This window comes from Streptomyces sp. NPDC001450 (genome assembly GCF_053597295.1).
Genome location: NZ_JBSFHY010000010.1, coordinates 161147 through 205770, shown reverse-complemented (window position 1 = coordinate 205770; position 44624 = coordinate 161147). Strand labels below are relative to the sequence as shown.

Below are 44624 nucleotides of genomic sequence, written 5' to 3'. Positions count from 1 at the left end.
GTCCCGTTGCCGGTGCAGTCGTAGGACACCTGTACCTGGACTCCGTTGCCGACGGCGTCCTTGGCGTCGACGGCCAGGTCGAACCGGGTGGTCTTGTCGGTGTGTTTGAGGTCCAGCCCGGAGGCGGTGAACGTGAGTGGCTTGTAGGGGCTGCCGTCGTGGTTGGTGTCATCGGCCGACGCCAGGGTGATGCTGCCGGCGGTCCCGGCCGTGCCGGCCAGTGTCCCGTCGCTGCCCAGGTACAACGTGGGCGAGGAACCCGTGCCGCCAGTGGGCGTGGGTGTCGGCGTCGGCGTCGGGGTGGGTTCCGTGCCGCCGGGCGTGCTGCCGCCGCTCCAGGTGTGGGCGCCGGCCGTGACGGTCTTGCCCGCGGGCGCCCGCACCGTGGTTCCGTCGGAGAAGTGCACCGTGGTGTCGGTGGCGGTGGTGTTGGCGGCGACGTAGGTGCGTTCGCCGTTCTTGACGAACACCGCGGTCAGCGGATTGTCGGCGGAGACGGTGGTGTCCACGGTGCCGAGTGCGGCGAGGTTGTCGATCCAGTGGAAGGTGTGGGCCTTGCTCTCGCCCTCCTCGGAGGCGAAGGAGTTGTTGGCGCGGAAGGCGGCCAGGGCCGCGTCGCCGTCGCCCAGGGCCAGGTACTCGTACCAGATGTCGGTCCAGATGGAGGGCTGGGTCTTGCCGGCCTGGTCGAGCATCTCCTGGTAGTTGGCCTTGACGTAGGCCGGGTCGTCACCGAGGTAGAGGTGCCCGCCGGTCACCGGCAGCAGGTTGATGCCCTGGATCTGTTCGGGGGCGCTGGAGAACCAGGTCGAGTAGGCGCCGCCGTTGCTCCAGACCATGCCGACCTCCTTGTGCGGGAAGTCGCTGGGGTAGATCTGGTGGTGGGTGTCGAACCAGTAGTCCTCGATGGCGGCGGCCTGGGTGGTGTACATGTAGATTCCGGCGTCCCGGACGGCCTTGTTCCCGGTGGCGACGCCCCACTGGATGAGCGCGTTGTCGAAGTTCATCCCCTCGGAGGACGACTCCTGGTTGTTGCCCGCGGCGAACGAGCCGTGGCCGGAGGCCCAGTCGTGACCGGCGTAGATGTCGAAGTCCCGCAGGTAGGGGAAGCGCTGGTCGGTGCGGTCGTAGTTGTCGGCGTCCCGGATGAGCAGGTCGACCATGCCGCCGTAGTGGTCGGCGTCGGCCCAGGTTGGGTCGAATCTGGCGAGGGTCGCGGCCGCGGCGATGTAGTAGCCGTAGTGGAAGTGGTGGTCGTTCAGCTCCTGGTCGGACCCGTAGGAGGCCGGATAGCCGATCAGCGTGCCCCACTTGCCGTCGTAGTAGAACAGGTGGCCCGTCTCGCCCGACGACGCGGTGAGCCAGTCCGTGAGTTTGGACCTGATCGCGGACAGAGCGGCGTCGCGGACGCCGGTGTCGCCGGTCTGGTCGGCGATTTCCGCCAGGCGGGCGGCGCGTCCGAGGCCCTTGCCGGTCCAGTAGGTGTCGTCGCTCTGCTGGCGGGTCGGGTCGGCCTTCTCCGCGTCGAGGTAGTCGTGCAGTGTCGTGGCGTCCGCGCCGGAGCTGTCGGCGACCGCGGGTATCTCGGGCAGCACCCCGTGGAAGACCATCGACGTCGCGAAGGACGTGATACCGGTCAGCACCTTCAGCGGGCCCCGGGACGAGGTGTACTTCTCCGGCAGCGGGCTGCCGTCGGCCAGGTGGCGCCACTGGTGCGGCAGCAGGGCCGCGACCGTCCCGGTCGCCGAGCTTTCCAGCGCGGTGGTGGTGAAGCGGTACGTGGTGGTGACGGTGCTGTCCGCCTCGTCGTACCGGTAGGACACGGCCGTGCCGGAGACGTGGTTGTGGGCGTACTTGGCGTACTCGGTCGCGAGTGCGGCACGCTCGTCGGCGGAGGTGGACGGCGTGGTCGGCAGGACGGCGACGGAGAAGTAGTCCTTGCCCGCGAGCGAGGAGGTGAAGGTGGAGCCGTCGACCGACCAGGTGGCGCCGGTGGGGGCGAAGGCGACGTAGTCGTGTCCGTCGACCCTGTAGCCGATCCTGGAGCCGGAGTTGGACCAGACGTCTACTGTGGTGTCGGAGGCGGCCTTGATCTGCGCGTCACCGCCCGTCGCACGGAAGTAGGCGAACGGAAGGCCGGAGCCGATGGTGGCCCGCAGGGTGTGCGTGCCGTCGCTGAGGTAGGGGCTGACGGTCCAGTCGCTCCAGTCGTCGACCTTCACCTCGGGGGCGGCAAGACCGGAGACACCGGCGACGAAGTCCTCCTGGTAGTTGAAGTGGTACTCGCCCACGCCCTTGCCGCTGCCGGAGATCGTCGGCTTGGTGCTGTAGGAGACGCCCAGCCCTCCCGACCGAGCTCGGAAACCAAGTGGTTGAGCGAACAGCGGCTCGCCGTAGGCGCAGTTGGTGCGCTTCCACAGGATCGACGACCACCAGTCATTGGTGGGGACGGCACCCGACGGGGCGTTTGCCGTCACCCAATGGCGCGGGTTGGTGGACAGGTCCGCGCACCCCGAGGGCAGGGGGCCGGGCGCCGTGGTGGTGTAACTGCCCGCGCCCACCGTGTCGGCGTCAGCAGTCGCGGAGTTGAGCACCGCGAGGACCGCACCGAGGAGGGCGGCGACGGCCACGAACACCGCCGCTCGCCGCCACGGTGCGGACCACTGCGCCGCCGTTAATGGCTGAGCACTGTCTCTTGACATCGGGTCACCCTTCAGCAGGAGGCGAAGCGTTCGGACGACCCGGGCCGACGCGTTCGGCGGGTCGTATGGGTGAGTGACACAGCTGGGCTTTCATATCCCAGGCTGCTACCGCAGAGAGTCGGTACTGTTGCGACTTGAGAGCGCTCTCAAGCCGGGAAGGCTAGGGTCACTCAGGGGGGTCGTCAATACAATGCGCGGTAATCGTTCGACCGACCGTCACCGGGCGGCTTCTTCGTGGAAGACGTCGCGCGTCTCAAAAGGACGCTTCCTGCACCGGCTGTCGACCGCTGCCCGAGGAGGTCCAGGGGGTTCGTGCACGAGCGCGAGGGCCGCGGGCCCGTCGAGCTGCCCCACGTGGTGACCCCCGACCTGCCCACCTGTGGCCGGGCGAAAAAGACCGCACCCGGACCGTCATGGACGCCGTGCTCGGCGGCCTGCGGACCGGGTGCGGAAGGGAAGACCAGGCGACCAAAGAAATCGCAGGTCAAGCGGCGTGATCGAAGATCAGGCCTTCTTGGTCTCCCAGAAGATCTTGTCGATCTGGGCGATGTAGTCCAGCGCCTTCTGGCCCGTGGCCGGGTCGGTGGACGCCTTGGCGGCCGAGAGGGCCTTCAGGGCGTCGTTCACCAGCTGGTGCAGCTCCGGGTACTTCTCGAAGTGCGGGGGCTTGAAGTAGTCGCTCCAGAGCACGGAGACGTGGTGCTTGGCCAGCTCCGCGCGCTGCTCCTTGATGACGGTGGCACGCGCCTGGAAGTGCGGGTCGTCGTTGGCGGCCATCTTCTCCTGAACGGCCTTCACGGACTCCGCCTCGATGCGGGCCTGGGCCGGGTCGTACACACCGCAGGGCAGGTCGCAGTGCGCGCTGACCTTGACCTTGGGGGCAAACAGGCGGGAAAGCATGGAGCATTCCTTCCTCGTGATCGTCTTCTCAGGTGCGACATTACTCCCTGAGCGACGGGTTTTCGTGAGTGCCCCCTAGGGCTTAGGACAAAAGTCCAGGGTCAGACTGGGACTGGTGGAGGAACGGACCGGGGAGGTGCCGGGGATGCCGGAGCTGTCGCAGGAGACCGAGCGGGGGAGGGGCGGTGCGCCCTTCGGGCTGGCCGAGGTGACGGGCCCGTCCATGGTTCCCACGCTGCATCACGGAGACCGGCTGCTGCTGCAGTACGGCGCCGCGATCAGGCCGGGGGACATCGTCGTCCTGCGTCACCCCTTCCAGCAGGACCTGCTGGTCGTCAAGCGTGCCGTGGAGCGGCGCGAGGGCGGCTGGTGGGTGCTCGGGGACAATCCGTACGCGGGCGGGGACAGCACCGACTACGGGGTCGTGCCCGAGGAGCTGATCCTCGGCAGGGCGCGGTTCCGGTACCGGCCGCTCAAGGACGGTCAGCGCTCGCCGCTGACGCTGGCGCGCTGGGTGCTCTCGGCCGCCAGGCCGCTGCTGCCCGACCGGTCGGCCTCCAGGCGCTTGCGGGCGCGGTAGGCGGCCACGTTGGCACGGGTCGCGCAGCGGTCCGAGCAGTAGCGCCGGGAGCGGTTGGTGGACGTGTCGAGGTAGGCGTTGCGGCAGGGGGCTGCCTGGCACAGGCCGAGGCGGTCGACGCCGTACTCGGTCAGGTGGAACGCCAGGCCCATCGCCGCTATGGCCGCGTAGCCCGCGGTGGCGTTGGACGGGTGGTCGGCCAGGTGCATGTGCCACAGCGGCCGGCCGTCCTCGTCGCGGTGGTCGTGCCCGGAGATCTGCGGGCTGACCGGGAACTCCAGCAACAGGGAGTTCAGCAGGTCCACGGCGAGCGTCTCGTCGCCCTGGTCCGCCGCCTCGAAGACCGCGCGCAGCCTGCCCCGTACCGAGCGGAAGCGCGTGACGTCGGCGTCGGTGGCGCGGCGGGCCGCCGACGCGTTCACCCCGAAGAGGTCGCGGATGGCCTCGACCGAGGTCAGCGAGTCCTTGCCCCGGACCGGTTCCTCGCTGTTGACGAGGCGTACGGCGTAATCCGAGTAATAGGCCAGTTCCACTTGTAGTCCTTACGGAGGCGTTCTATGGTCATGTCTGCGGTCGGGTAACAGCCGGTCGTGCTTCCAGGGTATTACGCGTGCATGAGGGGACGGGGAATCCATGACCACCAGTACCGGAACCGACTGGGCCGCCTGGCAGGAGAGCTGGGACCGGCAGCAGGAGTGGTACATGCCGGACCGCGAGGAGCGGTTCCGGATCATGCTCGACATGGTCGAGGCGCTGGTGGGTACGGCCCCGCGCGTGCTCGACCTCGCCTGCGGCACCGGCAGCATCACCGCCCGGCTGCTGGCCCGGTTCCCCGAGGCCACCAGCACCGGGGTCGACCTCGACCCGGCCCTGCTCGCCATCGCGCGCGGCACCTTCGAGGGCGACGACCGCGTCTCCTTCGTCACCGCCGACCTCAAGGACCCCGACTGGCCGGCGCGACTGCCGTACGACTCCTACGACGCGGTCCTGACCGCCACGGCCCTGCACTGGCTGCACAGCGAACCCCTCGCGGCCCTCTACGGTCAGGTCGCGGGGCTGGTCCGCGACGGCGGTGTCTTCATGAACGCGGACCACATGATCGACGAGAGCACGCCCCGGATCAACGCGGCGGAGCGCGCCCAGCGGCACGCGCGCATGGATCAGGCCAAGCGGGGCGGCGCCCTCGACTGGGCCGAGTGGTGGCAGGTGGCGGCGAAGGACCCGGTCCTCGCCGAGTCCACCGCCCGCCGCTTCGAGATCTACGGCGAGCACGCCGACGGGGACATGCCGTCCGCGGCGTGGCACGCGCGTGTGCTGCGCGAGAAGGGGTTCGGGGAGGCCCGGGCGGTGTGGTGCTCGCCGTCGGACACGCTGCTCCTCGCCCTCAAGTAGGTCCGGTCACGCCGAACCGGCCTGGTCACGCGCTCGAAGGGGCGGTACGAGAAATTCGTACCGCCCTTTCTGCGTCCCCGGTGGTTCCCCACCGCACTGGTACGGGTGAGACGGTCCGTACCCGGTGGACCGGCGGAAAGGGGGAGGGATGACGCGGGGCGCGGAAGCGGCTCTGCACGCCTTCGTCGAGGGCAGACGCACGGCGCTGTTCCGCAGCGCCTACCTGTTGTGCGGCAACCGCGACGAGGCGGAGGACCTCGTCCAGACGACGCTGGTGAAGGTCGTCCTCGGCGCGCGCAGACACGGGCGGCTGGAGAACCTCGAGGCCTATGCGCGCAGGACGCTGGTCAACAGCTTCATCTCGGCCCGCCGCCGGTTCTGGCGGCGCGAGCAGGCGTACGGCGAACTGCCGGACGTGGCCGGGGAGACCGCCGACAACGACACCGGACTCGTGGTGCGGGCCGCTCTCGCCTCTCTCGCGCCCAAACAGCGGGCGGTACTGGTGCTGCGCTACTGGGAGGACCTCAGCGTGGCCGCCACCGCCGAACTGCTCGGGATGCGGGAGAGCACCGTCAAGAGCCATACGGCCAGGGGACTAGCGGCGCTGAAGGCCGCGGTGCGGGAGGAGTACGTATGAGTGAGAACGAGAACGAAGTCGTACGGGAGCTGCTGTGGAAGGCGGCGGCCACTGTTCCGGTGCCGGAGAGCCGGGGCGGCGAGACGGTGTTCGCGCGGGCCTCGCGGCTGCGCCGGCGCCGGCGTGCGGCGGTGACGGGCGTGGTCGCGGCCGCGGTCGCGGCGGGCGTCGTCCTCGGGTCCGGCGTCCTGCCCGGCGGGGAGGGGCAGAGCGTGGCCGCCTCGCCGACCGCCGGGGAGTTCGGCGGCGACGCGGCCGGGTTCGCCAAGCTGCTGCCGCCGGGCGTCGGCAAGGTCCGGGAGGTGTCGCTGCTGCGGCTGATCAAGGGGGTGCCGAAGGCACCGCTGCCGAAGGACGTGGGGCCGTACGACGGGGACTACGCGGTCGCACGGGACGGCGGGGTCGGGTACGTCACCGTGCGGGTGACGCCGGCCAAGGCCGTGGCGGCCAAGGACGTGGACCCGGACCCCTGCCACATCGGCAACGTGACTCCTCCGGTGCTGAAGTGCACCAACGAGAAGGTGCCCGGTGTCGGCGTGCTGTCGATCTGGCGGACGCCCGCCCAGAAGCTCACCCAGCCGTCGCACTACGGCGACACGCTGGAGGCACGGATGCTGCTGAAGGACGGCAGCATCCTCGCCGTCCGTGACTGGACGGGCTTCCTGGGCACGGGGTCGCAGGGGCCGGTGCTGAAGACGTTCCCGCTGACGCGGGGGCAGCTGCGTGAACTGGCGCTGAAGCCGCAGCTGTTGCCGTAGCGGGGCCGTGGCGGCGGTGTGCGCGGCCACGTCCGTGGCGGGTTGCCCGAAGGGGAAGGCGGTCAACAGGCACTACGCCGGTGAGGACTTCTCATGAACGGCGGATGCCGCCCACCTCGACCGGGGTGGGCGGCATCCGCCGTTCGTGGTCGTTCAGAGCACCTTGGACAGGAACGACTGCGTCCGCTCGTGCTGAGGGTTCGTCAGCACGTCACGGGGATGGCCGGATTCGACCACCACGCCGCCGTCCATGAACACCAGGCTGTCGCCCACCTCACGGGCGAAGCCCATCTCGTGGGTGACGACGATCATCGTCATACCCGACTCGGCGAGGTCGCGCATGACGTCCAGGACGTCGCCGACCAGCTCCGGGTCGAGGGCCGAGGTCGGCTCGTCGAAGAGCATCAGCTTCGGGTCCATGGCGAGGGCCCGGGCGATGGCGACACGCTGCTGCTGGCCGCCGGAGAGCTGCGAGGGGTAGTTCCCGGCCTTGTCGGCCAGGCCCACGCGCTCCAGGAGCTGCATGGCGCGCTCCTTGGTCTCGGCCTTGGAAGCGCCCTTGACCTGGACCGGCGCCTCGATGACGTTCTCCACGGCCGTCATGTGCGGGAACAGGTTGAAGCGCTGGAAGACCATGCCGATGTCCCGGCGCTTGAGCGCGACCTCGCTGTCCTTCAGCTCGTACAGCTTGTCGCCCTTCTGGCGGTAGCCGACCAACTCGCCGTCCACGTACAGACGGCCCCCGTTGATCTTCTCGAGGTGGTTGATGCACCGCAGGAAGGTCGACTTGCCGGAGCCGGAGGGGCCGATGAGGCAGAACACCTCGCCCGGCTTCACCTCCAGGTCGATGCCCTTGAGGACCTCGACGGGACCGAAGGACTTGTGCACGCCCTCGGCCTTGACCATCGGGACGGACGTATGCGTCACGACGGAGTCCGTCTTGCTCAGCTTGTCGCTCATGCGCTCACCGCTCCCTTCGGCCGGCCCAGCGAGAGCATGTTGGCCTTCACCTTCTGCCACGGGGTCGGCGGCAGCTGGCGGCTGGAGCCGCGCGCGTAGTACCGCTCGATGTAGTACTGGCCGACGCTGAGGATCGACGTCATGATCAGATACCAGGCCGCGGCGAGGAAGTACATCTCCACCGGGGCGCCGGAGTTCTGGCCGATGTCCTGGGCGTAACGGAAGAGCTCGGGATACTGGACGGCCGCCACGAGCGAGGTCGTCTTCAGCATGTTGATCACTTCGTTGCCCGTCGGCGGCACGATCACCCGCATCGCCTGCGGGATGACGATCCGCCGCAGTGTCTTGCCGTGGCTCATGCCCAGCGCGTGCGCGGCCTCGGTCTGGCCCTCGTCGACCGCGAGCAGACCGGCGCGGCAGATCTCGGCCATGTACGCGGCCTCGTTCAGGCCGAGGCCGAGCAACGCCGTCAGCAGCGGCGTCATGAAGTTCGACCACTCGTCCTTGTAGAGCGGCATCAGGTTGATGTACTGGAAGACCAGGCCCAGGTTGAACCACAGGAACAGCTGGACCAGGACCGGGGTGCCGCGGAAGAACCAGATGTAGAACCACGCGATCGACGAGGTCACCGGGTTCTTCGACAGGCGCATCACGGCGAGACCGATGCCGCCGACGATGCCGATCAGCATCGACAGGACCGTCAGCAGGAGGGTCTTGTAGACACCGGTCATGATCCGGTCGTCGAAGAAGTAGTCCGGGACCGCGTGCCAGTTGATCTGGCCCTGGCCGAACGCGTAGATGATCGCGACGAGGAGCGCGATCGCGATGACGGCGGTGACGTACCGCCCGTAGTGCCGGACCGGGATGGCCTTGATGGCCTCCGGGCCGGCCGGCGGGGTGTCCGCCGGCTCCGCCGTCTTCTCGATGTCAGTCACGGGTGTTGCCTCTCGGTGGCCGCTCGGGTGCCGCGGGTCACTTGCCGCCGTTGATCGCGGACTCCTTGACGGCGCCGTCCTGGGCGCCCCACTTCTCGAGGATCTTCTCGTACTCGCCGTTCTTGATGACGGCGTTCATCGCGGCCTGGAGCGCGTCCCGCAGCTGGGTGTCGCTCTTGGCGACCGCGATGCCGTACGGGGCCGCCTCGACCTGGTCGCCGACGATCTGGAAGTCCTTGCCGCCGCCTGAGGTCTTCACCGCGTACGCGGCGACCGGGAAGTCGGAGGAGGCCGCGTCCACGCCGCCCGAGCGCAGGCGGGTCTGGGACTGCTGGTCGTCGTCGAACGCCTCGATGGTGAGCTTCTTGCCGCTCGGACACTTCTTGGCCTCCTGCTTGGCCAGGTCCTCCGAGACGGTGCCGCGCTCGACGGCGATCTTCTTGCCGCACAGGTCCGTCCAGGACGTGATGCCCTTGGTGTCGCCCTTGCGGGTGTAGATCGAGACACCGGCGGTCAGGTAGTCGACGAAGTCGACGCCCTCGCCGACCTTCTTGCCGGTGTCCGGGTCGACGCCCTCCTGGCGGTTCTTGTTGTCCGTCATCGCCGACATCGCGATGTCGTAGCGGCCGGAGCGCAGACCGGTGAGCAGGGCGTCGAAGGTGCCGTTCTCGAACGTGAGCTTCACGCCGAGCTGCTTGCCCATGGCTGCCGCCAGGTCGGGGTCGAGGCCGACGACCTTGCCGGAGGAGTCCTTGAACTCCACCGGGGCGTAGGCGATGTCAGAACCGACCTTGATCTCACCCTTGTCGCGGATCTCCTTGGGGAGCTTGTCGGCGAGCGGGGCGTTGCTGGTGGACGCACTGCCGGAGCCGTTGTCCTTGTTCTTGGTCTGGTCACCGCAGCCGGTGAGCAGCAGGGCGCCCGCGACCGCGATCGCACCGACCGCGGCCAGGCGGGAGTGCGCGGCGGTCGTACGACGGGTGGAGCTTGCGGTCATCGTGGTTCCTCCGGCGGATGGGAAGAGGTGCCGATGGGTCGACGGAAACACACCCCATCGGGTGTCGCGACCTCGGTGGTTTACGGCATCTTGCCATTCGGACTACGCCATTCAGGGGCGTCACTATGTCAAAATCGCATAACGGGTGACCCCCGAACCGCGTCAGGTCCTGTCAGGACTGGACTTCAGGGCCGCAGATCTGCGGAAATCCATCACTCAGGCCGGAAAATCTTCGGGCCATCTCACGATGTGGTCGCCCGTTGCGCGGACGTCGGCCGGGTCTGTGTTACCCCCGAGTCACATCCGTGTCTTGCCCGTGTCAGCCGCGTGTCATCCGCGTGTGGCGTTCTGGTCGCGAGATGTGACCTTGCACCTAATGGACTCGTCGTGAGCGCCGTCCGTCCGGTAAGAAGGTTCTTTACACCCCTCATCCGGGGCTCAGGGCGCGTGTGCGGCGCGCCCGTCGCGTCTGTGCTCGTACGTATCGGTAATCGGGCCTTACGCGGTGCCCGCCCACCCCTCACCAGGAGTGGTCGACCCTCAAACCATGCATACCTAAGGGGTAAAACAAAGTGGCAGCGGAGATCGTCAATCCTCGCAGCGACAGCAGTACGGATCAGGACGGGGCCGAGCCCCTCGATTCCTTCGATCCGGCGTTCGCGCTGCACCGCGGCGGCAAGATGGCCGTGCAGGCCACAGTGCCGGTCCGCGACAAGGACGACCTTTCCCTCGCGTACACGCCCGGCGTCGCGCGCGTGTGCACCGCGATCGCGGAGCAGCCGGACCTGGTCAACGACTACACCTGGAAGTCCTCCGTGGTGGCTGTCGTGACCGACGGCACGGCCGTGCTCGGGCTCGGGGACATCGGTCCCCAGGCCTCCCTCCCCGTGATGGAGGGCAAGGCGATCCTGTTCAAGCAGTTCGGCGGCGTCGACGCGGTTCCGATCGCGCTCGACTGCACGGGCGTGGACGAGATCGTGGAGACCGTGGTCCGGCTCGCTCCCTCCTTCGGCGGAGTGAACCTGGAGGACATCTCGGCACCCCGGTGCTTCGAGATCGAGAAGCAGCTCCAGGAGCGGCTCGACATCCCGGTCTTCCACGACGACCAGCACGGCACGGCCGTCGTGACCCTCGCGGCGCTGCGGAACGCGGCGCGGCTGAGCGGGCGCGAGATCGGGCAGCTGCGGGCCGTCATCTCGGGTGCCGGCGCGGCTGGTGTCGCCATCGCCAAGATGCTGGTCGAGGCCGGCATCGGGGACGTGGCGGTGGCGGACCGCAAGGGCGTCGTGTCGGCGGACCGCGAGGACCTGACGCCGGTCAAGCGCGAGCTGGCCGGGTTCACCAACAAGGCGGGCGTCACCGGCTCGCTGGAGGACGCGCTCGCGGGCGCCGACGTCTTCATCGGCGTCTCCGGCGGTACGGTCCCGGAGGAGGCCGTGGCCTCCATGGCGGAGGGTGCCTTCGTGTTCGCGATGGCCAACCCGAACCCGGAGGTCCACCCCGACGTGGCCCACAAGTACGCGGCGGTCGTCGCGACCGGGCGCTCGGACTTCCCGAACCAGATCAACAACGTGCTGGCCTTCCCGGGGATCTTCGCGGGCGCGCTGCAGGTGCGGGCCACTCGGATCACCGAGGGCATGAAGATCGCCGCCGCGGAGGCGCTGGCCGCCGTGGTCGGGGACGACCTCGCCGCCGACTACGTCATTCCGTCGCCGTTCGACGAGCGGGTCGCTCCGGCCGTGACCGCGGCCGTGGCTGCGGCTGCTCGTGCCGAGGGCGTCGCGCGTCGCTGACGTTGCGCTGAATGGCCCCGTCCGTTCGGGCGGGGCCATTTTCTTTACCCGCCCGCCAGCCCGTTCGGCTGTCGCGAGAGCACCGTCGAGGCGTGGGTGCCGGGCTGCGCCGCACGGGTGCCGTCACGCAAGAGGGCATGTGTCACAGCCCCCTGCAGTTCCGTCCGCTGCACAGCGCACCTATCGTCGAGCCCATGTTCGCTGCCTACGCCGCCCGAATCGACCGCGACCAGCCGCTCTCCGGCCTTGAGTTGGGGGAGCGTCCGGCCCCCGGGGCCCGGCCCGGCTGGAGCACGATCACCGTGCGGGCCGCCTCCCTCAACCATCACGACCTCTGGTCCCTGCGGGGCGTCGGACTCCCGGAGGAACGGCTGCCGATGATCCTCGGCTGCGACGCCGCCGGGATCGACGAGGACGGCAACGAGGTCGTCCTGCACTCCGTCATCGGCCAGACCGGTCACGGCGTCGGCCCCAAGGAGCCGCGCTCCATCCTCACCGAGCGCTACCAGGGCACCTTCGCCGAGCAGGTCGCCGTGCCGACCTGGAACGTCCTGTCCAAGCCGAAGGAGCTGTCCTTCGCGGAGGCCGCCTGTCTGCCGACCGCGTGGCTGACGGCGTACCGGATGCTGTTCACCAACGCCGGGGTACGACCCGGTGACTCGGTCCTCGTGCAGGGCGCGGGCGGCGGTGTCGCCACGGCCGCGATCGTGCTGGGCAAGGCGGCCGGACTGCGGGTCTTCGCCACCAGCCGGGACGAGGCGAAGCGGAAGCGCGCCCTGGAGCTGGGGGCCGTCGAGGCGGTGGAGCCGGGGGCCCGGCTGCCACAGCGGGTGGACGCCGTCATCGAGACCGTCGGCGCGGCCACCTGGTCCCACTCGGTGAAGTCCCTGCGGCCCGGCGGAACGGTCGTCATCTCCGGTGCCACCAGCGGTGACCGTCCCTCGCACGCCGAGCTGACCCGGATCTTCTTCCTGGAGCTGAAGGTCGTGGGCTCCACCATGGGCACCAAGGACGAGCTGGAGGACCTGCTCTCCTTCTGCGCCGCCACCGGCGTACGGCCCGTCATCGACGAGGTGCTGCCCCTGGACCGGGCCCGCGAGGGCTTCGAACGGCTGGAATCCGGTGACCAGTTCGGGAAGATCGTCCTGACGAACGGCTGAGACTTCTCCGTCCGGCAGCGTGTCCCGGGTGTCCGGGGGCACGCTGCCGGGTCGGCCGGTCCTCGGTGGGTCAGACCTTCGGGCCGCGCAGCAGCGCCCCGATGTGGGCCGCCGCCGTCGACAGATGGCGGCGGGCGTCGCGGAGCTGGTCGGCGGTGACGCCGTGGTCGCGGGCCGCGTCGCGGATGTCGTCGCGGAAGCGGTCGAGCAGGCGGTCCAGGTCGCGGGCCGGGTCGCCGGTGCCGTCCTCGTGGGCCCAGGACGGCTCGTACTCGGCCGGGAAGTCCTCCGGGGCGGCGGAGATGTCCGGTCCCGGCGCGGGGGCCGACGCGCGGGCTCCCTGGCCCGGCTCCCCGGCGGCGCGGCCGAAGCCCCGGTCCCTGCCGAACTCCTTCCCGTAGTCCTTCCCGAACTCGCCGAACTCCTTGGCCAGTTCGGTCAGGCCCTCTCGTACGCCGGTCGGCCAGTCGCCGCGCGTGAAGTGGTCCTGCACCCGCTCCTGGACGTGGCGGGCGATACGCTGCATCTCCTCCTGGGCCTGGGCCTGGGCCCGCGCCTGGGCCTCCTGGGCCTGGTGGCGGGCCCGCTGGGCCTCCTCGCGGGCCCGGCGGCTCTCGTCCTTGGCCCGGCGGGCCTGTTCCTTCCACTCCTGCTTGACCCGGCGCATCTCCTCCTTGGCGGCCCGCCAGGCGTCCTTGTCGGTGAGGTCGCCGTACTCCGCGAAGGGGCCCGCCTCGCCGCCGCCCGCCCTGGTGCCCCGGCGGGCCTCGGAGGCGGCCGCGCGCATCTCGCGCCGCAGGTCGCCCGCCGCGCCGCGCACGTCCGCCTTTATCTCGGCGGCGAGTTCGGCGACGGACTCGCGGATCTCCAGCTCCAGGTCGGCCAGTTCGCCGCTGCGGTCGGCCAGCTCGGCGCGGCCGGCGTCCGTGATGGCGTACACCTTGCGGCCGCCCTCGGTGGTGTGCGTGACCAGGCCCTCGGCCTCCAGCTTGGCCAGGCGGGGGTAGACCGTGCCCGCTGAGGGGGCGTACAGGCCCTGGAAGCGCTCTTCGAGGAGCCTTATCACCTCGTAGCCGTGGCGCGGGGCCTCGTCGAGCAGCTTGAGCAGATAGAGGCGGAGGCGGCCGTGGGCGAAGACGGGGGGCATGTCAGAGCACCTTCTTGTCGGTCGTGCCGTCGGCCGGGTCGCCGGGGGCGGCGGCGCCCTGGCCGGTGACGGAATTGTCCCCCGGGGCGGCCCCGGGTCCGGACGCCGGGTCGGTGGGCGTCCCGGTGGCGGTGTGACCGGCGGGCGGCGCCGCCTCCCACGCGGTGTCGTGCTCGTCCTCGCCCGGCGGGCGGCGCAGCAGGGCGATGGAGCCGGAGACCGTGGTGGCCCGGAGCCTGCCGTTGCCCGCGCCGAGGCGGCCGGTGATCTTGTGGGCGCCCCACTGGCCGTGCACCCGCAGGCCGTCGAAGGCGTTGGAGATCGTGCCGCTCGCGGTGTTCGCCTCCACGTCCGCGTCCGCCGGGTGCGGCAGGCGGATGGCGATCTCGCCGGAGACGCTGGTCAGCCGGACGTCGGTGGGGCCGTCCGGGTCCAGGTCGATGATCATGGAGCCGCTGACGGAGTCGGCGCGGACGGAGGGGCCCGAACCCTCGACCACGGTCAGGTCGCCCGAGACCGAGTTGAACCGCAGGTCGCCCGTGACGGCCTGGGCCTCCAGGTTCCCGGACACGGTGTCCGCGCGGACCGGGCCGGAGAGGCCGACCAGGGTCGTGTCGCCGTTGACGCCCTTGATCGCCGAGGGGCCGCTGAGGCCGGAGACGACCGCACCGGCGCCGACCACACCCACCTCCACGCGCGTGTCGGCGGGGACCGCCAGGGAGACGACGGCGCTGCGCCGCCAGCCCTTGCGGTCGAGCCACTTGAGGAAGCCCTTCCAGGGCAGGTCCTCGTAGGCCACCGTGAGGGTGCCGCCCTCCTGCGTGACGATCAGGGGCGGGCCCTCGATGTCCGAGACCTCCAGGCGGGCGGAACCTTCGTCCGTGCCCACGACGTTCACCGTTCCGTTGACGATGCGCACGTGCAGGTCGCTCACGGGGGTGTCGAAGGTGAGCTTCTGCGGCTCGGCGACGGACCACTCGGACATGGGGAGCCTCCTCGGCGGACACGGTCGCGCTGCCGCGACACGCCATATCGCGTCTTCTGTCAAACACGATATATCGCGGTCGCGGAAAGTCAAGACACCCTTTCGTGTCCTGGCGCACGGGGCGCTGGGGCTGGCGTGCGAAGGGGTACGCGGTCGCGGGTGGCTCATGCGCCAGGGGTGCGCCCGCAGCTGCGCGGACGCATGGGTACGCGACCGGCCCCCGTTGCATAGGCTGTCCCTGAGCTACGTACACGCAGGAAAGGCAGCCCATGTACTTCACCGACCGCGGGATCGAGGAGTTGGAGAAGCGGCGCGGCGAGGAAGAGGTCACGTTCGAGTGGCTTGCCGAGCAGTTGCGCACGTTCGTGGATCTGAATCCGGACTTCGAGGTGCCCGTCGAGCGGCTCGCCACCTGGCTCGCGCGGCTCGACGACGAGGACGACGAGTAGACGGACGAATAGACGGACGAGTGAGCAGCAGCGGCCACTCCCGTCACAGTAGGGGCGATCATCGGCCGTATCGTTCGATGACCCTCCCCCGCCGCTTTTTCCGGAGTTAGCCTTCTCCTCCCATTCAGCGAACGGGGGCGTCATGGGTGGAGGAGTCGAACGCGTACGGCTCGACGACGGAACCGTCGTCTGGGCCAGGATCGGCGCGGCCGACGAGGAAGCGCTGGACGACGGCACGTACTGGGACACCGGGTTCGGGGACCGGGTCATCGACATGGCGGGCGGGCTCGCCGGCACGGTCGGGGGCGTCGTGCGCTCCCTGCGCGCCGGTCTGGACACACCCGCTCCGGTCGAGGTGTCCGTCAGCTTCGGAATCGAACTGACGGCGCAGTCCGGCAAGATCGTGAGCGCCATCGCGGAGGGCGGCGGCAAGTCCTCCCTCACGGTGTCCCTGACCTGGACCGAACCGCCCGCGACGGCGGACGGCACGGATCCGGCGGCCCCCGGCGGCGCCGTCGCACCGCCCCGGTCCCCGGCCTCCGGCACCGCATGAGCGCCTTCGACGAGATGGTGCGCCCCTCCCTCGCACGCATCGGCGCACCAGGTGACGGGTATGCAACGGACCGTGACCTGTACTGGGGATCGGGGTTCTTCATAGCCCCTGGCTGGCTGTTGACCTGTGCCCACGTCGTGGGGAAGGGGGGAGCCGCGGTGTGCCGAGGGGAGAGCGCCATCCGCGTTACCTGGCAGGAGCGCACCGCTGCCGGCACCTGGGCGGACCGCACCGGCACCGGCACGGCAGAACTCCTCGCGCCACGGCCCGACACCCCGGAGACGTTCCGCGATCCCTGGCCGTTCCCCGACCTCGCGCTCGTTCGCGTCGGCGGCGCGGACGACGTGCGCTGCCTCTGGCTCAGCGACCGGGAGCCCGGCGCCCGCGCCCCGATCGGACTGTACGGCTGGTCCGTGCAGACCGGCGAGCTGGGCATCCGGCACGGCACCGGCGAGCTGGCGGGCTCGGACGCGCGGGCGCTGCTGCTCGGCGGCAGCCTGCCGATCGGCGGGCTGTCCGGCGGGCCCGTCCTGGATCTGCGGCACGGGTCGGTCATCGGCGTGATCAAGGGCCGTCGCCGGGAGGAGGGGGTCGCCGTCCCGGTCACCGCGCTGCACGAGCTGCCGGACCCGCGCGACGGCGCCGCTGTCCTGCACGAGGTCCTGCGCGCGCACGACCTGCACCACCTCCGTCTCCTCGACGACCCTTCTCCGTACGCGAACTGGACCACGCTCCAGGCCGCCCTGCCCGCCCTCGCGCCCCCGGCCTCCGGGATCACCGCCGACCTCCGCGCCCGGCTCCACGGCCATCTCGCCGAGCTGCCGCCGCCCGCCGGAGCGGGCGAGATCGTCCACCTCGTGGAGGAGGTCAAGGAGCAGGTGCGCGGCGAGCGGCTGCGCTCGCTGGTGCTGCAGAACGTGCGGACGTGGCGCGAGGGCGCCGGGCTGCTGTACGGGCTGCGCACGCTGGAACCGGGCGGCGGCGGCACGCTGGTCGACCTCGACGCCGTCCTGCTGTACGCGGCCAAGGTGGTCCGCAGGAGCGTGAAGGAGCGTCCCGGCGAGGTGGATCCCGCGCGGCTGAGGGCGTTCACCGACTGGCTCGGCGGGCAGGCCGACGGCCACCGGAACTGGGCGGTGGGCGAGGCCATCCGGGGGCTGCTGGAGGGGGCCGACGCCCAGGGCGGCGACGACGCCCGCCCCTCCGGGCCCGCGGCCCCGCCCGTCGTACGGCCGCCCGCCACCCGGACCGACGTCCTCGTCAAGGTGGGCCGGCCCATGTACGACGGGCGCTACCCGTGGAGTGTGCAGCTGATCTACGACGGCCTGGACGTCACCCCGGTCGACGCCGACGACCGGGGCGTCCGCGTCGAGGAGCTGGCCGCGGCGCTGCGCGCACCGCTGGCGCAGGCGCTCAGCCAGGGCGACCACGGCGAGCATCTGGCCGCGCTCGAGGTGTTCCTGCCCCGCAAGCTGTTCGATCTGCCGGTCGACGAGTGGCAGTTGCTGCCCAGTGCCGAGGCCATGGCTATGGACATGGCTATGGACATGGACATGGGCGAGGACGTCGACGACGGTGACGTCGTCGACGAGCGGTCCATGCCGCTCGGGATGCGCCGGACCGTCGTCATCCGGGACGTGCTGCGCAACGACCGTCCGCCCACGCCGGAGTGGCGCAGGCGCTGGCGCGGCGTGGTCGGCGGGCCGCTCGCGCACGAGCCGCTGCACGGCCGGGCCCCGTCCGACGGCCACCCCGCCGCGGCCCGCTCCGCGGGCAAGTACCCGTACTACGGCGCCCTGTCGGCGATGGACGACCCGTGCGTTCCGGTCTACTGCGGTCCCGTCGGCAGTGGGGAGGGGCAGGCGGCGATGAGGGACGCGCTGATGGCCGGCCACTCGGTGGTGCTCTGGCGCCGGGACCGGCACGACCACGACGAGTGCAAGGACTTCCACCGGCAGGCCGCCCATGTGCTGGGGATGGCCCGGAACGCCGAAGGCCTGCACGGCCCGGTGCGTGACCTGCGCATCCGGCTGTACGACCCCGAGTCGGCCCGGGCTCAGGGCCTGCGCGGGAAGCTCGCCGTGCTGTTCGATCCGCCGGACCGGCCGCCGTACGGCACCGAGACGATGCGACCGCCGCCGCTGGCCGCCCCCGGCGGCTGACCCGCCGGACGTCCGTGCCGGACACCCCGTCAATCCGCTTGACTCGCAAGGCTGTTCGGCGGGCCGGAAGTGAACGTCGGACCCCCCGAACCCGAGCGGACACGGCCGCCTGACGGTAGCCTCGTACGTCGAACGGCCGGGCCCGCTGCATGATCACCAGAGCCGGGAGGAGCCCAAGGTGAACGACTGGCGGATCTACCGCGGAGTGGGTCAGCCGCACGACGGCATGCTGCGGTTGCCGGCACCGCCGCCCTGGCGCGACTTCGCGGCCTCCCGGGAGGGAACGGAGGGCTCGGAGAGCGGCCCGGAGGACCCCAGCAGCGCCCGCCGGCTGGGCGTCCGCCGTCGTCTGGTCGAGAGCTACGCACCCCGGCCCGCCGAGGTGGACGCGGTCAACGCGGCCCTCTATCTGCGCCGGCCCCTGCTGGTGACCGGCAACCCGGGCACGGGCAAGTCCACCCTGGCGTACGCGATCGCCCATGAACTCGGCCTCGGCAAGGTGCTGCGCTGGCCCATCGTCAGCCGCACCACCCTCCAGGACGGCCTGTACCGTTACGACGCGATAGGCCGCCTGCAGGACGTCCAGCTGGAGCGCGCCCGCGGCGCCGAGGGCGCCACAGCCGCCCCCGGCATCGGCTCGTACATCCGGCTCGGCCCGCTCGGCACCGCGCTGCTGCCCGCAGAGCAGCCCCGCGTGCTGCTCATCGACGAACTCGACAAGAGCGACCTCGACCTGCCCAACGACCTGCTCAACACCCTGGAGGAGGGCGAGTTCTCGATCCCCGAGCTGGAGCGGCTGGCCGACCGTGAGCCCGACGTCGAGGTACTCACCCACGACGGCGACCGGGTCGCCGTGCACGGTGGCCGGATCGCCTGCACCGCCTTCCCGGTGATCGTCCTGACCTCCAATGGCGAACGCGACTTCCCCGCCCCCCTCCTGCGGCGCTGCGTCCAGCTGGAGCTGGACCCGCCCGGCGAGGAGCAGCTCACCGCCATGGTCGAGGCCCACCTCGGCGCGGAGGGCGTCGAGGCCGGCCCGGATCTCGTCCGCAGGTTCCTGGAGCGCGAACCCGGCGAGGTGCTCGCCGCCGACCAGCTCCTCAACGCCCTCTTCCTCACCCGGCACGACCCGCGCGCGCAGAGCCTCACCCGGGAACGGATCGCCGAGATGCTCATGCAGCCGCTCGACCGTACGAGGTGATGGCCCGATGCCCGGGATGCGCCTGGACGAGCTGATCGGCAAGCTGCGCCAGGGCGGGCTCGACCTCACCGCGGAGGACGTGGCGGACGCGGTCTGGCTGGCCCGGCGGCTCGGCGCGGCCCCGCCCCGCGACGCGCCCGGACCGCCCGGCACCGCCCCGGCCCACCGGGCCGACGGCGACGCGGAGGCGTTGCCTTCCGACCCCGCCGCGACGCCGGTCGCCGACCCGCCCCGGTCCCGGGCGGACGCCCCCGCCGCCCCGGTCCCGCTGCTCACACCCGGCCTCACACCGCGTCCGCGGGCCGACTCCGCCACGCCCGCCGCGTTCCCCGTCCGCGCGCCCGCCGCCGGCGCCCTGCCGGGACTGCTCGGCCTGGAGAAGGCGCTGCGCGCCCTCGGCCGCTACCGGGTCGCCTCCGTACGCTCCGAGGACGAGCCGATCGACGAGGAGGCCACCGCCGACCGCGCCGCCGCCAGCGGCATCCTGCTCCCGGTCACCCGGCCCGGCCGCCGCCGGCGCTGCGACGTCCAGCTGCTCATGGACACCGGGCCCGCCATGGCCGTCTGGGCCCAGCTGGTCGAGGAACTGCGCCAGGCCTGCCAGCAGTCCGGCGCGTTCTCCTCCGTCCGCGTCCATCACCTGTACGCCGACGACTCCGGCGCGCCCCTCGTCGGTACGACCGCGGGGCCCGGCCGGCACACCCGGCTGCGCCCCGCCGACGAACTGCACGACCCCACCGGCCGCCGGCTCACCTTCGTCATCAGCGACTGCGTGGGCCCGCTGTGGCAGAACGGCAGCGCACAGCGTCTGCTGCACCAGTGGCCGCGCACCGCCCCGCTGGCCGTCGTCCAGCCACTGCCGCCCCGCCTGTGGGGCCGTACCGCGCTGCCCGCCGAGCCCGGCCTGCTGCTGCGCCCCGCCGAAGTCGGCGGCCGCCTCGGCTTCCTGCCCGACGACGAGCCCTGGGAGGAACCGGCGCCGGGCGCCCGGCCCGTACCGGTGCTGCAGCCCACCCCGGAGGCCTTCGAGGCCTTCGCCCGGCTGCTCGGCGGTGCCGGCCCCACCAGCGAGCGTGCCTGGGCGGCCTTCACCGACCCGGGTACGACCCCGGCGGCCGCCCCCGCCACGGCGGCACCGCGCAGCGACGACGACCTGCTGCGCGGCTTCCGCGCCGGAGCCTCACCCGGCGCCCTGCGCCTGGCCGTCTACCTCGCCGCGGCCCCCCTCACGCTGCCCGTGATGCAACTGGTCCAGCGGGCGATGCTGCCCGACACGGGCCCCATGGAACTGGCCGAGGTCCTGCTCGGCGGGCTGCTCCGGCAGCTCCCCGGCACCGAGGACCAGCCCTGCTTCGCCTACTCGGGCCGGGTGCAGGACCTGCTCCTGTCCTCCCTCGACCAGGACACGGCCGGCCTCGTGCTCAAGCACTGCTCGGCCTATGTGGAACGGCACTTCGGCAGGGGCACCCGCAACTTCGCCGCCCTCGCCGCGGCCCGTCTCGCCGACCACGGCCCGGCCGCCGGAGCCGCGCCCCTGCCCGAGGACCCCGGCCCGGTGGAGGGCGGCGGCAGCGTCGAGGCCGAGCTGTTCGCCCGCATCCCGGCCCGAGTCCTGCGCTTCTACCTGCCGGACCTGGTCACGCCCGACCCGTTGACCGAGGCGGAGCGTCTTCTCGACCAGTGGCACCACCTCGCTGACCCGGAGGTGCTGCACCGCGCCCGCGAACAGGCCCTCGCGGCAGCCGTCCCCGGCACCACCCCCGGCACCGGCCTGCGGTCCCACCTGGTCCTCGGCCGCATCCTGCGCGCCGAGGCGGGCACGGCGGCCGCGCGTACGGCGGGCAGACGCGCCGAACTGCTGCGCGAGGCCGCGACCGAACTCGCCGCAGCCCACGCGGCGGCCCCCGTCGACAGCCGCGAGCGCGCCGAGGCCGCCCTGGAACTCGCCTCCTGTCGACGCGAGTTGTGGCAGCTGACGGCCGAGACCGACCACCTCACGGCCGCCCTGGACGTCCTCGACCCCGAGCCGGCTCCCTGGCCCGGGCTGGCGGAGCAGGCGCGGTCCTGGTTCCGTGCGCGGCGACCGGACGCCGGGGACACCGAGCCGGACGGCTCCGGCGGATTCGACGCGCCCGGATCCGAGCTGGACCGGTCCGGTGCCGACCCTGGCGATCCCGTGGTGTCCGAACCCCCCTCGGGGGACTCCGGGGGCCGTCCGGGCCACAGCCCGGCGGAGGATGCGACCGTCGCGCAGCAGGCCACCGGGGCGGACTCCGTGCCCTGGGCCGTCGCCGCCCACCGGGCCCGGCTCCTGCTGCGTGGCCGGATTCTGCTCGATCTGCGGCATCCCGGTGCGGCCGTCGGGGAACTTCAGGAGGCCTGCGCCATTCTGGACGGTGAGGGAGCCGCCGATGCCGTGCGCGGGCCCGCGTTGCTGGATCTGGCGCGGGCGTTGCGGGAGTCGGGGGCCGAGGACGGGGAGACGCGGCGGGCGCTGCTGCGGGCCCGGCGGGCCGCCGGGGACGACCCCGAGCTGCTGCTGCCCTGCCTGGCCGCGCTGGCCGCCTTCCACGACGCGGCGGGGGAGGCCCGGGAGGCCGACGAGACGTACGAGCGGGCCGCGCTGCTCGCGCCCGCCGACGGCGCCCTGCGCTGCCAACTCCTCACCGCCTGGGGTGAGTCGCTGCTGCGACGGGCCTCGGCACGGGACGGCGCGGGCATCGTGGACCGGGCCGAGTACGTGCTGCGCGAGGCGCTGAAGTCCCTGCCCGCCCGGTCCGCCCAGCGCGGGCGGCTGCAGGGCCTGGTCGGCAGCGCACTGGCCCAGCGGTTTCGTCATCTCGGCTTCCTGCCCGACCTGTTCGAGAGCCGGCACCTGCTCGGCCAGGCCGTGCGCGCGGCGGCCGACGCGGCCGTACGGGCCGAGGCGTGGCTGCAGTTGGGGCGGCTTCGGCTGGAGGGGTGGCATCACGCCGGTGCGCCGCTGCTGATGGACGCGTTGCAGGCGTACGAGAACGCCGAGCGGGAGGCACAGGCCGCCCACGGCGCCGACCCGGGCTCGGTGACGGCCGCACGGGCGCGGCACGGCAGCGGGGCGGTGCTCGCGCTGATGGGGCGGCCCGGCGCAGCCCGCAATGCCTATCGGGCGGCCCGGGACCAGTGGCAGCGGCTGGTCGCGGCGCTGCGGGAGGTCGACTGGGCGGACGTGGAGCTGACCCGTAACGCCGCGGAGGAGCCGGCCGCGGGCGGGTCCGGGCGGATGCCGGAGGAACAGTGGCGCCGGACTGCCCCACCGTGGTGGCCCTGGAACCTGGAGTGGAACAACTCGAGTGAGCTTGACCGGAGTTGATCCCGGTCGGGTTTCTGCTCCCCGCCAGTCGGGAAGAACTGGGCAGCTGTCACGGCCGTGCGGGGCGGGCGTGGGGCAGGGAGGAGCCGAGGTGGGGGAGCACAGGATACGGGCGGTCGGCCTCGGCCGGACGACAGGAGAGGGCCTGGTTCCGCCCGACCTCACTGACGTCGACCTGCGGACTTTGCGGGCCCTGGACGACCCGGAGCTGATCGCGGCGGTGGAGGGGGTACTGGCGGACCCCGAGGAGCTGCGCCGGGTCTGGTACACCAACCCGGACGACGACGCCGTACCGGAAGGGCCCGAGGGGCGTGCGTTTTCGGCCGGTCGTGCGCGGCGTCCTTTACTGAGTGAGGACACCGTGGCATGACCTACGGGCCGGTCACGTCGGAGATCTTCGCCGAGCTGGCGCGGACCCGGCCGCTGCCCGCGGTCACCGCCGCGCTACGTGCCGCGCTGCATGCCCACCGGATGCTGCTGCTCAAATCCCTCCTCGTCCGCGTCGAACGCCGCCACGATGCGCTGCCGCCCGCGGTACGACGGCGCTTCGAGGAGGACTGGGCTCTGCTGGAGCGGGCGGAGCGGGCCGACCCCGCGGCGGTCCGTGAGGTGCTCGACTATCCGACGACCGGCTCCTGGCTGGCCGAGCTGCTTGCCGCACCCGACGGTCCGGCCTTCGAGGAACGGCTGGGCCGGCTGGGCGGTGTGGCGGTCGCCGCCGCGCTCCGGGCGGGGTGCCGTTTCACCAGCACGCGCCCGCTGCCGACGGGCACCCTGTCCCTGCCCGGCATCGGTCTGCTGCGCTGCGCCCCCGGACCGGCCCGGCTGAGCGGCCGCGCCAACCTCGTACGGCTCACCGACAGCGCGGGCGGCACGGTCCTGCTGTCCAAAGCGGCACCGGAGGTCCTGGGACCGCGCCGGGCGCCCCACGGCCCGCCGGCCTGGTCCGCGCTGCACATGCTGCCCGGCAGCGCGGCCGTCCTCGACGACGTGGACCCCTACCGGGTGCCTCCGGGCGGAATCGGCCCGGCGGCCCTGCCCGGGGCCGAGCGCCCGTACTCCGACCACCTCGCCTGGACCACCCGCTGGCGCGACGCGCTGGCCCTGCTGGTCACGACCCATCCCGGCCGGGCCGCCGAGACGACGGCGCTGGTCCGTTCCGTCGTACCGCTCACGCCCCCGGCGGGCGCGGGTACGCCGATGAGCGCGACGCTGCGCACCGCTCCCGGCGCCGTCCTCACCCAGCTGCCGGCCGACCGGCGGGACCTGGCGGAGTTGCTGGTGCACGAGACGCACCACACCAAGCTGGCCGTGCTCGACGAACTCGTCCCCCTGCGGCGGCCCGGCGGCGGCACCCTGTACCGGGTCGGGTGGCGGCAGGATCCGCGGCCCGTCTCGGGAGTGCTGCAGGGGGCGTACGCGCATCTGGCGCTGATGGACCTGTGGTGGAGGGCCCGGACCGGGCCGGGGGGCGACTGGACCTGGGGCCGACGCGCGGCGGAGCGGTTCGAGGTACACCGGGATCAGGTCGGCCAGGCCTTGTCCGTGCTGAGCGATTCCGATGAACTGACCCCTGAGGGAAGGGAGTTCGTCCGGAACATGGGGGCACACCACGGGAGTCTCGGGGTGACCGCCCGGCAATCCGGATAACGCTCCGTAGAGGCGCCTTTGCGTTACGTTATGTGTGCGGCTGCCCGAGAGGGCGGCAGCCGCGGGAACAGGGAGCGACGATGGCGGAACAGCGGCGGTCGGGCGAGGCCGGTGCGGCGGCACACGAGCACGTTCTCGTGGTCTTCCCGGGATACCACCGCTCATGGGCGGCATGGATCGCGCAGTGCCTGGAGCGCCACGGGCACCGGGCCACCCTGCAGCGCTGGGATCCGCCGCGCGAGGTGGCCCTGGAGGACTCGCTCGGCGACCTGCTGCTGTCCAGCGGCAAGGTCCTCCTCGTCCTCAACGACTGGTTCTTCGAGCTCGGCCCGCGCCCGCCCGGCGAGTGGAACGACGCCCTGCGCGGTTTCGTGGCCGCGCACGCCGACCGCTTCGCCGCGGTCAACCTCACCAACCGGCCGCTGCTCCCGGCCACCGCGGTCCTGGAACCGGCCAGCCTGTGGGCGCTGAGCGAGGAGGCCGCCGAGGAGCGCCTGCTGAGCCGGCTCGGCCTCGAGCGCCGCCCGCGCCCGCGGCCCCTGCCGGATCAGATCCGCTACCCCGACGAGCGCTGCGAGATCTGGGGCGAGGTGCCGCGCCGCAACCCGCGCTTCACCGGCCGCGACGACCTGCTCAACGAGCTGCACCAGCGGCTCGCAGACGCCGAGCGCGGGGCTTCCGCCTGCACGCTCGTCGGCATGTCGGGCATCGGCAAGACCCAGCTCGCCGCAGAGTACGCGCACCGCTTCAGCACGGACTACGACCTGGTGTGGTGGGTCAACTCCGACGACCGCAACATCCAGCGCGACCGGCTCGGCGAACTCGCCGTGGAACTCGGCCTGCGGATCGGCAGCGAGCCCGGCGAGCGCATCCGCGCGGTGCGCAACGCGCTGCGGCGCGGGGAGCCGTACGCCAACTGGCTGGTGGTCTTCGACGGCTGGGACGACACCGAAGGCGTGTCGGCACTGCTCCCGCAGGGCACCGGCCACGTCCTGATCACCTCACGCAACCGGGCCTGGAGCGAGCACACCGACGTCCTCGCGATCCCCTCCTTCCTGCGGGCCGAGTCCACCGCGTACCTGATGCGCCGCGCCCCGCACATCAGCGCCGCGGAGGCCGACGAAGTGGCCGCCGAGTTCGGCGACGTCCCGCTGCCGCTCGTGCAGGCCGCCTCCTGGCTCGGCGAGTCCGGCATGGAGGTGGCCGAGTACCTGCGGATGGTGCGGGAGCGGCGGCTGTCCACGGTCGACGAGCCCGTCACCGGCGAGGGCTTCCCGCGCTCCTCCCTGACCTCGTGGGCCATACTGCTCAACCGCCTGCGCCGCTCCCAGCCGCAGGCCATCGACGTGCTGAGCCTGTGCACCTCGTTCGCACCCGGCCGTATCCCGCTCGGCCTGATCCGCGCCTACCCGCGGGCCGAACTGCCCGAGGAACTGCGCTGGATGTCCACCGACCTGCCGGCCTGGACCAGGGCCCTGGACACACTCGTCAACTACTCCGTGCTCACCCGGGAGACCCGCGGACCGCTGGCCGCCGAGATGGGCCCGCACCAGGAGTCCGTGCACATGCACCGTCTCGTCCACGACATCGTCTCCAAGCTGACCAGCGAAGACAGCCGGGACCTGCACCAACGGGCGGTGCGCACCCTGCTCGCCGAGGCCGACCCCGGCAACCCCGCCGACAGCAGGAACTGGCCGCGCTACGCCGAACTGCTGCCCCACCTGGAGCCCTCCGGCGCCCTGGAGAGTCGCCAGCCACGCGTCCAGGAGCTGGTCCTGAACTGTCTGCGCTACTGCTCGCGCAGTGGGGAGTACAGTGGCGGCCTCGAACTGGCCCAGCAGGTGCGCCCTCACTGGTCCCAGTTCATGGATCCACTTGCCCAGCCCATGCTCGACCTGGCCACCCAGGAGAGCAACATGCTCCGCAACAGCGGCCGGTTCCGCGACGCCTACGAGCTGCACCGCGGCGTCCTGGACCGGCTGCAGGCCGCCCCCGTGCGCAACGAGATCGGCGAGCTGGTCACCAAGAGCGCCATGGCGTCCGGCCTGCGCAACCTCGGCCGGTACCAGGAGGCGTACGACCTGCAGCGCGAGGTGCTCGACGGCAACGAGCGGCTCCTCGGCTCGGACGAGCCCCCCACCCTGGTCGCCCGGCACAACCTCGGTGTCGGCCTGCGCCTGCTGGGCCGGTACGCAGAGGCGCTGGAACTCGACCTGGAGACGCTGGGCAGGCGTGAGAGCGTGCTGCGCGCGCGGCACATCAACACCCTCAACTCGGGCAACGCGGTCACCCACAGCCTGCGGCTGCTGGGCCGCTACCGTGACGCGCTCGCCCGCCAGGAACCGGTCGTACGCCTCCATGTGCAGGTGCTCGGCCCGCAGCATCCGCAGACCCTCGAAGCCCGGGCCCAGCTGGCCATGTGCAGACGCCGCGAGGGCGGTCACGCCCCGGAGGTCGGCCCGACCTTGGCCAGCCTGCTGGAGCAGCTGATCCAGCTGCACGGCCGCGAGCACTACCGGACCCTGGCCTTCATCACCAACTACGGCAACTACCTGCGGGAACACGGCGACCTCTCCCAGTCCCGCGAGCTGATCGACGAGGCCGAGGCCGGCTACCGGGCCCTGCTCGGCCCGGCCCACCCGGTCGCCACCGGCATGCTCTCCAACACCGGCCTGGTCATGCAGGCCGCCGGTGAGCGGGGAGAGGCCCTGTCGATGTTCGAGTCCGCCCTCGCCGGTCTCACCGCCACCCTCGGCGCCGACCACCCCTGGGTCCTCGGCTGCGCCCTCAACGCGGCCAGCGCCCGCAACCTGAACGGCCGGATCGCCGACGCCGTCGAGCTGAGCCGGGACACCCTGCGCCGGGCCCGGCACACCCTGGGGCACGAGCACCCGCTCACCCTCTCCGGCCAGGTGGCACTCGCCGCCGACCTGCGGGCCGCCCGTGAACACGAGGAGGCCGGAAAGCTGGAGGACGACGGCCTGCTCGGCCTCACCCGCACCCTGGGCGCCCAACACCCGCACACCATCTCCGCCCGCCAGCGCACGCGGCCCTACTGGGACTTCGAGCCGTACCTCGGCTGACCGGGATTTCAGGTGCCCGGTGCTGTGGCTGGGCGGGGTTGAGTTTGGCTCACCCGCGCTCGGGGGGGCCACTACGAAGCCGACGGCACTGCAGTTCCCTAAGGGGCGCGAGGAGCTGCGCGAGCAACCACGGACGGCCCGCAGCCGCGCACGGTCTCAACCACCCCCATGGGTAGGCGAAGGGCCCGGTACCGAGTCGGAACTCGGTACCGGGCCCTGAGTGTCGGCTGAACCGCCGGAGGCCTACGCCTCGAACACCTCACGCACCAGCTGCTCCTGCTCGGCCTGGTGGCGCTTGGCGGAGCCCACCGCCGGGGACGAACCGTGCGGGCGCGAGATGCGCCGCAGCCGCTCGCCGGCCGGGATGTCTGCGCCGACCGCCAGGTCGAGGTGGTCGATCAGGTTGAGCGCGATGAACGGCCAGGCACCCTGGTTCGCCGGCTCCTCCTGGGCCCACAGGTACTTCTCGGCGTTCGGGTACTTGTTGACCTCCGCCTGGAGCTCGGCACCCGGCAGCGGGTACAGGCGCTCGATGCGGATGATCGCCGTGTCCGTGACACCGCGCTTGACCCGCTCGGCCTCCAGGTCGTAGTAGACCTTGCCGGCGCAGAAGACGACCTTGCGGACCGCGGCCGGATCGGTGATCGACTCGTCGCCGATGACCGGGCGGAACTGGCCGCTCGTGAACTCCTCCGCCTTCGAGGCCGCGGCCTTCAGGCGCAGCATCGACTTCGGGGTGAAGACGACCAGCGGCTTGTGGTGCGGGTTGTGCACCTGCCACCGCAGGAGGTGGAAGTAGTTCGACGGGAGCGTGGGCATCGCGACCGTCATGTTGTTCTGCGCGCACAGCTGCAGGAAGCGCTCCGGGCGGGCGGACGAGTGGTCCGGGCCCTGGCCCTCGTAGCCGTGCGGGAGGAGCAGGGTGACACCGGAGGTCTGGTTCCACTTCTGCTCGGCCGACGAGATGAACTCGTCCACGACCGTCTGCGCGCCGTTGACGAAGTCGCCGAACTGGGCCTCCCACATCACCAGCGCGTCGGGGCGGGCGAGCGAGTAGCCGTACTCGAAGCCCATCGCCGCGTACTCGGAGAGCAGGGAGTTGTAGACGTTCAGGCGGGCCTGGTCCTCGGAGAGGTACTGCAGCGGCGTGTACTCCTCGCCGGTGCTGCGGTCGATCAGGACCGCGTGGCGCTGTCCGAAGGTGCCGCGCTGGGAGTCCTGGCCCGCCAGACGGACCGGGGTGCCCTCGAGTAGCAGCGAGCCGATGGCCAGGGTCTCGCCCATGCCCCAGTCGATCGTGCCGTCCTCGACCATGGCCGCCCGGCGCTGCAGCTGCGGCAGCAGACGCGGGTGGACGGTGATGTGGTCGGGGATGTTGACCTGGGACTCGGCGATCCGCTTGACGATCTCCGAGGAGATCGCGGTCGGGACCGTGACCGGGAAGCCGTCCTGCGGCTCCTGGACGACTCCGGCGGACGGCTGGGACGTAGCCTCGCGGACCTCCGTGAAGACCTTCTCCAGCTGGCCCTGGTAGTCCTGCAGCGCCTGCTCGGCCTCTTCCAGGGTGATGTCGCCGCGACCGATCAGGGACTCGGTGTAGAGCTTGCGCACCGAGCGCTTCTTGTCGATCAGGTCGTACATCAGCGGCTGGGTGAAGGCCGGGTTGTCCGACTCGTTGTGACCGCGGCGGCGGTAGCAGATGAGGTCGATCACCACATCCTTGTTGAACGCCTGGCGGAACTCGAAGGCGAGCCGCGCGACGCGCACGACGGCCTCCGGGTCGTCGCCGTTCACGTGGAAGATCGGGGCCTCGATCATGCGGGCCACGTCCGTCGCGTACATGGAGGAACGCGAGGACTCGGGGGCCGCGGTGAAGCCGACCTGGTTGTTGATGACGATGTGGACCGTGCCGCCGGTGCGGTAGCCGCGCAGCTGCGACATGTTCAGGGTCTCGGCCACCACGCCCTGGCCCGCGAAGGCCGCGTCGCCGTGGATCGCCACCGGCAGGACGGTGAAGTCCGTGCCGCCCTTGTTGATGATGTCCTGCTTGGCGCGGGCGACGCCCTCCAGGACCGGGTCGACGGCCTCGAGGTGCGACGGGTTCGCGACCAGCGACACCTTGATCTGCTCGCCGTCCAGGCCGGTGAAGGTGCCCTCGGCGCCCAGGTGGTACTTCACGTCGCCGGAGCCGTGCATCGACTTCGGGTCCAGGTTGCCCTCGAACTCGCGGAAGATCTGGGCGTACGACTTGCCGACGATGTTGGCGAGGATGTTCAGGCGGCCGCGGTGGGCCATGCCGATGATGACCTCGTCCAGACGGGACTCGGCAGCGGAGTCGATGACCGCGTCCAGCAGCGGGATGACGGACTCGCCGCCCTCCAGGGAGAAGCGCTTCTGGCCGACGTACTTCGTCTGCAGGAAGGTCTCGAAGGCCTCGGCCGCGTTCAGGCGGCGCAGGATGCGCAGCTGCTCCTCGCGCTCCGGCTTGGAGTGCGGGCGCTCGACGCGGTCCTGGATCCACTTGCGCTGCTTCGGGTCCTGGATGTGCATGAACTCGATGCCAGTGGTGCGGCAGTACGAGTCGCGCAGCACGCCGAGGATGTCGCGCAGCTTCATCATCGCCTTGCCGGCGAAGCCGCCGACGGCGAACTCGCGCTCCAGGTCCCACAGGGTGAGGCCGTGCTCGACGATGTCCAGGTCGGGGTGCTTGCGCTGGCGGTACTCCAGCGGGTCGGTGTCGGCCATGACGTGGCCGCGGACCCGGTAGGAGTGGATCAGCTCGAAGACGCGGGCGGCCTTGGTGACGTCGTCGTCGTGCGAGGCGTCGATGTCCTTGAGCCAGCGGACCGGCTCGTAGGGGATGCGCAGCGCCTCGAAGATGTCGTCGTAGAAGCCGTTCTCGCCGAGCAGCAGGTTCGAGACCTGGCGCAGGAACTCGCCGGAGGCGGCGCCCTGGATCACCCGGTGGTCGTAGGTCGACGTGAGCGTCATGACCTTCGAGATGCCGAGCTTGTTCAGGGTGTCCTGGCTGGTGCCCTGGAACTCCGCCGGGTAGTCCATGGAGCCGACGCCCATGATGACCGACTGGCCGGGCATCAGGCGCGGGACGGAGTGGACCGTGCCGAGGCCGCCCGGGTTGGTCAGGGAGACCGTGACACCGGTGAAGTCGTCCATCGTCAGCTTGCCGTCACGGGCACGGCGGACGATGTCCTCGTAGGCCTGCCAGAACTCGAAGAAGTTCAGCGTCTCGGCCTTCTTGATGGCGGCCACGACGAGCTGGCGGTCGCCGTTGGGCTTCACCAGGTCGATGGCCAGGCCGAGGTTGACGTGCGGCGGCTTGACGAGGGTCGGCTTGCCGTCCTTCTCACCGAACGACCAGTTCATCGACGGCATGGCCTTGATGGCCTGGACCATCGCGAAGCCGATCAGGTGCGTGAAGGAGATCTTCCCGCCCCGGGCGCGCTTCAGGTGGTTGTTGATGACGATCCGGTTGTCGAACAGCAGCTTCACCGGGACCGCGCGGACCGAGGTGGCCGTCGGCAGCTCCAGCGAGGCGTTCATGTTCTTCGCGACCGCGGCGGCCGGGCCGCGCAGCGTGATCAGCTCGGGGCCCTCCGGGGCCGCCGCGGCGGGGGCGGCCTTCACCGTCGGCTGAGCGGGCGCCTGTGCGGGCGTCGCCGGCTTGGCCGGGGCGGGGGCCGCGGCCTGCGCCGCGGGAGCGGGGGCCGGAGCCGCGGCTGCGGCGGGCTTCGGGGCCGCGGGGGCGGGCGCGGGGGCGGCCGGGGCCGCAGGCGCGCTCGGGGCCGCGGGAGCCGTGGTGGTGGTCCCTGCGGCCCCCGTGGCCGCAGTACCCGCCGGAGCCGCGGCGGCAGGAGCGCCCGGCTTGTAGTCGGCGAAGAAGTCCCACCAGGCACGGTCTACCGAATTCGGGTCCTGGAGGTACTGCTGATAGATCTCGTCGACGAGCCACTCATTGGGACCGAACGCAGCAGCGGGGTTCTTCCCGGCTTGGTCGTCGGTCGAGATGCTCGAGTTACTGGGGGACTGTGGCGACACGGCGGCAACCGCCCTCTTCCGCTTCACAAGGTGATGGACAGCGGGAATAAAGGCTACGCCTCCAAGACCGGGAAGGTCAGGTCGGGCAGGTTCATCGTCGCGTAAGTCACATCAGAAATCTTGTTTCAGGGCTTGATATGGCGGGAAACAAGCGTGGTTCCGCATGTGGGCGGGGGTGTGTGGGATCGCCGAGCGGGGCCCGGCGCGACCGAGTCGGATGCGCGTCGCGGGCCTGTCCCTGATCACACGTGTCCGACTGCGGGGACGCGCGTGGATCTTGTGGCTCCGGTTCGGACTTTACGTCAACTTGGGACGGAAGTCAGTCCCGGAAGAGTGACGATGATCCTGCAGCCCCGTTCGGATTCGGCCACACCGATTCGGCCGCCGTGCAGATCCACCGCCCACCGGGCGATCGCGAGGCCCAGTCCGGTGCCGCCGTCGCTGCCCGGACCGTGCGGCCGGGTCACCGAGCCGCGGTTGAACCGCTCGAACACGCGGTGCCACTCCGAGCGGGGGATTCCGGGCCCCTCGTCCAGCACCTCGAGCTCCAGCGACTCCGGCTGCGGCCCGCGTCGCGCCTTCACGGTGACCCGCCCGTGCGGCGGGCTGTGCTTGACCGCGTTGTCGATCAGGTTGGCGACGACCTGGTGGATGCGCTCGGGATCCGCGTGCGCGGTCAGCTCCGGCGGGGAGACGTCCAGGTGCAGGTGCACGTCCGTGCGCGTGTGGCTTCCGGAGCCGGAGGCGATGCCCGCGCGCGCGGAGGCGACCATGTTGGCCTCCTTCAGCACGCCCGAGAGGTACGGCCACACCTCGAAGCGGCGCAGTTTCAGCGGTACGACGCCGTTGTCGAGCCGGGAGAGGTCCAGTAGCGTCTCGACCAGCCGACCGAGCCGCTCGGTCTGTTTCAGGGCCGTCCGCATGGTCTCCGGGTCGGCCTCGGTGACCCCGTCGACGATGTTCTCCAGCACCGCGCGCAGGCCCGCGATCGGGGTGCGCAACTCGTGCGAGACGTTCGCCACCAGCTCCTTGCGCTGGCGGTCCTGAGCCTCCAGCTCGTCGGCCATGACGTTGATCGTCTGGGCGAGGTCGCCCAGCTCGTCACGGCGGTTCTCGCGGACCCGGCGGGTGTAGTCGCCCTGCGAGATCGAGCGGGCCACCAGGTTCATCTCGTCCAGTGGCGAGGTGAGTGAATGGGCCACGAACTGCGTTATCAGCAGTGTGGCGATCATCGAGAAGACCGTGATGAAGCGAAGCTCCGTCTTGGTGTGCACCGCGACGATCGAGAGACCGGTGGTGATCAGCACCGAGATGACGACGAGCACGCCCAGCTTGGTCTTGATCGAGAACGGGCGTACGCCACCCCAGGGATCCTCCCCGGGGCTCCTCCGTGCGGCCTCCCGCCCTTCGCTCATGGCGTCGGTGTCTCCAGCGCGTAGCCCACGCCGTGCACGGTACGGATCCGCTCGGCGCCGATCTTCCGCCGCAGCGCCTTGATGTGGCTGTCCACGGTCCGCGTGCCCGACGCGTCCGCCCAGTCCCACACCTCGGCCAGCAGCTGCTCCCGGGAGAGCACCGCGCGCGGGGTGTTCGCCAGGCACACCAGCAGGTCGAACTCGGTGGGCGTGAGGTGGACGTCCTCGGACTTCACCCGCACCCGGCGCTGCGCGTGGTCGATCTCCAGCTCGCCGAGGCGCAGGATGCCCGAGCGGGGCGTGGACGCGGCGATGGCCGCCCGCTCCACCCGCCGCAGCAGGACGTGCACCCGCGCGGCCAGCTCCCGCATGGAGAACGGCTTGGTCATGTAGTCGTCGGCACCGACGCCGAGCCCGACCAGCATGTCCGTCTCGTCGTCCCGCGCGGTGAGCATCAGCACCGGCACCGGACGCTGGGCCTGCACGCGGCGGCAGACCTCCAGGCCGTCGAAGCCGGGCAGCATGATGTCGAGGATCAGCAGGTCGGGCTGCCAGGCCTCGGCCGTGTCGACCGCCGCGGGACCATCGGACGCGGTCTGCACGAGGAATCCCTCGGCGCGGAGCCTGGCCGCGATGGCGTCGACGATCGTCGGGTCGTCCTCGACGACCAGCACACGGCGCTGGGCGCCCTGGGTCGTCGTGGCCGCGCCGGTCTGGGAGGTGTGTGTCTGCTCCATCGCCCGCCCCTGTTGCTTTCCGGAATCCGTGGGGTGATCCCATGACTGCGATTGACGCTTGAATGATCGGCGTCAGGGCAGCACATTACGGGGACTCACCGCGCCGTCGCTATCCAGGTCGGACGGCGAGGTGCACGGCGTCCGGAACGCCCCGGGCAACGGGGACCTCTTCGGTACGCACCTGACGGAACCCGGCATTCCACATGGTTCCTTCAAATTCCGGAGAGGGCTCGGCAGACCATACCGCCAACACCCCGCCCGGTCTCAACACCCTTGCACAGGCAGCGAGTCCGGACGAGGAGTACAGGCCGTCGTTGTCCTCGGTGACGGTCCAGCCGGGGCCGTTGTCGATGTCGAGACACAGGGCGTCGAACGTGTCCGATGTCTCATTGACGTAAGTGACAAGATCGGCCTCGACGATCTCGGTACGGGGATCGGCGAGCGCGTGCGCGGAGATCTCCGACAGCGGTCCGTCGCCCCGGTGCCAGTCGATCACGGCCGGCTCCCGCTCGACGACCGTGATCCGCCCCCACCTGCCGGTATCCGCCGCGGCGTGTGCGAGCGAGAATCCCACCCCCAGTCCGCCGATCAGCACGTCCGGTGCCGGGCGCCCGTCCAGGGCGTCGTACGCGGCGTCGACCAGGAGCCGCTCCGAGCGGCCGTCGGAGGTGTCCATCAGGAAGCACCCGTTGGCGATGATCTGCAGCAGCGCGCCGTGCCTGCGCAGCACCACCTCGCCGTACGGGCCTTCGCGACGGTCCAGGACCACGGGGGTGTCGTAGACAGCAGTCATACGTCCATCCTGCTCGCACCAGGCGTCGCGTTCACGGGAATTGACCGAGAACCAGCGGGTGGCACGGGTAGCGGGGCGGTGCGGCCCGACTGCCGCCGCGCGCCGCCACCGTGCGCCTCGCGCGCGCCGCCGGGCGTGCCTTCGCTCGGAGCGGACGACCTCACCGGACCGGCGCGGGTGTTCTCCGGATGTCTGCCCGTGCGTGGAGGGCGGGGTGAGGGTTCGTGGGCGCGATGTACCCGTTGGCGGGACGCGAGGACGTGCTCGGCGAGCCCCGCGCCGTCCTGACGCGGGCCGCGCGCGGGCACGGCGGCCTCGACCTGACGCTGCCCCGGTGGCGCTGACGCTGCCCCAGTGGCGGCTGCAGACCTTCGGGCCGGGACGCCCTCGTCGCGCTCCGCCGCCGCAGCCCCCGCCCTCGGTGCCGTCCCGCGTCACCGCGTCGACGCCACGCCCACCGGACTCGTCCTGGAGTTCGAGGAGCGGCGGGAGGACGAACAGGGCGCCTGGTACTGCCGTGAGCTGATGCGCGGCGACATCCGCGACGGGGCGCTGAGCGGGGTGTCCGTCTACCGCGCCGGCGACTGGTCCCCGGACGTCCGGGCCGCGCACACGAGGGAGGTGAGACTGCCGCGGCCCTGAACCCGGCCGGGGCGGACGCGTACGAAGCTTCCGAGGTTGCTGTGAATCCGCTCTCGCGTGGCGTCGGTCATAGACAGCGGCCGCGGGAACACGAAGGGTGGGGCGCGACGGAAGGAGCGCCTCACCGTGGAACGGACCGTGACCGGGCCTGCGACGACCGCGTCCCCGCCCCCGGGCACGCCTCTTCCCGCCGACGCCCTGCCGGATGTCACCGGCCTGCTCGACGGAGTCCCACGCCAACGCGAGCTGCCCGCCCTGGCCCTGGCCCCGGCCCCGACGCCGGCTCCGGCCGTGGCCCGCCCCTCCTTCCGGCCCTGGCACCTCCTGCCGACCCCCACCGGCACCCCGTTCACCTTCGCCTACGCGGCCCTCCTCGCCCTCACCTCACTGGTGGCGGCCTGGGCCGACCCCGCCCTGATGCACACGCTGTACCAGGCCTCCAGCACCGACGTCGCCCACCTCGTGCGCACGCCGGTGCTGGTGCTGCTGGCGAGCGCGCTGTGGATCGCGGGCGGCGTCGTGTCGTCGTACGCGGGCGCGTTCGTGCTGGTCCTCACCGCGCTGGAGCGGCGGATAGGCGGCGCCCGGGCGGCCTGTGTGTTCCTGGCGGGCCACGTCCTGGCCACCCTCGCGACGGAGGTCCCGGTGGGCCTCGCGGTCCTGGTCGGCCACCTCCCGGACACCTCCCTGCACCGCCTCGACTACGGCATCAGCTTCGGCGTCGCCGCCAGCATCGGCGCCCTGTCCGGCCTGCTCACCCCCTGGGTCCGCTGGCCCGTCCTCACCCTGTTCGCGAGCATGCTCGCCGAGGACCTGATCGCCTTTCAGGACCCGATGACCAACTGGGGCCACCTGATCGCCCTGACCATCGGCATCGCCGGCTGGCCGCTGGTACGGCGCTGGCGCCTCCCGGCGGCCTCCCCGGTTTCCGTGTGACCGCCTGCGCGATGGTGTAGCCACGCTCCTGGCCGGGGCAGGGAGTCGCGGTCAGGAGACGGGGGAGGTCTTCATGGCCGATGCGGTGGCACGGATCGAACGGGCGGCCGAGGTGACCGCCGCGTCGTGAACGGGGCGTGACCGGCGCCCAGTGCAGGGTCGCGACACCCTGCACCCGTGGGATGCCCCACCTCCTGACGACGATGCGCGACACGCCGGGCTTCGACTCACAGGCTGAGCTGTTCCCCCTCCGAGGGCGGCAGGAGTATCTGCCGCATCCGCTCAACGCCGGATCGCCACGGGCCGCCCTCGGAGTCCTCCCACAGGTCCAGCAGCTCGGACGGCTCGGTCACGACCCGGTCGAGGGCTTGCAGCGCGAGCGGTCGCAGGGCCGTGAGGTCGGGGAGGGGCTCCTCGGGTCCGTAGTGCGGCGAGGGGATGGCGCCGCCCGGAAGCCGGGCGGCGACCAGCGCGGCCGCCGCGACGGCCTCCTCCGCCTCGGGCGCTTCGAGGTAGTCCTCGGTGTCGACGGCTCGCACCAGCGCGTCGCGAACCAGTCCCGCGCGCTCGTCCGCGGCCGCGTCGTCCAGACCGTTGCACCAGTCCGCAGCGGTGTCGTTGTCAAAGGGTCCCGTGTCCCAGGTGCCCATGGGGTCCTCCCCGTTCGTGCCGATGTCCGGGCATCCTGGCAGGCCCCACTGGCATCCCCTCTGGCCTGCAGTAACACACCGGTGACGGGTCGATCGCTCACAGCGAACAGGAACCCGGGAACATTGGCGGAGCCCCGTGCATTGAGTCGGCATAGCTCAAGTTGACTGCCTAAGGGGAGATCATGGCTGCTGAGTCCACGGCGTTCACGCTCGTGTTGCCCGTGCTGCCGCTCGACGACGAGGTCGTGCTGCCCGGGATGGTGGTTCCGCTGGACCTGAGCGACGCCGAGGTGCGGGCCGCGGTGGAGGCCGCGCAGGCCGCCGCCAGGTCGGAGCCCGGGAAGCCCAAGGTCCTGCTGGTACCACGCATCGACGGCACGTACGCCAAGACCGGCGTGCTGGGCACCGTCGAGCAGGTCGGCCGGCTGGCCGACGGCGACCCGGGGGCCCTGATCCGCGGCCGCGGCCGGGTGCGGATCGGCGCCGGTACGACGGGTCCGGGCGCGGCGCTGTGGGTCGAGGGCGCGCGGGTCGACGCGACCGTGCCCGATCCGCTGCCCGGGCATGCCGCCGAACTCGTCAAGGAGTACAAGGCCCTTGCCACCAGCTGGCTGAAGAAGCGCGGCGCCTGGCAGGTCGTGGACCGCGTCCAGGCCATCGACGACGTCTCCGCGCTCGCCGACAACTCCGGGTACTCGCCCTTCCTCACCACCGAGCAGAAGGTCGAGCTGCTGGAGACGGCCGACCCGGTGGCCCGCCTCAGGCTCGCCACGCAGCAGCTGCGCGAACACCTCGCCGAGCAGGACGTGGCCGAGACCATCGCCAAGGACGTCCAGGAGGGCGTCGACAAGCAGCAGCGCGAGTTCCTGCTGAGGCGTCAGCTCGAGGCCGTCCGCAAGGAACTGCGCGAGCTGAACGGCGAGCAGGACGGCGAGGAGTCCGACGACTACCGCGCCCGCGTGGAGGCCGCCGACCTGCCGGAGAAGGTCCGCGAGGCCGCCCTCAAGGAGGTCGACAAGCTGGAGCGTGCCTCCGACCAGTCGCCGGAGGGCTCGTGGATCCGCACCTGGCTGGACACGGTCCTGGAGATGCCGTGGAACGAGCGGACCGATGACGGCGCTTCCGCGTACGACATCCAGGGTGCCAAGGCGATCCTGGACGCCGAGCACGCGGGCCTGGAGGACGTGAAGGAGCGCATCACCGAGTACCTGGCCGTCCGCAAGCGGCGCAGTGAGCGCGGTCTTGGTGTCATCGGCGGGCGGCGCGGTGGGGCCGTGCTGGCTCTGGTCGGCCCCCCTGGCGTCGGAAAGACCAGCTTGGGCGAAAGCGTCGCCCACGCCATGGGCCGCAAGTTCGTCCGTGTCGCCCTCGGTGGCGTCCGGGACGAGGCGGAGATCCGCGGGCACCGGCGTACGTACGTCGGCGCGCTGCCCGGCCGTGTCGTGCGTGCCATCAAGGAGGCGGGGTCGATGAACCCCGTGGTCCTGCTGGACGAGATCGACAAGGTGGGGTCGGACTTCCGTGGCGACCCGGCCGCGGCCCTGCTGGAGGTGCTGGACCCGGCGCAGAACCACACCTTCCGGGACCATTACCTGGAGGTCGAACTGGACCTGTCCGACGTGGTCTTCCTCGCCACCGCCAACGTCCTGGAGGCCATCCCGGAGGCGCTCGCCGACCGTATGGAGATCGTCCGTCTGGACGGCTACACCGAGGACGAGAAGATCGTCATCGCCCGTGACCACCTGCTCCCGCGCCAGCTGGAGCGGGCCGGCCTGGCAGGGGACGAGGTCGCGATCGACGAGGGCGCGCTGCGCAAGCTCGCCGGCGAGTACACCCGCGAGGCGGGCGTGCGCACCCTGGAGCGGTCCATCGCGCGGCTGCTGCGCAAGGTCGCGGCCCAGCACGAACTCGGCGAGCGGAAGCTGCCGTTCACCGTCCGGGACGAGGATCTGCGCGGCCTGATCGGGCGTCCGCACCACGTGCCCGAGTCCGCCCAGGACCCGGCCGAGCGCCGTACGTCGGTGCCGGGCGTGGCGACCGGCCTCGCGGTCACCGGAGCCGGCGGCGACGTCCTCTTCGTCGAGGCGTCCCTCGCCGACCCGGAGACGGGCGGGGCGGGGCTGACCCTGACCGGTCAGCTGGGCGACGTGATGAAGGAGTCGGCGCAGATCGCGCTGAGCTTCCTGCGCAGCCACGGCGCCGAACTGGAGCTGCCGGTGGCCGACCTGAAGGACCGGGGTGTGCACGTCCACTTCCCGGCGGGCGCGGTCCCGAAGGACGGCCCGAGCGCGGGCATCACGATGACCACGGCCCTCGCGTCCCTGCTCTCCGGCCGTCTGGTCCGCACCGACGTGGCGATGACCGGCGAGGTCTCGCTGACCGGCCGGGTGCTGCCCATCGGCGGTGTGAAGCAGAAGCTGCTCGCCGCCCACCGCGCCGGGGTGACCACCGTGATCATCCCCAAGCGCAACGAACCCGACCTGGACGACGTCCCGGCCGAGGTGCTGGACAAGCTCGACGTCCACGCCGTGACCGACGTCCGCCAGGTTCTGGAACTGGCGCTCGCACCCGCCGCGAACGGCGCGGAGCCGGAGGTTCCGGTCGCGGCGTGACGACGCGGTCCATCAGCGGGCTCCGCACGCGGTGACCGGATGAGGGAAGGCCCGGGCCCCTTGAGAGGGAGACCCGGGCCTTCGCCGTGCCGTGGACGGGCGCGGCCGTGGACGAGCGCGCATATGGATCAACTGGGTAGAATTCAGGCGTGAGTGGGCAGGTGGTGCAACCTTCCGGCCCGATCGGGACGGAGATCGCCGGCTACCGCGTGGAGCGCGAGCTGGGCCGCGGCGGCATGGCCGTCGTCTACTGCGCCCGGGACCTGCGCCTCGGCCGTACCGTCGCCCTCAAACTCCTCGCCCCCGAGTACACCCGCAACGACTCCTTCCGCCGCCGCTTCCACCAGGAGTCGCGGATCGCCGCCGCCATCGACCATCCCCACATCGTCCCCGTCTTCGAGGCCGGCGAGACCGACGGGATCCTGTACATCGCGATGTGCTTCGTGCACGGGATGGACCTGCGCGCCGTGCTCGACCGCGACGGCCCGCTCCCGGTGCCGGCCGCGCTGCGCATCGCCGCCCAGCTGGCGTCCGCGCTCGACGCGGCCCACGAGCACGATCTGGTGCACCGGGACGTCAAGCCCGGCAACGTACTGGTCGCCAAGGGCGTCGACAGCGACCACCCCGAGCACGTCTACCTCACCGACTTCGGGCTGGCGAAGAAGTCCCTGTCGCTCACCGGGTTCACCACCGCGGGCGAGTTCGTCGGCACCCTCGACTACGTGGCGCCGGAGCGGGTCGCGGGCCGCCCCGTGGACGGCCGGTCCGATCTCTACAGCCTGGCCTGTGTCGTCTACGAGACCCTCGCGGGCGCGCCGCCCTTCCGGCGGGACGACGACCTGGAGCTGCTGTGGGCGCACCAGTACGACCCGCCGCCCCTGCTGAGCGAGGAGCGGCCCGGGATCCCGGCGGCCGCCGACGACGTCCTGCGGAAGGCACTGGCCAAGGCCCCGGACGACCGGTACGGCACCTGCCTGGAGTTCGTCGCGGCCCTGCGCGCCGCCCTGGCCGACAGCGGCCTGCAGCGCCGTACACCCACGCTGGTGGACGCCCGTGCCGCCGGCACCCGCCCGGCCGCCGCCTCGGTGCCCGCCCCGCCCGCCTGGGCCGGCCCCGTCTTCGGGGGACCGGCGTCCTAGGCGCGCCGCGCTAAATACCGGGCGATTTCCTCCTCGTCAAGTCCCGAGTCCTCGGAACGTGACCGCGCTCTGGCATTCCGGCCTACTTGAAGCACGGCCCCACCGGAGAAACCGGAAACCGAAAAAGGGCCCCGATTCAAGTAGGAGAAAGTCATGAAGCGTATCAACGAGAACCGCGAAGCCGTCCGTACCAAGCGAGGCGTTCGCCTCTCCACGATCGTCGCCTCGGCCGTGGTCGTCGCCGGCGGAATCATTCTCCCGGCCACCGCCGCCTCGGCCGCCCCGATGCCCGACTCGTCGACCGTCACGCTGGTGGCCAAGCACCACGACAAGCACGACGCCGACCACCACAAGAAGGTGAAGAAGGCCAAGAAGGGCAACGCGACCGGCGGCAACGGCGGTAATGCGACGAGCAATGGTAACGGCAATGCGACCGGTGGTGACGGTGGTAACGCCACGAGCAATGGCAAGGGTGATGCGACCGGTGGTGACGGTGGTAATGCCACGAGCAATGGCAAGGGTGATGCGACCGGTGGTAATGGCGGTAACGCCACGAGCAATGGCAAGGGTGATGCGACCGGTGGTGACGGTGGTAATGCCACGAGCAATGGCAAGGGTGATGCGACCGGTGGTGACGGTGGTAACGCCACGAGCAATGGCAAGGGTGATGCGACCGGTGGTGACGGTGGTAACGCCACGAGCAATGGCAAGGGTGATGCGACCGGCGGTGACGGTGGTAACGCCACGAGCAATGGCAAGGGTGATGCGACCGGCGGTGACGGTGGTAACGCCACGAGCAACGGTGGTGGCAACGCGACCGGCGGCAACGGAGGTGACGCCACTTCCAACTGAAGCCCACGTCGCTGACAGCAGCGAGTGAGCGACGGCGGATCCGGGTGGCGCGGTCAGCGGCCGCGCCACCCGACCCCCCGGCCACGAGCCCCCCGCAATCCCGACAACCCCCTCAAGGAACGGCACCCCTCATGACCCGCAACGTCCGCAAGAGCAGCCTGGCCGTGGCCGCCGCCTCCCTCCTGTTCCCCCTCGGCGCAGTCCTGATCCCCGCAGGCGCCGCCTTCGCCGCCCCCGCGCCGCACAGCGTGACGGCTTCCGAGTCGCACGACGACCACGGCAGCAAGGACCACAAGAAGAGCGACAAGCGCCACAAGGACGACCACGGCAAGAAGCACGGCGACCACGACACCTGCAGCGCCGGCAACGCCACGGGCGGCAACGGCGGCAACGGCACCGGCGGCGACGCCACGGTCTGCACGGCTCCTGGTGGTACCGGCACCGGCGGCACCGGTGGCCGCGGCCGGGGCTCATGCGGCGGCAAGGGCACGAACGGCCGCAACGGCACCGGCACCAACGGCAGCGACGGCCCGCCGTGCCCCGACGACCACAAGCCGGACCCGTCCGGCGGGGACACCGGCAGCACCCCCGCACCGGAGACGCCCGCTCCGGCCGATCCCCCGGCCGACTCCGGACCTGCTGCGCCGGACCCCGGTCATGACAGCGGCGGCACCACCGCCCCGGACACGCCCGCTCCGCCGGACGTGGTCGTCAATTGAACACAGAGCACCCCGACCGCTGACTGCCCCGCCCCTCCCCGGCGGGGCAGCCCCGTGTCAGCCGGTGGTCAGCGACTGTTCCGCCCACACGGTCTTGCCGACCCGGTCGTGGCGGGTGCCCCAGCGCTTGGCGAGCTGGGCGACGAGCAGCAGGCCCCGGCCGCCCTCGTCGAAGATCCTGGCGCGCCGCATGTGCGGGGTGGTGCCGCTGGAGTCGTAGACCTCGCAGATCAGGGTGGAGTCCTGGTGGATGAGCCGGAGCTGGATGGGCGGGCGGCCGTAGCGGATGGCGTTGGTGACCAGTTCGCTGACCATCAGCTCGGTGGTGAAGACGGCCTCGTCCAGGCCCCAGACGCTCAGCTGCTCGCTGGTGTGCTTGCGGGCCCGGGCCACCACGGTGGGATCGCTGTCCAGCTCCCAGGCGGCGACCCGGTCGGCGTGCAGCGCCCGGGTGCGGGCGACGACCAGGGCGATGTCGTCGTCGGGGCGATGGCTCAGCAGCTCGGTCAGCACCCGGTCGCACACCGCGTCCAGCGTCGGCGCGGGACGGCCGAGCGCGCCGAACAGCTTGTCCAGCGCCTCGTCGATGTCGTGGTCGCGGGCCTCGAGCAGCCCGTCGGTGTAGAGGGCGAGCAGGCTGCCCTCGGGCAGCTCGGTCTCGAAGGCCTCGAAGGGCAGCCCGCCGAGCCCCAGCGGCGGACCGGGGGGCACGTCGAGAAAGCGGACCGTGCCGTCCGGGGTGACCACGGCGGGCGGCGGATGGCCGGCCCTGGCGAGCGTGCAATGGCGTGAGACCGGGTCGTAGACCGCGTACAGACAGGTGGTGCCGATGCCCCCGGCGGTCTCGGCCGCCGGGTCGGCGCTGCCCTCGTCGGCGGCCAGCCGCAGGACGAGGTCGTCGAGGTGGGTGAGCAGCTCGTCGGCGGGCAGGTCGACGTCGGCCAGGGTACGCACCGCGGTCCGCAGCCGGCCCATCGTGGCGGAGGCGCGGATGCCGTGGCCGACGACGTCGCCGACGACCAGGGCTACCCGCGCCCCGGACAGCGGGATCACGTCGAACCAGTCGCCGCCCACACCGGCCCGGGTGGCCGCGGGCAGATACCGGGTGGCGATCTCCAGGGCCCCCTGGTCGGGCAGCGTGTGCGGGAGCAGGCTGCGCTGCAGGGACATGGTGGTGGTGCGCGCGCGGGAGTAACGGTGGGCGCTGTGCAGGCCGGTGGCCGCATGCCCCGTGAGCTCCTCGGCGAGCCGCAGATCCCCCGGGCCGAACGGCTCGGGGCGCCGGTGGCGGCCGAAGAGGGCCACCCCGAGTGTGCAGCCCTCGGCGAGCAGCGGTACCAGCATCAGCGCGCGTGTGCCGTACGCGTGCAGCCACGCGGCCGCCGGGTCCACCGCCACCCACGCCGCGACCACCGGGTCCGAGGTGTCGTAGAGGACGGCGTTGCCGGAGGCCAGACAGTCCGCCGGGGGTGACCCCGGCTCGTAGGCGACGGCCTCGCCCACCTGGGCCATGGACGCGCTCACGGCGTCGTCCGGGACGGTGCGCAGCACGGCGCGGCGCAGGACCACCGGGCCCGCGTCGGCGGAGCCGGCCGGGGTCCGCGGGGAGTCGAGCAGGTCCACGGCCATGAAGTCCGCGAGCCGGGGGACCGTGGCCTCGGCCAGGTCCTGCGCGGCGCGCCCGAGGCCGGGGGCCGCACCCGCGTGCGCGCCGGTCTCGCCCTCGGCGCCCTGCCGTGCAGGGGACTCCGGGGCGCGCTGGTGCGCCGCGAGGCAGACGGCGCGCACCCTGCCGGTGCCGTCCTTGAGCGGGGTCAGGACGGTGGGCAGGCCCAGATCCTGGACGAGCCCGGTCTGTACCTCCCGGGGCTCGCCCGTCTCCAGCACCTGGCGCATCGTCCGGTCGGCCTCCTCGCTCGCGGGGCCGGGCGCGATGTGGGTCAGGCGCAGCCCGCGCATCGCCGCCTCGGGCAGGGACAAGGCGCGTTCCAGGCGGCGGTTGGCGCGCATCAGGCGGAGCTCGATGTCGAAGATCGCCAGCGGGAAGGGGGACTGGATGAACGTCCACTCCTCCAGCGGTTCGCCCCGGGGCGGCTGGGGCCGGTCCGTCACCGCGGTCACCACGAGCCAGTCGACGGCCCCGGTGCCCGACGTCCGGCGGTGGGCGAGGAGTCCCTGCTCCAGGCGCCGGCCGTCCCGGTGCCGCAGGGGTACAGTGCCGTTCCACCGGTCGCGTCCGGCCAGAGTCCGCCGGGCCGATCCGGCCTCCTCCGCGGCGAGCAGCGCGGACGCGGGCCGTCCGACGACCTCCGAGGCCTCGTGGCCGAGCAGTTGCTGGGCGCCTTCGCTCCAGCCGGTCAGGATGCCCTGCTCATCGATGGTGGCCGTGGCCGTGTACGTCGACTGTCGCTCCATCGCCGCTCATCTCGCCCTTGTTCGGCAGGCACCTCTCCTGACCAGCATGATCCCGGTCGGCGCGGAGCACCAACGCAGCGCACGGCGGCCGCCCACGGGGGACGACCGCCGCACCCGCGCGGCGGCTAGCCGTTGGCCAGCGCCACCACCCGGTCCAGCGCCCCGTTGCTGTGCTTGTCCGGGGGGCAACCCCCGGGCCCCCGGCCGGGTGGGTGTTGAGCTAGCCGTTGGCCAGCGCCACCACCCGGTCCAGCGCCCCGTTGAC

At 71.7% G+C, this 44624-nt stretch carries 34 protein-coding genes and 1 pseudogene; 21 read left to right on the top strand and 14 right to left on the bottom strand.

Annotated elements, in window-relative coordinates; translation table 11 throughout:
- A partial coding sequence (locus ACWC5O_RS13985) for a glycosyl hydrolase (RefSeq protein WP_450780976.1) occupies nucleotides 1–2630 on the bottom strand: 2630 nt, incomplete at its 3' end.
- Nucleotides 2631–3020: 390 nt separating this feature from the next.
- On the opposite strand from ACWC5O_RS13985, the pseudogene ACWC5O_RS13980 reads away from it, so the two are divergent.
- Nucleotides 3021–3199, top strand: a pseudogene (locus tag ACWC5O_RS13980) (tyrosine-type recombinase/integrase); the annotation flags it as partial.
- A gap of 7 nt (nucleotides 3200–3206) precedes the next feature.
- Here the strand turns inward: ACWC5O_RS13980 and sodN are convergent.
- Complete coding sequence (gene sodN, locus ACWC5O_RS13975) at nucleotides 3207–3602, bottom strand: superoxide dismutase, Ni (RefSeq protein WP_020123534.1); 396 nt, start codon at nucleotides 3600–3602, stop codon at nucleotides 3207–3209.
- A gap of 145 nt (nucleotides 3603–3747) precedes the next feature.
- Here sodN and sodX point away from each other — a divergent pair, with 145 nt between their 5' ends.
- Nucleotides 3748–4182, top strand: a complete 435-nt coding sequence (gene sodX / locus ACWC5O_RS13970; protein ID WP_450581100.1) for a nickel-type superoxide dismutase maturation protease — start codon at nucleotides 3748–3750, stop codon at nucleotides 4180–4182.
- Here sodX and ACWC5O_RS13965 read toward each other — a convergent pair.
- Nucleotides 4086–4715, bottom strand: a complete 630-nt coding sequence (locus tag ACWC5O_RS13965) for a CGNR zinc finger domain-containing protein (protein ID WP_450580911.1) — start codon at nucleotides 4713–4715, stop codon at nucleotides 4086–4088. The two genes, sodX and ACWC5O_RS13965, sit on opposite strands and share 97 nt — an antisense overlap.
- 100 nt (nucleotides 4716–4815) lie before the next feature.
- On the opposite strand from ACWC5O_RS13965, the gene ACWC5O_RS13960 reads away from it, so the two are divergent.
- The 3 genes from ACWC5O_RS13960 (at nucleotide 4816) to ACWC5O_RS13950 (ending at nucleotide 6969) form a co-directional block, all read left to right on the top strand.
- Nucleotides 4816–5574 carry a class I SAM-dependent methyltransferase gene (locus ACWC5O_RS13960; RefSeq protein WP_450580910.1) on the top strand — a complete coding sequence of 253 codons (759 nt, stop codon included), beginning with the start codon at nucleotides 4816–4818 and terminating at the stop codon, nucleotides 5572–5574.
- A 148-nt stretch (nucleotides 5575–5722) separates the two neighbouring features.
- Entirely contained in the window at nucleotides 5723–6211 is a 489-nt protein-coding gene (locus tag ACWC5O_RS13955) for a SigE family RNA polymerase sigma factor (protein ID WP_450580909.1), read from the top strand.
- On the top strand, nucleotides 6208–6969 hold the full coding sequence (locus ACWC5O_RS13950; RefSeq protein ID WP_450580908.1) for a hypothetical protein: 762 nt from the start codon (nucleotides 6208–6210) through the stop codon (nucleotides 6967–6969). The genes ACWC5O_RS13955 and ACWC5O_RS13950 overlap by 4 nt, the downstream gene beginning before the upstream one ends.
- Before the next feature lie 153 nt (nucleotides 6970–7122).
- Here the strand turns inward: ACWC5O_RS13950 and ACWC5O_RS13945 are convergent, their stop codons facing one another.
- From ACWC5O_RS13945 to ACWC5O_RS13935, 3 genes are read right to left on the bottom strand one after another with little or no spacing between them, the layout of a single operon-like run.
- The gene (locus tag ACWC5O_RS13945; RefSeq protein WP_450580907.1) at nucleotides 7123–7929 is read right to left on the bottom strand and encodes an amino acid ABC transporter ATP-binding protein; all 807 of its coding nucleotides are present in this window, start codon (nucleotides 7927–7929) and stop codon (nucleotides 7123–7125) included.
- On the bottom strand, nucleotides 7926–8864 hold the full coding sequence (locus tag ACWC5O_RS13940; protein ID WP_450580906.1) for an amino acid ABC transporter permease: 939 nt from the start codon (nucleotides 8862–8864) through the stop codon (nucleotides 7926–7928). Before ACWC5O_RS13940 ends, ACWC5O_RS13945 begins: the two co-directional genes overlap by 4 nt.
- Before the next feature lie 37 nt (nucleotides 8865–8901).
- Nucleotides 8902–9861 (bottom strand): ABC transporter substrate-binding protein, encoded by a 960-nt coding sequence (locus tag ACWC5O_RS13935; protein ID WP_450580905.1) that lies wholly within the window; start codon nucleotides 9859–9861, stop codon nucleotides 8902–8904.
- A 572-nt stretch (nucleotides 9862–10433) separates the two neighbouring features.
- Between ACWC5O_RS13935 and ACWC5O_RS13930 the strand changes: the two genes are divergently transcribed.
- Complete coding sequence (locus tag ACWC5O_RS13930; protein WP_450580904.1) at nucleotides 10434–11654, top strand: NAD(P)-dependent malic enzyme; 1221 nt, start codon at nucleotides 10434–10436, stop codon at nucleotides 11652–11654.
- A 194-nt stretch (nucleotides 11655–11848) separates the two neighbouring features.
- Nucleotides 11849–12814 (top strand): zinc-binding dehydrogenase, encoded by a 966-nt coding sequence (locus ACWC5O_RS13925; protein WP_450580903.1) that lies wholly within the window; start codon nucleotides 11849–11851, stop codon nucleotides 12812–12814.
- Between the two features lie 70 nt (nucleotides 12815–12884).
- Here ACWC5O_RS13925 and ACWC5O_RS13920 read toward each other — a convergent pair whose 3' ends face one another.
- On the bottom strand, nucleotides 12885–13961 hold the full coding sequence (locus tag ACWC5O_RS13920; RefSeq protein WP_450580902.1) for a PadR family transcriptional regulator: 1077 nt from the start codon (nucleotides 13959–13961) through the stop codon (nucleotides 12885–12887).
- A gap of 1 nt (nucleotide 13962) precedes the next feature.
- A complete protein-coding gene (locus tag ACWC5O_RS13915) occupies nucleotides 13963–14946 on the bottom strand; it encodes a DUF4097 family beta strand repeat-containing protein (protein WP_450580901.1) in 984 nt (327 codons plus the stop codon).
- 269 nt (nucleotides 14947–15215) lie between these two features.
- Here ACWC5O_RS13915 and ACWC5O_RS13910 point away from each other — a divergent pair, with 269 nt between their 5' ends.
- From ACWC5O_RS13910 to fxsT, 8 genes are all read left to right on the top strand, one after another.
- Nucleotides 15216–15395 (top strand): DUF6104 family protein, encoded by a 180-nt coding sequence (locus ACWC5O_RS13910; protein WP_003992906.1) that lies wholly within the window; start codon nucleotides 15216–15218, stop codon nucleotides 15393–15395.
- Between the two features lie 142 nt (nucleotides 15396–15537).
- Nucleotides 15538–15948, top strand: coding sequence for a CU044_2847 family protein (locus tag ACWC5O_RS13905; RefSeq protein ID WP_450580900.1), 411 nt, complete (start codon nucleotides 15538–15540; stop codon nucleotides 15946–15948).
- A complete protein-coding gene (locus ACWC5O_RS13900; RefSeq protein WP_450580899.1) occupies nucleotides 15945–18110 on the top strand; it encodes a VMAP-C domain-containing protein in 2166 nt (721 codons plus the stop codon). The genes ACWC5O_RS13905 and ACWC5O_RS13900 overlap by 4 nt, the downstream gene beginning before the upstream one ends.
- 178 nt (nucleotides 18111–18288) lie before the next feature.
- Entirely contained in the window at nucleotides 18289–19311 is a 1023-nt protein-coding gene (locus ACWC5O_RS13895) for an AAA family ATPase (protein WP_450580898.1), read from the top strand.
- Nucleotides 19312–19318: 7 nt separating this feature from the next.
- Nucleotides 19319–22660 carry an SAV_2336 N-terminal domain-related protein gene (locus ACWC5O_RS13890; RefSeq protein WP_450580897.1) on the top strand — a complete coding sequence of 1114 codons (3342 nt, stop codon included), beginning with the start codon at nucleotides 19319–19321 and terminating at the stop codon, nucleotides 22658–22660.
- 91 nt (nucleotides 22661–22751) lie between these two features.
- The gene (locus ACWC5O_RS13885) at nucleotides 22752–23030 is read left to right on the top strand and encodes a hypothetical protein (protein WP_450580896.1); all 279 of its coding nucleotides are present in this window, start codon (nucleotides 22752–22754) and stop codon (nucleotides 23028–23030) included.
- On the top strand, nucleotides 23027–24310 hold the full coding sequence (locus ACWC5O_RS13880) for an HEXXH motif domain-containing protein (RefSeq protein ID WP_450580895.1): 1284 nt from the start codon (nucleotides 23027–23029) through the stop codon (nucleotides 24308–24310). Before ACWC5O_RS13885 ends, ACWC5O_RS13880 begins: the two co-directional genes overlap by 4 nt.
- 80 nt (nucleotides 24311–24390) lie before the next feature.
- The gene (fxsT, locus tag ACWC5O_RS13875; protein ID WP_450580894.1) at nucleotides 24391–27393 is read left to right on the top strand and encodes an FxSxx-COOH system tetratricopeptide repeat protein; all 3003 of its coding nucleotides are present in this window, start codon (nucleotides 24391–24393) and stop codon (nucleotides 27391–27393) included.
- A 243-nt stretch (nucleotides 27394–27636) separates the two neighbouring features.
- On the opposite strand, the gene ACWC5O_RS13870 is transcribed toward fxsT, so the two are convergent.
- The 4 genes from ACWC5O_RS13870 to ACWC5O_RS13855 form a co-directional block, all read right to left on the bottom strand.
- Nucleotides 27637–31449, bottom strand: a complete 3813-nt coding sequence (locus ACWC5O_RS13870) for a multifunctional oxoglutarate decarboxylase/oxoglutarate dehydrogenase thiamine pyrophosphate-binding subunit/dihydrolipoyllysine-residue succinyltransferase subunit (RefSeq protein ID WP_450580893.1) — start codon at nucleotides 31447–31449, stop codon at nucleotides 27637–27639.
- A gap of 302 nt (nucleotides 31450–31751) precedes the next feature.
- Nucleotides 31752–32864, bottom strand: a complete 1113-nt coding sequence (locus ACWC5O_RS13865) for a HAMP domain-containing sensor histidine kinase (RefSeq protein ID WP_450580892.1) — start codon at nucleotides 32862–32864, stop codon at nucleotides 31752–31754.
- Nucleotides 32861–33601 carry a response regulator transcription factor gene (locus tag ACWC5O_RS13860; RefSeq protein WP_145883083.1) on the bottom strand — a complete coding sequence of 247 codons (741 nt, stop codon included), beginning with the start codon at nucleotides 33599–33601 and terminating at the stop codon, nucleotides 32861–32863. The genes ACWC5O_RS13865 and ACWC5O_RS13860 overlap by 4 nt, the downstream gene beginning before the upstream one ends.
- Nucleotides 33602–33710: 109 nt before the next feature.
- A complete protein-coding gene (locus tag ACWC5O_RS13855) occupies nucleotides 33711–34394 on the bottom strand; it encodes a spermine/spermidine synthase domain-containing protein (protein ID WP_450580891.1) in 684 nt (227 codons plus the stop codon).
- Nucleotides 34395–34748: 354 nt separating this feature from the next.
- On the opposite strand from ACWC5O_RS13855, the gene ACWC5O_RS13850 reads away from it, so the two are divergent.
- The gene (locus tag ACWC5O_RS13850; protein ID WP_450580890.1) at nucleotides 34749–35036 is read left to right on the top strand and encodes a hypothetical protein; all 288 of its coding nucleotides are present in this window, start codon (nucleotides 34749–34751) and stop codon (nucleotides 35034–35036) included.
- Nucleotides 35037–35162: 126 nt separating this feature from the next.
- A complete protein-coding gene (locus ACWC5O_RS13845) occupies nucleotides 35163–35972 on the top strand; it encodes a rhomboid-like protein (RefSeq protein ID WP_450580889.1) in 810 nt (269 codons plus the stop codon).
- A 227-nt stretch (nucleotides 35973–36199) separates the two neighbouring features.
- On the opposite strand, the gene ACWC5O_RS13840 is transcribed toward ACWC5O_RS13845, so the two are convergent.
- On the bottom strand, nucleotides 36200–36622 hold the full coding sequence (locus tag ACWC5O_RS13840; protein ID WP_450580888.1) for a DUF4259 domain-containing protein: 423 nt from the start codon (nucleotides 36620–36622) through the stop codon (nucleotides 36200–36202).
- A gap of 182 nt (nucleotides 36623–36804) precedes the next feature.
- Here ACWC5O_RS13840 and lon point away from each other — a divergent pair, with 182 nt between their 5' ends.
- The 4 genes from lon (at nucleotide 36805) to ACWC5O_RS13820 (ending at nucleotide 41944) form a co-directional block, all read left to right on the top strand.
- Nucleotides 36805–39234, top strand: coding sequence for an endopeptidase La (gene lon, locus ACWC5O_RS13835; protein ID WP_450580887.1), 2430 nt, complete (start codon nucleotides 36805–36807; stop codon nucleotides 39232–39234).
- A gap of 149 nt (nucleotides 39235–39383) precedes the next feature.
- Nucleotides 39384–40373, top strand: coding sequence for a serine/threonine-protein kinase (locus tag ACWC5O_RS13830; RefSeq protein WP_450580886.1), 990 nt, complete (start codon nucleotides 39384–39386; stop codon nucleotides 40371–40373).
- A gap of 153 nt (nucleotides 40374–40526) precedes the next feature.
- Complete coding sequence (locus ACWC5O_RS13825; RefSeq protein ID WP_450780974.1) at nucleotides 40527–41225, top strand: hypothetical protein; 699 nt, start codon at nucleotides 40527–40529, stop codon at nucleotides 41223–41225.
- Nucleotides 41226–41356: 131 nt separating this feature from the next.
- Nucleotides 41357–41944, top strand: coding sequence for a hypothetical protein (locus ACWC5O_RS13820; protein WP_450580885.1), 588 nt, complete (start codon nucleotides 41357–41359; stop codon nucleotides 41942–41944).
- A gap of 57 nt (nucleotides 41945–42001) precedes the next feature.
- Here the strand turns inward: ACWC5O_RS13820 and ACWC5O_RS13815 are convergent, their stop codons facing one another.
- The gene (locus tag ACWC5O_RS13815) at nucleotides 42002–44359 is read right to left on the bottom strand and encodes a SpoIIE family protein phosphatase (protein ID WP_450580884.1); all 2358 of its coding nucleotides are present in this window, start codon (nucleotides 44357–44359) and stop codon (nucleotides 42002–42004) included.
- Nucleotides 44360–44624: the final 265 nt, after the last annotated feature.

Coding starts and splice junctions, on each gene's coding strand:
- sodN (WP_020123534.1), bottom strand. CDS start 3,602: ATGCTTTCCCGCCTGTTTGCCCCCAAGGTCAAGGTCAGCGCGCACTGC.
- sodX (WP_450581100.1), top strand. CDS start 3,748: ATGCCGGAGCTGTCGCAGGAGACCGAGCGGGGGAGGGGCGGTGCGCCC.
- ACWC5O_RS13960 (WP_450580910.1), top strand. CDS start 4,816: ATGACCACCAGTACCGGAACCGACTGGGCCGCCTGGCAGGAGAGCTGG.
- ACWC5O_RS13955 (WP_450580909.1), top strand. CDS start 5,723: ATGACGCGGGGCGCGGAAGCGGCTCTGCACGCCTTCGTCGAGGGCAGA.
- ACWC5O_RS13950 (WP_450580908.1), top strand. CDS start 6,208: ATGAGTGAGAACGAGAACGAAGTCGTACGGGAGCTGCTGTGGAAGGCG.
- ACWC5O_RS13945 (WP_450580907.1), bottom strand. CDS start 7,929: ATGAGCGACAAGCTGAGCAAGACGGACTCCGTCGTGACGCATACGTCC.
- ACWC5O_RS13935 (WP_450580905.1), bottom strand. CDS start 9,861: ATGACCGCAAGCTCCACCCGTCGTACGACCGCCGCGCACTCCCGCCTG.
- ACWC5O_RS13925 (WP_450580903.1), top strand. CDS start 11,849: ATGTTCGCTGCCTACGCCGCCCGAATCGACCGCGACCAGCCGCTCTCC.
- ACWC5O_RS13920 (WP_450580902.1), bottom strand. CDS start 13,961: ATGCCCCCCGTCTTCGCCCACGGCCGCCTCCGCCTCTATCTGCTCAAG.
- ACWC5O_RS13915 (WP_450580901.1), bottom strand. CDS start 14,946: ATGTCCGAGTGGTCCGTCGCCGAGCCGCAGAAGCTCACCTTCGACACC.
- ACWC5O_RS13910 (WP_003992906.1), top strand. CDS start 15,216: ATGTACTTCACCGACCGCGGGATCGAGGAGTTGGAGAAGCGGCGCGGC.
- ACWC5O_RS13905 (WP_450580900.1), top strand. CDS start 15,538: ATGGGTGGAGGAGTCGAACGCGTACGGCTCGACGACGGAACCGTCGTC.
- ACWC5O_RS13900 (WP_450580899.1), top strand. CDS start 15,945: ATGAGCGCCTTCGACGAGATGGTGCGCCCCTCCCTCGCACGCATCGGC.
- ACWC5O_RS13890 (WP_450580897.1), top strand. CDS start 19,319: ATGCCCGGGATGCGCCTGGACGAGCTGATCGGCAAGCTGCGCCAGGGC.
- ACWC5O_RS13880 (WP_450580895.1), top strand. CDS start 23,027: ATGACCTACGGGCCGGTCACGTCGGAGATCTTCGCCGAGCTGGCGCGG.
- fxsT (WP_450580894.1), top strand. CDS start 24,391: ATGGCGGAACAGCGGCGGTCGGGCGAGGCCGGTGCGGCGGCACACGAG.
- ACWC5O_RS13865 (WP_450580892.1), bottom strand. CDS start 32,864: ATGAGCGAAGGGCGGGAGGCCGCACGGAGGAGCCCCGGGGAGGATCCC.
- ACWC5O_RS13860 (WP_145883083.1), bottom strand. CDS start 33,601: ATGGAGCAGACACACACCTCCCAGACCGGCGCGGCCACGACGACCCAG.
- ACWC5O_RS13855 (WP_450580891.1), bottom strand. CDS start 34,394: ATGACTGCTGTCTACGACACCCCCGTGGTCCTGGACCGTCGCGAAGGC.
- ACWC5O_RS13840 (WP_450580888.1), bottom strand. CDS start 36,622: ATGGGCACCTGGGACACGGGACCCTTTGACAACGACACCGCTGCGGAC.
- lon (WP_450580887.1), top strand. CDS start 36,805: ATGGCTGCTGAGTCCACGGCGTTCACGCTCGTGTTGCCCGTGCTGCCG.
- ACWC5O_RS13825 (WP_450780974.1), top strand. CDS start 40,527: ATGAAGCGTATCAACGAGAACCGCGAAGCCGTCCGTACCAAGCGAGGC.
- ACWC5O_RS13820 (WP_450580885.1), top strand. CDS start 41,357: ATGACCCGCAACGTCCGCAAGAGCAGCCTGGCCGTGGCCGCCGCCTCC.
- ACWC5O_RS13815 (WP_450580884.1), bottom strand. CDS start 44,359: ATGGAGCGACAGTCGACGTACACGGCCACGGCCACCATCGATGAGCAG.